General features: G+C 53.1%; 49 protein-coding genes, 1 tRNA gene and 1 riboswitch (2 of these 51 cut by a window edge). Of the genes, 29 read left to right on the top strand and 21 right to left on the bottom strand.

Annotated elements, in window-relative coordinates:
- Positions 1-541: the 3' portion of a chloride channel protein gene (locus tag VIJ98_RS17270; protein ID WP_008103484.1), read on the top strand. It extends 1,148 nt beyond the left edge of the window; the window shows 541 of its 1,689 coding nt (coding positions 1,149-1,689); the start codon falls outside the window, past its left edge; it ends in the stop codon at positions 539-541.
- Here the strand turns inward: VIJ98_RS17270 and VIJ98_RS17265 are convergent.
- Positions 538-1,038, bottom strand: a complete 501-nt coding sequence (locus tag VIJ98_RS17265) for a M48 family metallopeptidase (RefSeq protein WP_008103482.1) — start codon at positions 1,036-1,038, stop codon at positions 538-540. The genes VIJ98_RS17270 and VIJ98_RS17265 overlap by 4 nt on opposite strands.
- 81 nt (positions 1,039-1,119) lie before the next feature.
- On the opposite strand from VIJ98_RS17265, the gene rlmG reads away from it, so the two are divergent.
- A complete protein-coding gene (gene rlmG / locus VIJ98_RS17260) occupies positions 1,120-2,238 on the top strand; it encodes a 23S rRNA (guanine(1835)-N(2))-methyltransferase RlmG (RefSeq protein ID WP_008103480.1) in 1,119 nt (372 codons plus the stop codon).
- On the opposite strand, the gene VIJ98_RS17255 is transcribed toward rlmG, so the two are convergent.
- The 3 genes from VIJ98_RS17255 to VIJ98_RS17245 all read right to left on the bottom strand — a co-directional run bounded on the left by VIJ98_RS17255 (position 2,239) and on the right by VIJ98_RS17245 (position 8,953).
- Positions 2,239-4,242 (bottom strand): NADPH-dependent 2,4-dienoyl-CoA reductase, encoded by a 2,004-nt coding sequence (locus VIJ98_RS17255; protein WP_323275219.1) that lies wholly within the window; start codon positions 4,240-4,242, stop codon positions 2,239-2,241. It lies immediately after the preceding gene.
- 322 nt (positions 4,243-4,564) lie between these two features.
- Positions 4,565-5,188, bottom strand: a complete 624-nt coding sequence (locus VIJ98_RS17250; RefSeq protein WP_008103476.1) for a response regulator transcription factor — start codon at positions 5,186-5,188, stop codon at positions 4,565-4,567.
- 99 nt (positions 5,189-5,287) lie between these two features.
- Positions 5,288-8,953: an ATP-binding protein gene (locus tag VIJ98_RS17245; protein ID WP_323275217.1), complete on the bottom strand. Its 3,666-nt coding sequence runs from the start codon at positions 8,951-8,953 to the stop codon at positions 5,288-5,290.
- Between the two features lie 486 nt (positions 8,954-9,439).
- On the opposite strand from VIJ98_RS17245, the gene VIJ98_RS17240 reads away from it, so the two are divergent.
- From VIJ98_RS17240 to VIJ98_RS17225, 4 genes are all read left to right on the top strand, one after another.
- Positions 9,440-10,141, top strand: a complete 702-nt coding sequence (locus VIJ98_RS17240) for a response regulator transcription factor (protein ID WP_008103473.1) — start codon at positions 9,440-9,442, stop codon at positions 10,139-10,141.
- A 170-nt stretch (positions 10,142-10,311) separates the two neighbouring features.
- On the top strand, positions 10,312-11,343 hold the full coding sequence (gene idnD, locus VIJ98_RS17235; protein WP_323275214.1) for an L-idonate 5-dehydrogenase: 1,032 nt from the start codon (positions 10,312-10,314) through the stop codon (positions 11,341-11,343).
- Between the two features lie 9 nt (positions 11,344-11,352).
- A complete protein-coding gene (gene idnO / locus VIJ98_RS17230) occupies positions 11,353-12,117 on the top strand; it encodes a gluconate 5-dehydrogenase (protein WP_323275212.1) in 765 nt (254 codons plus the stop codon).
- Positions 12,118-12,196: 79 nt separating this feature from the next.
- Entirely contained in the window at positions 12,197-13,516 is a 1,320-nt protein-coding gene (locus VIJ98_RS17225; protein ID WP_008103467.1) for a gluconate:H+ symporter, read from the top strand.
- Positions 13,517-13,546: 30 nt separating this feature from the next.
- Here the strand turns inward: VIJ98_RS17225 and VIJ98_RS17220 are convergent, their stop codons facing one another.
- Positions 13,547-14,266, bottom strand: coding sequence for a polyphenol oxidase family protein (locus VIJ98_RS17220; protein WP_323275209.1), 720 nt, complete (start codon positions 14,264-14,266; stop codon positions 13,547-13,549).
- Positions 14,267-14,375: 109 nt separating this feature from the next.
- Here VIJ98_RS17220 and VIJ98_RS17215 point away from each other — a divergent pair, with 109 nt between their 5' ends.
- The 3 genes from VIJ98_RS17215 to VIJ98_RS17205 all read left to right on the top strand — a co-directional run bounded on the left by VIJ98_RS17215 (position 14,376) and on the right by VIJ98_RS17205 (position 19,062).
- The gene (locus tag VIJ98_RS17215) at positions 14,376-15,185 is read left to right on the top strand and encodes a 5'-nucleotidase, lipoprotein e(P4) family (RefSeq protein WP_323275207.1); all 810 of its coding nucleotides are present in this window, start codon (positions 14,376-14,378) and stop codon (positions 15,183-15,185) included.
- 682 nt (positions 15,186-15,867) lie between these two features.
- Entirely contained in the window at positions 15,868-17,343 is a 1,476-nt protein-coding gene (locus VIJ98_RS17210) for a SulP family inorganic anion transporter (protein WP_323275205.1), read from the top strand.
- A gap of 294 nt (positions 17,344-17,637) precedes the next feature.
- A complete protein-coding gene (locus VIJ98_RS17205) occupies positions 17,638-19,062 on the top strand; it encodes a sensor domain-containing diguanylate cyclase (RefSeq protein WP_061720376.1) in 1,425 nt (474 codons plus the stop codon).
- Between the two features lie 14 nt (positions 19,063-19,076).
- On the opposite strand, the gene ddlA is transcribed toward VIJ98_RS17205, so the two are convergent.
- Entirely contained in the window at positions 19,077-20,171 is a 1,095-nt protein-coding gene (ddlA, locus tag VIJ98_RS17200) for a D-alanine--D-alanine ligase (protein WP_323275201.1), read from the bottom strand.
- Between the two features lie 267 nt (positions 20,172-20,438).
- Here ddlA and VIJ98_RS17195 point away from each other — a divergent pair, with 267 nt between their 5' ends.
- From VIJ98_RS17195 to VIJ98_RS17180, 4 genes are all read left to right on the top strand, one after another.
- Positions 20,439-22,751, top strand: coding sequence for a type I secretion system permease/ATPase (locus tag VIJ98_RS17195; protein WP_323275199.1), 2,313 nt, complete (start codon positions 20,439-20,441; stop codon positions 22,749-22,751).
- On the top strand, positions 22,748-23,989 hold the full coding sequence (locus VIJ98_RS17190; RefSeq protein WP_008103450.1) for an HlyD family type I secretion periplasmic adaptor subunit: 1,242 nt from the start codon (positions 22,748-22,750) through the stop codon (positions 23,987-23,989). The genes VIJ98_RS17195 and VIJ98_RS17190 overlap by 4 nt, the downstream gene beginning before the upstream one ends.
- Before the next feature lie 5 nt (positions 23,990-23,994).
- Positions 23,995-25,890, top strand: a complete 1,896-nt coding sequence (locus tag VIJ98_RS17185; RefSeq protein WP_323275196.1) for a TolC family protein — start codon at positions 23,995-23,997, stop codon at positions 25,888-25,890.
- Between the two features lie 342 nt (positions 25,891-26,232).
- A complete protein-coding gene (locus VIJ98_RS17180) occupies positions 26,233-26,937 on the top strand; it encodes an MgtC/SapB family protein (protein ID WP_323275195.1) in 705 nt (234 codons plus the stop codon).
- A gap of 102 nt (positions 26,938-27,039) precedes the next feature.
- Here the strand turns inward: VIJ98_RS17180 and VIJ98_RS17175 are convergent.
- Together VIJ98_RS17175 and VIJ98_RS17170 are read right to left on the bottom strand one after the other, a co-directional pair.
- A tRNA-Ile gene (locus VIJ98_RS17175) sits at positions 27,040-27,115 on the bottom strand.
- 189 nt (positions 27,116-27,304) lie between these two features.
- Positions 27,305-28,087, bottom strand: coding sequence for an SDR family oxidoreductase (locus tag VIJ98_RS17170; RefSeq protein WP_323275193.1), 783 nt, complete (start codon positions 28,085-28,087; stop codon positions 27,305-27,307).
- Between the two features lie 134 nt (positions 28,088-28,221).
- Between VIJ98_RS17170 and VIJ98_RS17165 the strand changes: the two genes are divergently transcribed.
- Positions 28,222-28,809: a TetR/AcrR family transcriptional regulator gene (locus tag VIJ98_RS17165; protein ID WP_323275862.1), complete on the top strand. Its 588-nt coding sequence runs from the start codon at positions 28,222-28,224 to the stop codon at positions 28,807-28,809.
- Positions 28,806-29,321, top strand: coding sequence for a G/U mismatch-specific DNA glycosylase (mug, locus tag VIJ98_RS17160; protein ID WP_110867320.1), 516 nt, complete (start codon positions 28,806-28,808; stop codon positions 29,319-29,321). The genes VIJ98_RS17165 and mug overlap by 4 nt, the downstream gene beginning before the upstream one ends.
- A 63-nt stretch (positions 29,322-29,384) precedes the next feature.
- Here the strand turns inward: mug and rpoD are convergent, their stop codons facing one another.
- From rpoD to rpsU, 3 genes are all read right to left on the bottom strand, one after another.
- Positions 29,385-31,226: an RNA polymerase sigma factor RpoD gene (gene rpoD / locus VIJ98_RS17155; RefSeq protein ID WP_008103440.1), complete on the bottom strand. Its 1,842-nt coding sequence runs from the start codon at positions 31,224-31,226 to the stop codon at positions 29,385-29,387.
- A gap of 287 nt (positions 31,227-31,513) precedes the next feature.
- On the bottom strand, positions 31,514-33,259 hold the full coding sequence (dnaG, locus tag VIJ98_RS17150; protein WP_008103438.1) for a DNA primase: 1,746 nt from the start codon (positions 33,257-33,259) through the stop codon (positions 31,514-31,516).
- A 118-nt stretch (positions 33,260-33,377) separates the two neighbouring features.
- Positions 33,378-33,593 carry a 30S ribosomal protein S21 gene (gene rpsU / locus VIJ98_RS17145; RefSeq protein ID WP_008103436.1) on the bottom strand — a complete coding sequence of 72 codons (216 nt, stop codon included), beginning with the start codon at positions 33,591-33,593 and terminating at the stop codon, positions 33,378-33,380.
- 281 nt (positions 33,594-33,874) lie between these two features.
- Between rpsU and tsaD the strand changes: the two genes are divergently transcribed.
- A complete protein-coding gene (gene tsaD / locus VIJ98_RS17140) occupies positions 33,875-34,888 on the top strand; it encodes a tRNA (adenosine(37)-N6)-threonylcarbamoyltransferase complex transferase subunit TsaD (protein WP_061720458.1) in 1,014 nt (337 codons plus the stop codon).
- Between the two features lie 30 nt (positions 34,889-34,918).
- On the opposite strand, the gene plsY is transcribed toward tsaD, so the two are convergent.
- Complete coding sequence (gene plsY / locus VIJ98_RS17135; protein ID WP_061720459.1) at positions 34,919-35,518, bottom strand: glycerol-3-phosphate 1-O-acyltransferase PlsY; 600 nt, start codon at positions 35,516-35,518, stop codon at positions 34,919-34,921.
- A gap of 107 nt (positions 35,519-35,625) precedes the next feature.
- On the opposite strand from plsY, the gene folB reads away from it, so the two are divergent.
- Positions 35,626-35,985, top strand: a complete 360-nt coding sequence (gene folB, locus VIJ98_RS17130) for a bifunctional dihydroneopterin aldolase/7,8-dihydroneopterin epimerase (RefSeq protein ID WP_008103431.1) — start codon at positions 35,626-35,628, stop codon at positions 35,983-35,985.
- Between the two features lie 191 nt (positions 35,986-36,176).
- Positions 36,177-36,995, top strand: a complete 819-nt coding sequence (gene bacA / locus VIJ98_RS17125) for an undecaprenyl-diphosphate phosphatase (RefSeq protein WP_008103429.1) — start codon at positions 36,177-36,179, stop codon at positions 36,993-36,995.
- Between the two features lie 18 nt (positions 36,996-37,013).
- On the opposite strand, the gene VIJ98_RS17120 is transcribed toward bacA, so the two are convergent.
- Both VIJ98_RS17120 and VIJ98_RS17115 read right to left on the bottom strand, forming a co-directional pair.
- Positions 37,014-38,246 (bottom strand): multifunctional CCA addition/repair protein, encoded by a 1,233-nt coding sequence (locus VIJ98_RS17120; RefSeq protein ID WP_323275187.1) that lies wholly within the window; start codon positions 38,244-38,246, stop codon positions 37,014-37,016.
- Positions 38,247-38,388: 142 nt separating this feature from the next.
- Positions 38,389-39,012, bottom strand: a complete 624-nt coding sequence (locus VIJ98_RS17115) for a TIGR04211 family SH3 domain-containing protein (RefSeq protein WP_008103426.1) — start codon at positions 39,010-39,012, stop codon at positions 38,389-38,391.
- Positions 39,013-39,216: 204 nt separating this feature from the next.
- Here VIJ98_RS17115 and VIJ98_RS17110 point away from each other — a divergent pair, with 204 nt between their 5' ends.
- Genes VIJ98_RS17110 through hldE form a run of 3 tightly spaced genes read left to right on the top strand, consistent with a single transcriptional unit; the run spans position 39,217 to position 44,895 of the window.
- A complete protein-coding gene (locus VIJ98_RS17110; protein ID WP_323275185.1) occupies positions 39,217-40,527 on the top strand; it encodes an inorganic triphosphatase in 1,311 nt (436 codons plus the stop codon).
- A gap of 25 nt (positions 40,528-40,552) precedes the next feature.
- A complete protein-coding gene (gene glnE, locus VIJ98_RS17105; RefSeq protein WP_323275183.1) occupies positions 40,553-43,411 on the top strand; it encodes a bifunctional [glutamate--ammonia ligase]-adenylyl-L-tyrosine phosphorylase/[glutamate--ammonia-ligase] adenylyltransferase in 2,859 nt (952 codons plus the stop codon).
- A 59-nt stretch (positions 43,412-43,470) separates the two neighbouring features.
- On the top strand, positions 43,471-44,895 hold the full coding sequence (gene hldE / locus VIJ98_RS17100; RefSeq protein ID WP_008103420.1) for a bifunctional D-glycero-beta-D-manno-heptose-7-phosphate kinase/D-glycero-beta-D-manno-heptose 1-phosphate adenylyltransferase HldE: 1,425 nt from the start codon (positions 43,471-43,473) through the stop codon (positions 44,893-44,895).
- Between the two features lie 37 nt (positions 44,896-44,932).
- On the opposite strand, the gene ubiK is transcribed toward hldE, so the two are convergent.
- Positions 44,933-45,238, bottom strand: a complete 306-nt coding sequence (ubiK, locus tag VIJ98_RS17095) for a ubiquinone biosynthesis accessory factor UbiK (RefSeq protein ID WP_008103418.1) — start codon at positions 45,236-45,238, stop codon at positions 44,933-44,935.
- A 171-nt stretch (positions 45,239-45,409) separates the two neighbouring features.
- Positions 45,410-45,559: riboswitch (FMN riboswitch) on the top strand.
- A gap of 105 nt (positions 45,560-45,664) precedes the next feature.
- Between ubiK and ribB the strand changes: the two genes are divergently transcribed.
- Positions 45,665-46,321, top strand: coding sequence for a 3,4-dihydroxy-2-butanone-4-phosphate synthase (gene ribB, locus VIJ98_RS17090; RefSeq protein ID WP_008103416.1), 657 nt, complete (start codon positions 45,665-45,667; stop codon positions 46,319-46,321).
- 58 nt (positions 46,322-46,379) lie between these two features.
- Here ribB and VIJ98_RS17085 read toward each other — a convergent pair whose 3' ends face one another.
- Complete coding sequence (locus VIJ98_RS17085) at positions 46,380-46,763, bottom strand: cell wall hydrolase (RefSeq protein WP_008103414.1); 384 nt, start codon at positions 46,761-46,763, stop codon at positions 46,380-46,382.
- Positions 46,764-47,038: 275 nt separating this feature from the next.
- On the opposite strand from VIJ98_RS17085, the gene ygiD reads away from it, so the two are divergent.
- A complete protein-coding gene (gene ygiD / locus VIJ98_RS17080) occupies positions 47,039-47,824 on the top strand; it encodes a 4,5-DOPA dioxygenase extradiol (RefSeq protein WP_154155072.1) in 786 nt (261 codons plus the stop codon).
- Positions 47,825-47,862: 38 nt separating this feature from the next.
- Here ygiD and VIJ98_RS17075 read toward each other — a convergent pair whose 3' ends face one another.
- The 4 genes from VIJ98_RS17075 to VIJ98_RS17060 all read right to left on the bottom strand — a co-directional run bounded on the left by VIJ98_RS17075 (position 47,863) and on the right by VIJ98_RS17060 (position 51,511).
- On the bottom strand, positions 47,863-49,026 hold the full coding sequence (locus VIJ98_RS17075) for a glutathionylspermidine synthase family protein (RefSeq protein ID WP_154155075.1): 1,164 nt from the start codon (positions 49,024-49,026) through the stop codon (positions 47,863-47,865).
- Positions 49,027-49,034: 8 nt separating this feature from the next.
- Complete coding sequence (locus tag VIJ98_RS17070; RefSeq protein WP_008103408.1) at positions 49,035-49,709, bottom strand: DUF1190 family protein; 675 nt, start codon at positions 49,707-49,709, stop codon at positions 49,035-49,037.
- Between the two features lie 141 nt (positions 49,710-49,850).
- A complete protein-coding gene (gene tolC / locus VIJ98_RS17065) occupies positions 49,851-51,323 on the bottom strand; it encodes an outer membrane channel protein TolC (protein WP_061720468.1) in 1,473 nt (490 codons plus the stop codon).
- Entirely contained in the window at positions 51,320-51,511 is a 192-nt protein-coding gene (locus VIJ98_RS17060; RefSeq protein WP_225614418.1) for a hypothetical protein, read from the bottom strand. The genes tolC and VIJ98_RS17060 overlap by 4 nt, the downstream gene beginning before the upstream one ends.
- A 25-nt stretch (positions 51,512-51,536) precedes the next feature.
- On the opposite strand from VIJ98_RS17060, the gene nudF reads away from it, so the two are divergent.
- From nudF to parE, 5 genes are read left to right on the top strand one after another with little or no spacing between them, the layout of a single operon-like run.
- Entirely contained in the window at positions 51,537-52,172 is a 636-nt protein-coding gene (gene nudF / locus VIJ98_RS17055) for an ADP-ribose diphosphatase (RefSeq protein ID WP_008103402.1), read from the top strand.
- Positions 52,169-52,594 (top strand): DUF1249 family protein, encoded by a 426-nt coding sequence (locus VIJ98_RS17050; RefSeq protein ID WP_008103400.1) that lies wholly within the window; start codon positions 52,169-52,171, stop codon positions 52,592-52,594. Before nudF ends, VIJ98_RS17050 begins: the two co-directional genes overlap by 4 nt.
- Before the next feature lie 45 nt (positions 52,595-52,639).
- Positions 52,640-53,467 (top strand): 3',5'-cyclic-AMP phosphodiesterase, encoded by an 828-nt coding sequence (cpdA, locus tag VIJ98_RS17045; RefSeq protein ID WP_323275175.1) that lies wholly within the window; start codon positions 52,640-52,642, stop codon positions 53,465-53,467.
- 3 nt (positions 53,468-53,470) lie between these two features.
- Positions 53,471-54,052 carry an esterase YqiA gene (gene yqiA, locus VIJ98_RS17040; protein WP_323275173.1) on the top strand — a complete coding sequence of 194 codons (582 nt, stop codon included), beginning with the start codon at positions 53,471-53,473 and terminating at the stop codon, positions 54,050-54,052.
- 46 nt (positions 54,053-54,098) lie between these two features.
- Positions 54,099-55,994 (top strand): DNA topoisomerase IV subunit B, encoded by a 1,896-nt coding sequence (parE, locus tag VIJ98_RS17035; RefSeq protein WP_061720471.1) that lies wholly within the window; start codon positions 54,099-54,101, stop codon positions 55,992-55,994.
- A 26-nt stretch (positions 55,995-56,020) separates the two neighbouring features.
- On the opposite strand, the gene VIJ98_RS17030 is transcribed toward parE, so the two are convergent.
- Positions 56,021-57,496: a tetratricopeptide repeat-containing glycosyltransferase family protein gene (locus VIJ98_RS17030; RefSeq protein ID WP_323275171.1), complete on the bottom strand. Its 1,476-nt coding sequence runs from the start codon at positions 57,494-57,496 to the stop codon at positions 56,021-56,023.
- Positions 57,497-57,595: 99 nt separating this feature from the next.
- Between VIJ98_RS17030 and VIJ98_RS17025 the strand changes: the two genes are divergently transcribed.
- Positions 57,596-57,671: the beginning of a LysR substrate-binding domain-containing protein gene (locus VIJ98_RS17025; RefSeq protein ID WP_061720473.1), read on the top strand. 824 nt of this gene lie beyond the right edge of the window; 76 of the gene's 900 nt are visible here — the first part of the coding sequence; the start codon lies at positions 57,596-57,598; its stop codon lies beyond the right edge, outside the window.

Here is a 57,671-nt window from a genome sequence, read left to right as displayed (position 1 = left end):
GGTGTTAGAGATGACGCTGAATAGTAGCCTGCTGTTCCCGATCATGATCGCGTCGGTGCTAGCGTCGATGGTGGTCTATCGCTTGCAATCGTCCAGCACTTATCCGGTGGTGAGCAGTCACTTCAGTCGTTCCGAAGCCAAGTATGATTTCGATAACATGCGCGTCGATCAGTTGATCATTCCCGGCGCGGCGCTGCAGCCGGAAGAGTCGGTGGGGCAGGCGCTGGCGGTGAGCTCACTCAAGCGTGAACGCTATGTGTATGTGATTAATAGCGAAGGGCAATTTCTTGGTGTGGTGTCGATTCACGATATCTCACGCAAGGTGCTGTCGCAGGAGATCACGCTGCATTCGCCAGTCAGCAGCGTGATGGACAATAACTTTCCCTGCATTTATCAGAATCAAAGCATGCGTGAAGGTTGGGAAGCTTTTGCCCGCGTCACGCTTGAGCGCTTGCCGGTGCTGAATAATCCGCAGGAGCGCCGTTTTATGGGCGCACTGACCAAAACTAGTTTGATTCAAAAAGCGCAGGAGTTTCTTTAAGCCGCGTTGCCGCGCATCGCCTGGTCGGTCATCCACAAGCGGGCGTCAAACTCCAACTGATGATAATCCGGTTCCATGTGGCAGCAGAGTTGGTAAAACGCTTTGTCGTGCTCTTTCTCTTTGAGGTGCGCCAGCTCGTGCACCACGATCATGCGCAAAAACGCTTCCGGTGCGAGGCGGAAGAAAGTGGAGATGCGAATCTCCGCTTTGGCTTTGAGATTGCCGCCTTGCACGCGCGAAATCGCCGTATGCAGCCCCAGCGCGTGCTTCATCACCTTGATCTTATTGTCCCAAATCACTTTGCTCACCGGCGGTGCGCTGCGCATATAGCGGTTTTTCAGCGCCTGGGTGTAATCATAGAGCGCGCGGTCGCTGACGATATTGTGCGTATCGGGATAGCGTTGCTGAAGAAATGAACCTAAACGCTCATGTTCGATCAGCGTCTGAACCTGCTCGAGGATGTTTTCAGGGTAACCCTGCAGATAGATTAATGACATTGGGATTCCCGGCGAAAGACAGTATACTGCGCCCCCTTTTTAGGGCGAAAATCGCGCAAAGTGTACCACGCCGGAGATTCCATGAGCCAACTTGAACTGACCAATCGCACGCTGACGCTGCACCGCTTCCCGCCAATGCGTGAGGAAAGCCCGCTACAGGCGTGGGATTCCGCCGATGAATACCTGCTGCAGCAAGAGCTGCCAGAGGGCCCGGTATTGGTGTTCAACGACAGCTTTGGCGCGCTGACCTGCGGGCTGGGCGCACGTCCTGTGTGGCATGTCAGCGATTCGCTGCTGAGTGAACAGGCGGCAAAACAGAACCTGCGTCTCAATGAGATGGATGAAGATCAGGTGCACTTTATCGATAGCCTGGCGCCACTGCCCGCCGCGCCGGCGGTGGTGATGATCAAAATCCCCAAAGCGCTGGCGCTGCTGGAGCATCAACTGCGTGCATTGCGCGAAGTGATCACGCCAGACACGCTGATTCTGGCGGCGGCGAAAGCCAAAGACATTCACAACTCCACGCTGCAGCTGTTCGAGCGTATCCTCGGCGAGAGCAAAACCTCGCTGGCGTGGAAAAAAGCGCGTCTGATTTATAGCCGCTACACCGCGCCTCAATTAGCGGATCAGCCTGCGACCACCGTTTGGCCGCTGGATGATTCTGAATACCAAATCCACAACCATGCCAACGTGTTTTCCCGCGCGTCGCTGGATGTGGGCGCACGCTTCTTTATGCAGCATCTGCCTTTTGACATTGAAGGTGAGATTCTCGATCTGGGTTGCGGCAATGGCGTGATTGGCTTGCTGGCGCTGGAACAGAACCCGAACGCGGACGTGCTGTTTTATGACGAATCCTACATGGCGGTGGCATCAAGCAAACTGAACGTAGAAGTGAACCGTCCGCAGGATATGGCGCGCTGTCAGTTCCGCGTTAACAACGTGCTGAGTGGCTTCCCGTCCGATCGCCTGCACGCGGTACTGTGCAACCCGCCATTCCATCAGCAGCACGCGGTGACCGATCATCTGGCGTGGCAAATGCTGCGTGATGCCAAACGCTGCCTGCAGTATGGCGGCGAGTTGCGCATCGTCGGCAACCGCCACCTCGGCTATCACGTCAAAATGAAAAAGCTGTTTGGTAACTGCGAACTGGTGGCGTCCAACGCCAAGTTCGTGGTGCTGCGTTCGGTCAAACTGCGTTAATTAGATATTCAGCGCCAGTTCGGTCGCCTGAGCTATGGCGCGGCGAGCATCCAGCTCCTGCGCCACATCTGCACCGCCAATCACCCGAACGGATTTACCTCGCGCACTGAGCTGGTCCGCCAGCAGGCGCAGCGGTTCCTGTCCGGCACAAATCACCACGTTATCTACCGCCAGCGTTATCGCTTCGCCCTGATGACGCAGATGTAATCCGGCATCATCAATCTGCAAATACTCTACGTCGCCCCACATCTGCACGCCGTGCGCCTGCAAACTGGCGCGGTGGATCCAGCCAGTAGTTTTCGCTAAGCCTGCGCCCGGCTTGCCGGATTTACGTTGCAGCAGCCAGATTTGCCGATCGGCGGGCTGTGGCTGTGGCGCAATCAAACCGCCACGCGCCTGCAGGCTTCGGTCGATGCCCCAGCTTTGGTAAAAATCGTCATGGCTGGATTGATGCAGCAGAAACTCAGCGGTATCAAAACCAATGCCGCCCGCGCCGATAATCGCCACGCGTTTTCCCACCGGTTTTTTATCGCGTATGACGTCGAGATAGCTCAGCACGCTGGGATGATCGATGCCGGGAATCGCCAGCTGGCGCGGCAAGATACCGGTGGCGATAATCACTTCGTCAGCAGCTTCCAGTTCGTCTGCGTCTACGCGGTGATCCGTCTTAACGGTTACGCCTGCGGCAGCAAGCTGATGACGGAAATAGCGCAGCGTTTCACTGAATTCGGCCTTGCCGGGAATCTGCCGGGCGATATTAAACTGCCCGCCAATTTGTGCGTCGGCTTCGTACAGGGTGACCTGATGGCCGCGCTCCGCCGCCTGCAGCGCGAACGCCATGCCTGCGGGCCCAGCACCCACCACCGCTAACTGCTTCGGCTGTTCGGTGGCGATCACCGGCATCAGCGTTTCATGGCAGGCGCGTGGATTCACCAGGCAAGAGGTGACTTTGCCGACAAAGATTTGATCGAGGCAGGCCTGATTACAGGCAATGCAGGTGTTGATGGCATCGGGCTGGCCGGTTTCTGCTTTACGAACGAAAGCCGCATCGGCGAGGAAAGGGCGCGCCATCGAAACCATATCGGCGATGCCGTCACGCAGAAGTTGTTCTGCCACATCGGGATGGTTGATGCGGTTAGTGGCAATGACCGGCACCGACACGCGCTCGCGCAGATGCTGCGTGACCCAGGCAAAACCGGCGCGCGGCACGCAAGTGGCGATGGTGGGAATACGCGCTTCATGCCAGCCAATACCGCTGTTAAACAGCGTAACGCCACACTGCTCCAGCGCTTGTGCCAGCGAAAGTGTCTCTTCCAGCGAGCTGCCGTTATTAACCAGATCGAGCATCGACAGGCGGAAGATAATGATGAAGTCGCTGCCAACGGCATCGCGCACCGCTTGCGTCACAGCTAACGCAAAGCGCTGACGTCGCGCCACATCGCCGCCCCAGTCATCCTCACGCTGATTGGTATGTGCTACCAGAAACTGATTAATCAGATAACCTTCCGAACCCATGATCTCCACGCCGTCATAGCCAGCCTGTTGCGCCAGTTTGGCGCAGTGCGCGAAGTCCTGAATGGTCTGATGGATATCCGCATCGCTAAGCGCTTGCGGCGTAAAAGGATTGATCGGTGCCTGCAACGCCGAAGGGGCAACCAGATCGCGTTGATAGCTGTAGCGGCCAGCATGCAGAATCTGCAGCGCGATTTTCCCGCCTTCTGCATGCACCGCATCAGTGATGACGCGGTGCCAGTTGCACTGACTCTCCTGGTTTAGGATCGCTCCGCCTTGTGCCACCACGCCTTGCGGATTGGGCGCAATACCGCCGGTGACAATCAGCGCCACGCCTTCACGCGCGCGCTCAGCGTAGAAGGCGGCGAGACGCTCCGCGCCATCGGCGTGTTCTTCCAATCCGGTATGCATCGAGCCCATCAGAAAACGGTTTTTGAGTTGGGTAAAGCCCAAATCCAGCGGTGCGAAGAGGCGGGCATAATGTTCAGACATGATCACATACTCAGAAAGTGGTCGGATGAGTGAACTCTAGCGGGATTTTGCAGGGAAGGAAGTATGTGGCGTTCAGCCTGTGAGAAGCATCAAAAAAAAGCAGGGCGGTAAGTCGCAGACGAAAGTATCGGACTTCTTTCGCCAGGCACGGGAAGAAACCTACTCGCCCTGTAATAGCATGAAGAAGGGGCTAATAAATTAGCTCTGTGGTTATTAATTCCTTTAAAACTCAATCTTTTTAAAAACTGTCCGGGGTAAGGACAAGGCACATCATGCCATGTCACTACACTGTTTATCCGCAAGACTAGTCTTGATTTTTCTTTTAGCACGCTCCATTACGACGTGCGAGTTCGATGATATCGACCAGGTTTTTTGACTCAAGTTTTTGGAATATTTTTGTTTTATAAGTACTGATGGTTTTATTATTTAATCCCAGCTCGCAAGCGATGGTTTTATTTGATTTTCCTTGTGCGAGTTGCCGTAAAATCAAATTTTCACGATCCGTCAGGCGAGAAAGCATGTCTTGCTCATTCGCATAACGCTGACGCTTATCCAGAATGTCACCAGGCAGATAATTCACGTTGTTAGAGACACAACCAATCGCGGCGATCAGGGTTTGAATGGGATCGTAGGTTGACACGAACCCGTTAGCGCCCTGGCTAAGTGATTGTATAGATAAGTGATTATTTCCACCCTGGCTTATTAGAATGACTTTCATCCAGGTTTTTGATTTAACGATATCTCGTAAAAATGCGATGCCATTTTTTTCTTTAAAGTCAGGATCTAATATTAGTATGTCGATGTGATGATGAATGATATCATCAATTCCATCGTTAATTGTGTGCGCAGTAGTGACACAATTAAAACCATTCATTAATAATAAAGCCTGCACGCCGGCGGCAACCAAACGATGCTCATCAACGATGAGGATTTTTGCATTAAACATATCTCTCCCTTTAACGCCACCATAATGATGACGTTGACGGTCATTATGTCCGGCGGATTAATAGGGCGAACCGAGAAATGTCTCGATAAGATTATGATTCTAGGAAAAGTGATGATTTTTCAGGCGAAGTTCTGAAAATTCTAATAGCGTTTGATTTACACGATCTATTTCCACTGTAATTTTCGCTATTAATGTTTGCGCATCATATGCCTCCTCGCGGTGCACCTCTAATTGACGACCTAATTTCACCAGAGCATGCGCATTCAAAATCGCGGCACCTCCTTTTAGTTTGTGGCCGAGTTGTGACAGCGCACTGGCTTCCTGAGTTTGCTGTAATTCTGCCAGCAACGTTTCGTGGCTGGTGCGGATGCTGGCAATCAACGCCAGGCAACTTTCAACATCACGTTCAGCCAACTGGGTTAACAGTGGAGGGAGATCGACAATAGCGCTTTCTGCACCATCATCATCCTGAATGAATTCTTCAGCGGCAGGCGATGGCTTTGAGTCCGTCGTGCCACGTCGGGTGCAATGCTCAATCTGCGCCAGTAAACGATCCAGATTCAGGGGCTTAAACAGGCAGTCATTCATGCCAGCCTGCAAACAGCGTTGCATGATGTGTTGTTCGGCCGAGGCCGTTAGGCCGTACAACATAATCGGCGGTAAATGATGCAGTTGCTCATATTGGCGGAGCGCCTCAGCAAACTGAAAGCCGTTCATTGTCGGCATATTGCAATCGGTGATGATTAAATCAAAACGCAGTGGCGCTTGCTGCCACAGCGCCAGCGCTTCGGCAGCACTTTCGCTGACCACCACCTGATGGCCTGATAACTCAAGTTGCTTACCGAGTAGCAAGCGATTGGGAGCATGATCGTCAATAACTAACACTGAGAGTTTGTCAGAGAACACAGGATGCGACAGATGCGGTTGGGTCTGATCGCGTGGTTCTCCTTGCGGTGCACGGAAATAAAAAGAGAAGACCGCTCCTTCGCCCGGTGCACTTTCTACAATCAGCTCGCCATCCAGCAAGTGCGCAAGATTACGGCAAATACTTAATCCTAATCCGGTGCCCAGTTGCTGTTGATGGCGTTCGCCGACCTGGACAAAGGGTTCAAAAATGGCATGTTGTTGATCTTCCGTCATACCACAACCGTTATCGCTCACTTCAATGACAAATTCGCTGCCTTCCTCTTCCTGCGCGATACCTTGCATCAGCACCACGGTAACTGTGCCTTCTTCCGTAAATTTTATAGCATTGCTTAAAAGATTAGAGAGGATCTGGTTGATCATCAGCGGATCGGTTTTCACCCAATAGGCGGCGATATCCATTTCGACACGTAGATCAATCCCTTTGCTTTCGGCTTTGTTGCGGAACAGTGCGACAGCTTGCTCAATGACATCCGGCAAATAGACAGTTTCCGGCGTGGGTTGATACATACCGGATTCGATCTTTGAAAGATCGAGTACATCACCAATTAATGATAACAATGCGTGTGCTGAACTGTAGGCAACACGAATATTCTCTGAAAGTGAATCCGTGGACTGCGAACGTGTTTCCAGCTCTAGCAAGCCAATAATGGCATGCAACGGGGTGCGGATCTCATGGCTCATACTGGCGAGGAATTCGCTTTTGGAACGATTCGCTTTATCCGCCGCATCTTTTGCCAGCTGCAACTCCTGCAACAGCGCATTACGTTCGGTCACATCCAGCCAGCCACCAATTACGCCTGCTACATCGCCGAGACGATCGCGAAAAGGTAATGTCCAGTTGTAGAGCTGGAGAGGTTGTTGATCAAATACCATATGGATATCGCGCATCACGGCTTCGCCATCGCGCAAGGTTTGCTGATAACCCTCTTCAATACTTTGGATGCTGGCATTATTGCCCGTAAATACGTCGGATAGCCGTTTGCCAATCACCTCTTCACGCTGGAAATTCATATAGCGCAAATAGGCTTTGTTACAGTCAACCAACCGGGTATTTTTGTCGCGAATATACATCGCGACCGGCGATTCATTAAATAGAGTATGGGTGAAATTGAGTTGATTCTTTAACGCATTTTCGGCCTGAATGCGCTGTTGAATGACCTTACGCAAATGACGGTTCCACAACAAAATAAGCACAATCAGCCCGGACGAAACTGAAACAATCATCAGTATCGCCTGTTTATAGTTCTGCCATGAAGCGCTAATAAAAGGGGTTTCTGCCTGCCGCCACTGCGCCAGCAGTTTGAACAGTGTTTCTGGAGGGATCGCTAATAAGGCTTTATTGAGAATGCTGACCAACATTTCATTACCGGGCTCAACACGCATAACGAAACGTGCTGGATCGGCACCCAGCGTACTCTCAACATGTAACGCATCGCCAAAATGATTACGTAGCAGATAATCTGCAAAAATTTTTGGCAGCACTACGGCATCAATCTTGTGCTCTTGCAACTGGCGCAGGGCATCAATTGGATCATCACTGTTAGCTAAACTAAGGTGGGGATAATGCTGCAACATCCACTCTTTCATCGTTTGATTGCTCAGCATTAGTACTGAGCCAAAGGGGAAGGAATCGCGTCCGACGATATTGCGGGGTTTCTGATTGCGGATGATCACCCAATGCGATACCAGCCATGGTCGGGTTGTTAACTGAGGATGCGCCTCGTCTTCCCGATCCAGGATATCCATGGGAAACAGGCGAGGAGAATTATATTTATCGCTGGAAGGTGATGCTGCTCCCAACGCATGATTACTGAAATTCAAACCGGTCAGATTGGCGATCAGTTCCAGCACATCAACACTCATGCCGAGGAAGGGCATTTTCGCTGTACGGCTACTTAACGGGGCTAATTTGGTCGGTAATAAGGTGCTTATACGTGAGTGATCCTTCAGCCACTGCTCCTCTTCCAGGGTTAATGCGAGTGGATTACGTTGCAAAACATGGTGAACATCAAGCTGCCAGCGTTTGGCTATCTGCATGCGAATAGACAGCGGAATTTGCTGCAATGCCTTATCAACCGCTTTCGCCAGCAAGGGAAAGTGTGGACTAATGCCAAAGCTAACGTTCATTGGAATACTGTGTGCGTCTGGCGCTATTTTAAGCGCATTAGCAAACAGATATCGGTTGAGATGATTTAGCGTTGCGGCATTTCCCCAAACCTGCCCAGTCTGATTAAAAACCACGGACGCAACTGCATCATAATAGCCAGGAAAGCGCACCAGTTGGTCGCCATGATAGTTACTTTCCAGATATTCGCGTCGTTGCGGTGCTCCGGACCAGGCGATACGTTGGCCCTGTGAAGGACTCAGGCTGATTGCGTGTTCTGCTTTAAAGCCAACCACGCTGTAATCCAACATCCATGGTGCACTTGAGATCAACTGTTGTGGCGATGAAGTGGGTAACACAACATTGATCGCCAGCATCTGCATCTCGCCACTGAGCACGGCTTTCTGCGCGGCGCTGTGATCAGGATAGTAATAGAGCTCGATGGTGGTATCGAGCATGCTTTGTATCAGGGAGAGATAATCGGCACTCAGCCCTTCAAAACGTCGCGTGTCGGTATCCATAAATAAAGGAGGCTGCGGCTGACCCGCTACTGCGACTTTGATCACTTTGTTGCGAAATTCCGAAGGAATGGGTTCGGCTAATTGCAATGCGGGTTGCGCAGTATCATATCGAGCCAGAAGCTGCAGTGTTTTTTCCGTTGCAGATGATGTACAGGAAAATAAAGCGGCCAGCAATAGCACTGTCCGGCGAAAACTTGCGAGCGAATTGAACACGGCAACATCTCGAGAAAAGTAATGATATTAATTACAGTGAGGACATTGGAGTATAGAGATATTTATATACTTCTCTTCCCCTATTTCAATAGTGTCAATATTTTGCGACCATTCTCAAAAAAACAACCTGTCGTTAAAGAAAACGCTTGAGCATTCAAAAACTCGATTTTATTAATTGTTCATTTTATTCAAAGTGTTAACTATGTCTTGTCCTTTCAAGACAATTCTTATGTGGTCTTATTGTGGAGTTAAGTCAGAATTTTCGCAGTTTAACGTGAGTGGACAACATAAAAATCTATTGCGCTGAGAATTGAAAGCCAGTTAAACGACGTGAATAATCTATTTTCTGGCGAAAACGTGTGGGAAATTATAATGCTGAGATGAATTTATTATCTCAATCTTTACATATTAATATCATCAGGTCACTTCAGCTGGTGTGGTTATCACAATTGGACAAAGTTAAAACTGTAATAAAGGAATATATAAATGGTATATGCACACAATAAACAAGTGCGTGTTGCTGTCCTTGATGATCACCCAATGGTCCGTACCGTTTTCGAGTTGTGTTTAAAACATGAGCCCGATATTCATTTGGTGGGAACCTGGGCTTCAAGTAATGAATTATTTAATCAGCTAAGAAGTACTGTGGTTGATGTGCTGGTACTGGATTTCCTGCTGGGTGAGCGTGAACTGGATGGTTTGGCGTTGGTGAAACAATTGCGTAATCACTATCCGCAGCAAAAAATTCTCATCTCATCTTCAATGGAAAGTCCTGCCATCGTCAAAATGGTGCTCAGCGCGGGTGTGAAAGGTTTTATTGGTAAAAGCCACAACATGCAGGAAATTACGCATGCGATTCGTCAGGTGGCGCAGGGACGTTTGTTCTTGTCCAAAGAAGTCGCTTACGAAGTGGAGAATCTCTATGTAATGAGCGAAGAGTCACTGGATGATAGCCTCGATTTCAGCAGCAAAGGCAACATGTATGAGAAGGTGAAAACCCTCAGTCCGCGCGAAGTGGAAGTGGTACGTTGTTTCCTCGACGGTTTGAGCGTGTCGCAAATTGCCGTGAAGTTTAAACGCAGTCGTAAAACCGTGAGCGGACAGAAACAATCTGCGCTGAAAAAACTCGGTTTGCGCTCCGATTCTGAGCTATTCAAATACAGCCACGACCTGATGTCAGGCTATTAATTCTGTTCTGCGGCGGCCAATTACGGCCGCCTTTTTTCCTTTCTACATCACATGCTTCACGTTCCAGGTAACACCTTCTCGTAACATGTTTTAAGGTGATCTTTGTCACAGTTTAAAGCTGCATAACCCGGTCTGATGACCCCCATTGCGACAGCACTTATGGGGACGTTATGAATATCGATACGCAATCCGGCGTGATCACTGGAAAAAAACAAGTCAGCGTTGCGCAGCAGCAGGTGAAATGGGACGGCAAAGGTACGCTGGTTCGCATTACGCGCGGCGGCATTTGTGGCTCGGACCTGCATTACTATCAGGAAGGTAAGGTCGGCAGTTTTGAGATCAAAATGCCGATGATTCTTGGCCACGAAGTGATCGGCTACGTAGTTGAGAGCGATAACCCGAATCTCAAACCCGAGCAAAAAATCGCGGTTAATCCCTCCAAGCCCTGCGGTGCGTGCAAATATTGCCAGCGCGATCAGGAAAACCAGTGCACTACTATGCGCTTCTTCGGCAGCGCCATGTATGTGCCGCACGTTGATGGCGGTTTCACTCAATATAAAGTGGTAGATAGCGCGCAATGCGTGCCATTCCCGCAGGATGCTGATGAAACAGTCATGGTATTTGCTGAGCCGCTGGCCGTTTGCATTCACGCCACGCAGCAGGCGGGCGATCTCACCGGCAAGCACGTGTTTATCTCGGGCGTGGGGCCAATTGGCTGCCTGATTGCGGCGGCAGCAAAAGCGCGCGGCGCTGCCTCCATTGTGTGCAGCGATATCAGCGAGCGTTCACTGGAGATGGCGCAGCAGATGGGCGCAACCGACGTGATTCATGCCGCAGAGGGCAATTTCGCGCCATACCTCGCCGACAAAGGCTATTTCGATGTGGCGTTTGAAGCCTCTGGTCATCCTTCTTCGCTGCAGCGCTGCCTTGATGTGGTGTGCGCCAAAGGCACGCTGGTGCAGGTTGGTATGGGCGGCACCATCCCAAACTTCCCGATCATGGCGCTGATTGCCAAAGAGATTAATCTGGTCGGCTCATTCCGCTTTACCCATGAATTCAACACCGCCGTCGAATGGCTGGCTACTGGCGTGGTAAATCCGTTGCCGCTGTTCAGCGGCGAGTTCGCCTTGCAGGATATTGATGCCGCGCTGCAGTTTGCCGGCGATAAAACCCGTGCCGCTAAAGTTCAGTTAACATTCTAAGGAGCAGTGATGAGCCAGTTATTTTCCCTCGAAGGCAAGCGTGTGCTGCTAACCGGTTCGGCGCGTGGCATTGGATTCCTGCTGGCGCGCGGCTTAGCGGAAGCCGGTGCCGAAGTGATCGTCAACGCCACCACGCATGAAGGCGCAGAGAAAGCTGCAACCCAATTGCGCGAGCTCGGATTACGTGCGCACGCCAAAGCGTTTGATGTCACCCAATCGGCGCAGGTGAAGCAGGCGGTGGATGAGATTGAAGCGGAGTGGGGCGCGATTGATGTGCTGGTGAACAATGCCGGCATTCAGCGCCGCCGACCTTTCCTGGAATTCCCGGAGCAGGACTGGAATGACGTCATTGCGGTAAACCAGACCGCCGTATTCCTGGTTTCACAAACCGTGGCGAAAAAAATGGTTGAGCGTCAGCAGGGTAAAATCATCAATATTGGTTCGATGCAGAGCGAATTAGGCCGCGACACCATCACGCCTTACGCGGCCTCCAAAGGCGCGGTGACCATGCTGACGCGCGGCATGTGCGTAGAGCTGGCGCGTCACAATATTCAGGTCAACGCTATTGCGCCGGGCTATTTCGTTACTGAGATGACTCAAGCATTGGCTGACGATCCTGCTTTTACTGGCTGGCTCACCAAGCGCACGCCAGCCGCACGCTGGGGCAAGCCGGAAGAGCTGATTGGCGCGGCGGTATTCCTCGCTTCAGGTGCGTCGAACTTCGTTAACGGGCATCTACTGTTCGTTGACGGTGGCATGCGCGTCGCCGTGTGATGCCTGTGCGCGGCTGGCGTTATCGTCGGGCCGCGCCTAAACCTTAATCACCCCTCTGTATTCCTAAGGATAATAAAAAATGCCAATAACCATCATTGTGCTGGGTGTGATACTGCTGCTGGTGTTGATGATTGTATTTAAGGTCAATGGTTTCATTGCGTTGGTGTTTGTCTCGGCGGTGGTCGGTATCGCCGAAGGCATGACGCCGCTGAATGTGATGGCCTCGATCCAGAAAGGTATCGGCTCCACGTTAGGCGGATTAGCGATGATCCTCGGCTTCGGCGCCATGCTGGGGCGGCTGGTTTCCGATACCGGTGCCGCTCAACGGGTGGCCACCACGTTGATCGCCGCGTTTGGTAAAGAGCGGCTGCAATGGGCGCTGGTAGTGACCGGACTGATCGTCGGGCTGGCGATGTTCTATGAGGTCGGCTTCGTACTGCTGCTGCCGCTGGTATTCACTATCGTGGCGGCTGCCGGTTTGCCGCTGCTGTATGTTGGTGTGCCGATGGTGGCCGCGCTCTCGGTCACACACTGCTTCCTGCCGCCGCATCCTGGCCCAACGGCGATTGCCACCATCTTTGGCGCCAATCTCGGTACAACGTTGCTCTACGGCATGATAATCACCATTCCAACAGTGATTATTGCCGGGCCGGTTTTCTCGAAGTTCCTTAAAAGCTTTGAGAAGTCACCACCGGAAGGTTTGTATAACCCAAAAATCTTCACCGAAGAGGAGATGCCGGGCTTTGGTATCAGTATCTTTGCCGCAGTCATTCCCGTGGTACTGATGGCGATTGCCGCCGTCTTCGAGTTGACCACGCCGAAAGAGAACGCGCTGCGTCAGTTCTTCGAATTCATCGGTAATCCGGCGGTAGCGCTATTTATCGCGGTGGTAATTGCGGTGCTGACGTTGGGGCTGCGCAATGGCCGTAAGATGGAAGAAGTGATGGATATGTGCGGCGAATCGATTGCCGCCATCGCCATGATCATCTTTATCATCGCAGGCGGCGGTGCGTTCAAACAGGTACTGGTGGACAGCGGCGTGGGTAACTACATCGCCGATATGATGAAGGGCTCGTCACTGTCACCGCTGCTGATGTGCTGGACGGTTGCAGCGATGCTGCGCGTGGCGTTGGGTTCCGCCACGGTGGCCGCCATCACCACCGCCGGTATTGTGACGCCGATTATCGCCGCCACGCACGCCGATCCGGCCTTAATGGTGCTGGCGGTAGGTTCCGGCAGCGTGATCGCTTCACACGTTAACGATCCCGGCTTCTGGCTGTTTAAGGGCTACTTTAACCTGAGCGTGGTGGAAACCCTGAAAACCTGGACGGTGATGGAAACGCTGATCTCAATTCTCGGTTTAGCCGGCGTACTGGCGCTCAATGCGATAATTCACTGATCGACAAGGCTTCACAAGGATGTGAAGCCCTCAACCACGCGTGCGGATCCACGAGAAACGTGACTGATAGCCGCTGTCAAAATGGGTGTTGTAGCGATAGCTGGAACCCGATTCCGCCATGCAATAAGTACAGACGTTCAACATCTCAATATGTTCCGCCACTATTCCCCGCTGTAACAACAAGCGCCGCGCCAGATTAGGCAAATCAAACCAGATTCCATCTTGCTGGGCCCGCGCCTGCGGACGGATCGCTTGTGCGTTATGCGGCTGCTGAGTGGAATAGGGTAACGGCGGAAGATCGTCACGATCCTGCATCTGTGCCACCAGATCGTTACCCAGCTCATAGCAGCACGGGCCGATCGCCGGACCGATGATCACACGCAGCGTTGCACGGCTGGCACCGCGTTCCAGCAGACGATCAATCGCGTTGTTCAACACGCCGCCGAGCGTGCCTTTTAATCCGGCGTGCACCGCCGCCACTTGCTGCTGTTGCGGATCGGCAAATAACACCGGCAGACAATCGGCGGTATACACCGCGACCGGCAGATGATCTTCGCCAATCAAACCATCTGATTCGCAACGCTTAGGCGGGATGTTTTGATTAGCCAGCAGCACATTGGCGCTGTGACGCTGTTGGCCGTAAGCGGCATTGGCTGGAACGGGCTGGCCCGCCGGCTGAAAGGCATATTCCAGCCAGGAAAACTCATTCAATAGTCTTGATCGTGGTCCGCTGTGCGGGTGCTGTGCCATAAGTGTCTCCTCTCACCAAACGGCTGCATTCTGCTGCCCACAGCTTACGTTAACTGCTACATTTTTAAAGCTTTACAAAAACTGACCCTAATCACTTAAGGATGAAATGATGAAGAAAACCACTTTGCTGGCGGCGTCCGGCTTAATCGCGTTGGCGTTGACCGGTTGCGCGCAACCTGCCAAACAGCAGGCTCAGCAACAGCTCGGCCAGCAATCGGTACTGGCAGTGAACTGGTTCCAGCAATCCGGCGAATATCAGGCATTGAGCTGGCAGGCGTTTAACAGCGCGCGCATGGCTTTTGATCAGGCGCCATCGCTGGCGGGTAAACCGAAAGCGGTTATCGTCGATTTAGATGAAACGATGATCGATAACAGCGCCTACAGCGCGTGGCAGGCAAAAAATGGCCAGCCCTTCTCGGGTAAAACCTGGTCAGCGTGGACGCAGGCACGTCAGGCAACCGCCGTGCCGGGCGCAGTGGAGTTTGCTAACTACGTCAACAGCCACGGTGGCACTATGTTCTATATCTCCAACCGCGATCAAAAAGACTATGCCGCAACGGTGGAGAACCTGAATAAGTTGGGCTTCAGCGGCGTGAGTGAGAAGACGGTGCGCCTGAGCACCGGCAATTCCAACAAGCAAGAGCGCTTCGATGCGGTGAAAAACGCCGGTTACAACGTGGTGTTGTATGTGGGCGACAACCTGAATGACTTTGGCGGTTCAACCTGGCATCAGGGAAATGCGCAGCGTCAGCAGTTCGTGAGCCTCAACCATCAGCTTTTTGGCACCCAATTCATCGTGTTACCGAACCCGCTGTATGGCGACTGGGAAAGTGGCATGGCAGAAAACTACAACAAACTGACGCCTGAACAGCAATTGCAGGTACGTGAAGCGCGTATGAAAGCGTGGAACGGTAAATAATTCGGCAGGTGAAATAGCGTCTGCTTAGGCAGGCGCATTCATGCCCTCTTCAGGTCCAGTTATATTTACACTCCTGCGTAACTATTATTCTCCTCACGGTTTTCCTGATCTCTTACTTTATTTGATGAGAATGAACAGTGAATTATATTGCCTTGCTGACGCAATGGCAGTGAATCACACTAATCATAAATTTTATAATTAGGAATCTTCCCAGCTCAAAAGGTTTAATTCTTATCGCCACTTGAAAGGCACAGCATTATTACGTGTATATTTTTGTAATTGCATCACGAATATTATATTTAAAGATGCCCTTATTTAACTGTTAATAATGATTTTTATCGATCTCGCCCAATGCTTGTCTACTTGCATAAATTTACCTAATTCATACATTTATTGAAGTTTTGTTTACAAAAAGACGCATTTTGTCGACTTCAGAAATATTCCTGATGCAACACTATGCTTAAGCGTCTATAAACAATTTTTGTGAGGAAGTTCTGTTTTAATCCTCGATTGCGCTCCATAGCCGCGTTAAATGACGTCGCTATTTACCTGAAAAAGATATTTTTAAACGTTGGGATAAGATTATTGTGACGCCCCTGAAACCCTTATTAGCGATAAATCGCAGTCTGGCTTTCCAGCGCCGAGAGCGGTTAATTCAGCAATCTGCAGAGGAATCAACGCCATGAATTTAAGCACGCTTCGTCAGGATATTCCGGCTGGTTTGGTGGTGTTTCTGGTCGCGCTGCCGCTCTGTCTTGGCATCGCGCAGGCGAGTGGATTGCCACCCTTTGCTGGTCTGTTAACCGGTGTGATTGGCGGTTTGCTGGTTACTGCGCTGAGCCCGTCGCGCTTTGCCGTCAGCGGCCCGGCGGCGGGTTTGGTGACGATTGTGGTCGCATCGATCGCCACGCTAGGAAGCTTTTCCGCCTTTCTCACCGCGCTGATTCTGGCGGGTGTGTTGCAGTGCCTGTTTGGCTTACTGCGTGCCGGACGTTTTATCGCGCTGGTGCCGAGCAGCGTGATTAAAGGCATGCTGGCGGCGATTGGTATTCTGCTGATCATGCAGCAAATTCCGGTGGCATTCGGCGCGGCCGGCGATGCCGAGCTGCTGTCGCTGGTTAACGGAGAATTTCAATTCTCGCGCAGCGCGATGCTGGTTGCTGGCGTGGGTTTAATCATTCTCTGGCTGTGGACCACGCCGCTGATTAAATCGGTTAAAGCGCTGAGCTGGATGCCCGGTCCGCTGGTGGCGGTGCTGGTGGGCTGTGCCGCCACGGTATTTGGCGATCGTCTGTTCCCGGCGCTGGCAGAAGGCTTACCGCGCATCACGCTACCTGCGTTCGATAGCATGTCGGCGCTGATTGCGGAGCTGGAAACGCCAGACTGGCAAGCGTGGCAGAACCCTGCGGTGTGGATGGTGGCGATAACGCTGGCGCTGGTCGCGAGCCTTGAAACCCTGCTCAGCCAGGAAGCGCTGAAGAAACTGCGTCCGCAAAATCCCGCTCCTTCTCCCAACAAAGAGATGTTTGCGCAGGGCGTTGGTAACCTGACGGCTGGTTTCCTGGGCGCAATGCCGATTACTGCGGTGATCGTGCGCAGTTCGGTGAACGTGAGCGTTGGCGCGCAAACCAAGCTGTCGATTCTGATTCATGGTGTGCTGCTGTTAATCTGCGGCCTGTGGTTCAGTAATCTGCTCAACGCGATTCCCCTTGCCAGCCTCGCGGCGGTACTACTTTATACCGGCTATAAGCTGGCCACGCCGCGCCTGTTCATTGAGCAGATACGCATGGGGCCGCAGCAATATGTGCCATTCCTTGCCACTATCGGCGGGATTATTGTGTTTGGCATGCTGGCCGGCATTGGAATTGGCATCGCTACCCAAATTCTCTACAGCATCTATAAAAGCCATCGCAACGCCTTGCAGCTCACGCGTCATGATGGCCACTACGTTTTACGCCTCAAGCAAAATCTGACCTTTATGCACAATCCGAAACTGCAGGGATTGCTGGCGGAGATTCCGGAAAACAGCGTGGTCGTTGTGGATAACGATAACGCCGAGTATATGGATCCCGACGTTAAAGCGGTGCTAAAAGACTTTGGTGAAAACGCGCGTGAACGTGGCATTCGTCTGAGTCAGTGGCCTGTTGCGGTGAAATAGCAATAAGTCTGCGCTGGAATAGCGGTTTTAAAACGAAAAATCGGATATCTCGGATAGCCGATTTTTTCATTTACAGGGCATAATTGCCGCAAGTTTGATCCTTTGTCTCTGGCGTTTCCACAATGCCATTTGGCCCGACGCTGCTGTTTATGGCAGGTTGAGCGCCGCCCAGCCGCAGAGTAGGATGACGAACACTTGCTTAATTACCGAATCATCGCACGGTTATTTCCGGTTTAATGCTTGCTGATGCCTATGGCTGATGGCGGCACTTTCCAGGTTACAGGGTTCAGACGTATGCGCGTTATGCTGTTTGAAGAGAATAATTTTAAAAAGAATGCTCTCACGCTGTTCTTCATTACGCTGTTTTTCTGCTTTATCGGCAGCCATTTACGCATCCCCGAAGAGTTCTCGCTGTTCTGGCCGGTGAATGCGCTGGTGGCGGGACTGATAGTGCGGAATCCGTTTTTGCACACCACTTCCAGTTATCTGGTGTGTTTCAGTGCGATGGTTTTTAACGACACGGTATTTTCCGGCTGGGCGCTACCGGCGTTTACCGTCAATTTTGCTAATATTCTGTTTATCCTCGTCGCGGTCAGCATGCTGATCAAACATCTGCAGCGTCCTTCCGCTAACAGTCAGGTGTTCAATGCGATGCGCATTTTTCCCGCCTGTTTTCTTGGTGCGGCGGCGTGTGCAACCTGGGGCGCATGGGCGCAGGATATCGATTTCAATGCGCGCTTTATCGTGGCGTGGGGCGACTGGTTTAGCGAACAATTCTCCACTTCGCTGATGTTGCTGCCGGTGATGCTGGCGCGCCCGCTGCGCACGGTCTCACCGCGCACCTTGCTGCATCCCGGCAAACTGCTGCCGCTGGCGGCGGTCATCTTGTCGCTGATCGTTGGAGCATTGATTGGCGGGGCAGGCAGCCTGACATTCCCGGTTCCTGCGCTGATCTGGTGCGCTATCGTGTTGCCGATTCCGTTGACCAGTTTGGTGATCCTGATAACCGGAATCACCGAGATTGTGCTGGTGTCGCACGGCGTCATGAACATTCAGGGTGACGATGCGCTGCTGCCGATTAGCCATCTCACCTCCGCACGCCTCGGCGTCGCTACCGTCGCGCTCAGCCCATTGCTGGTGGCGGTGAGCATGGATGCCATCCGCCAGCTGAATCATCGCCTTGCTCTGCGCGCTAATTTTGATTTCCTCACCCAATTGCTGTCCCGTTCCGGTTTGTATGAAAGTTTGAGAAATGAACCTTTTTCGTTACAGCGGGAAGCGGGCGTAGTGATGCTCGATGTCGACTATTTCAAAGCCATAAACGACAATTTCGGCCACGATGCCGGTGATTGCGTATTGGAAGAGATTGCGCGGCGCATTCAGCGCGTGGTCGGTAATCGTGGCATGGTGTGTCGATTTGGTGGGGAAGAGTTTGTGATGGTGATGTTCGATTGTAGCCATAGCCAGCTCTATCAACTTGCTGAGACAGTGCGCCAGGCGATGGTTAAAGAGAAGTTCTGGATTCAGGGCAACACGGTAACGGTAACCGCCAGTTTAGGTCTGGCGCGCGGCAGTGCGCAGAGCGAACGTGAATGGCCTGGCGTAATTAATCGTTTAGTGTCAGCGGCGGATAAGAATCTCTATCTCTCTAAACGTAATGGCCGTAATCAAACCTCACCGGCGATGGAGCCGCGAAGCATGATGAATGACGTGGCCTGAGCCACGTCCGCCTTTTACACGCTGCTTTTCAGTTGGCTGGTCTGCTGATGGCGCTGCTGTGCCAGCTCGATCAGACGTGAAATCAGATCGCTGTAGCTTAAGCCCGCCGCCTGCCATAACTTCGGATACATGCTGATGTTGGTGAAGCCGGGCAAGGTGTTCACTTCATTAACAATGATCTCGCCGCTTTCCGTCAGGAACACGTCAACACGCGCCATACCAAAACACTCCAGCGCCTGAAACGCGGTAATCGCCACTTGACGAATTGCCTCGCTGGCTTCACCGCTGATCGCTGCTGGCACCATCACTTGCGCGCCGCTTTCGCTGATGTATTTGGTATCGTAAGAGTAGAAGGCATCATGGACTACCACTTCGCCGCACGGGCTGGCTTCTGGTGCATCGTTGCCGAGCACCGCACACTCAATCTCGCGTCCCTTGATCCCTTGCTCGATTAAGACTTTGCGGTCAAACGTAAAGGCCAGATCCAGTGCGGCATCGAACGCTTCAGCGCTGTCGACTTTGCTCACGCCGACGGACGATCCCTGATTAGCCGGTTTGATAAACAGCGGCAGACCAAAGCGCGCAATCACGGCCTCAGCATTAATACTCGCGCGCTGTGCCTGCGTCACGCTTAGCCAGGGGGCGACGTTCAGCCCGGCATCACGCAGCAGGCGCTTGGTGAAATCTTTGTCCATGCTGACCGCAGAACCGAGCACGTCAGAGCCGACAAACGGCAGATTCGCCATGCGCAATAAGCCCTGTAGCGAACCATCTTCACCCAGCGTGCCGTGCACGATGGGGAAAATGACATCCAGTTGTGACAGCGGCTGCGCCTGCTGACGGGTAATCAGCTGCTGGGACGAACTTCCCGGTACCAGCGCGACATTTTCACCTGAACGATTAAGGGCAATCAGCTTCGGATTCTCAGCGTTGAGCAAGAATCCCGATGCATCATTGAGATGCCATTCACCCTGTTTATCGATCCCCAGTAACACCACGTCATACTTGCTCTTATCGATGGCTTCGAGGATGTTTTTGGCTGATTGTAACGACACTTCATGCTCGGCTGATTTGCCGCCAAACACGATCCCTACGCGCTGTTTTACCATTGCTATTTGTCCGATTGCGATAAAGCGAGCCAGTAAGATAACACGCCCAGGACAGCCATCAACAGCCTTGCTTTTTCCTACGTAACGCCGCGCAAAACAGCCCCTCTCAGCGCCCTTGGTCACGAGTTTAAACAATTATTCATAACCGTTTGAGACAAGTCTTGGACGGCTGAAAACCTGCCTTCTGTCAGAATTTTCCCAATTCAAACAGGTGCAACGGTGGGCAATGTGCTCACCGTTTTTTGTCAGGTTTACAGGAGTCGGGAAATGGTCGACCAGAAGCAGGATGCTGTGGAGCAGGATGCGCGTTCTGTTGCTCGTATTGAAACCACGGTGGATGACACGTTATTAAAAAGCGTGGCTTGGATCTGCAAACACTACAAACGCGAGAAAAGTGAAGAAGCGCTGGTGGCAGGGTTGCCAAAAGCGACATTGCTCTCCCCATCACAAGCCATGACAGCGTTAGAGAATGCCGGTATCACAGGCGGCATGGTCGAGCGTCGTCTACAGGATCTTCCAGAACAGTTAATGCCGATGATTCTGCTGCGCAAAGAGGGCGGCGGTTGCATTGTTCTGTCACGTCGAATTCATACCAATGAGGAGAACCAACGCGAGTTGCGCTTCCAACTGGTGATGCCAGAAGTCAGCGCGGCCGCAGTCGAGATGAGCCTGGCAGAACTCAATGAGATCTACGCCGGCTTTGCTGTTATGACGAAGCCCACGGCGATCATTGATGAGCGCGCCAGTGAAATGCTGCCGGAAGTTAAGGGCCATTGGCTATTTAGCACGTTGTGGCGTTATCGCCGTTATTACCGCAGCGCCGCAATTGCAGCGGTATTGATCAACGTCCTCGGTCTTTCCAGTATCTTCTTTACCATGAACGTTTATGACCGCGTGGTACCGAACCAGGCATTCGTGACGTTGTGGTCATTGGCGATTGGCGTCACCATTGCGATGATCTTCGAAGCGGTCACGCGTTTCGTACGTGCGCATCTGCTGGATATGGCCGGTAAAAAAGCCGATTTAGTGCTCGGCAGTATGCTGTTCCGCCAGGCGCTTTCCATCCAGATGGAGCATAAACCGGCTTCCTCGGGTACCTTCGCCAACCAGATTCGTGAGTATGAATCGGTACGTGACTTCGTGGCGTCCGCCACGCTGGCGGCGATTTCCGATCTGCCCTTCATTCTGATGTTTGTCGGCGTGATCTTCTTTATCAGCGGTCCGCTGGCGATCATTCCACTCATGATGATCCCGCTGATCATCATCGTCAGTGCGGCGATCCAGTGGCCACTGGCGCGCATCATGAAAGAGAATTTGCGTGACGCCTCACTGAAACAAGGTGTGCTGATCGAGTCGGTTGAAGGTATGGAAACGCTGAAAGCAGTTGGCGGTGAAGCGCACATGCAGCGCCGCTGGGAAAACTTCAGCGCACTGCAATCGGCTAACTCAATGAAATCCAAACGTTACTCAACGCTGGCAACCGGCGTGGTGACGTTCCTGCAGCAGTTCCAGACGGTGATGTTGGTGGTTGCCGGTGTTTATCTGATCAACGAAGGCACCTTTACCATGGGTGCGATGATCGCCACCGTAATGTTAGCCAGCCGCGCCACCGGCCCGCTCGGTCAGGTTATTGGTCTGGCGGTACGTTATCAGCAGGCAAAAGCAGCATTAACCTCACTTAACAAGCTGATGGAGATGCCTGTCGATCGTGACAGCAGCAAAACCTATCTCACCGATCCTCCGCTGAGTGGCGAGATCACGCTAACCAACGTCAACTTCTCCTATCCGGCACCACCAATGAAGCCAAACCCGGAGATCCTCAAAGATATCTCGTTGAGCATCAAAGCCGGAGAACGCATAGCGATTCTCGGCCGCATCGGTAGCGGTAAATCCACCTTATTACGTGTGATGGCGCGTCTCTACCAGCCGGTGAAAGGCCAGCTTTCAGCCGATGGTCTGGATGTAAACCAGATTGATCCTGCGGACTGGCGCAAGGCTGTTGGCTTTGTCGGGCAGGATGCGCGCCTGTTCTACGGCACGCTGCGCGAGAACGTGATGATTGGGCGTCCAGACGCTACCGCTAATGAGCTGCTGCGCGTGCTGAATCTCACCGGTTTGGATCATGTCGCCGCACGTCATCCAAGCGGGATCAATTTAACGGTCGGCGAGGGCGGTGAAGGCTTGTCCGGCGGTCAACGTCAGTTGGTTTCTCTGGCGAGAACACTGTTAACGCGTCCCAAAGTACTGCTGATGGATGAGCCAACCAGCGCCATGGATAGCATGACGGAAAATCAGTTCCTCGCGCACTTACGTCGTGCCAGTGAAGGACACACGTTGATTGTCGTGACGCATCGCCCATCCATTCTGGCGCTGGTTGATCGCATCATCGTGGTGGAAGAAGGAAAAGTGGTCGCGGACGGACCTAAAGAGCAGGTTCTGGCGGCGCTGGAAGGAAAAAATAAAGCGCGCCAACAACCGCGTCAGGCGGTTGAACCGGCGGTACGTGAGCCAGCTCCCGCTAACGATGCTTCGGCGGTGTCAATGCCAGCGGAAGCAGCAGCAGAGGAGGCTGCAGTATGAGCAAGTTAATGCCATGGCGTAAGAGCGCGAAAGGGATGTCCGCCGCTGATGCCGAATTTATGAATGACGTGCAGGCTTCTCTGCTTTCACAAACCACGCCCGGTTCCAAGCTGGTGATGTGGATCATCATCGCGGTGTTAGGCGTGGGCATTACCTGGGCCAACTACGCGCGAGTGGAAGAGATCACCAAAGGCGATGGCAAGGTCATTTCACGCAGTCGTGAACAGGTCATTCAAAGCCTGGAGGGCGGCATTCTGGCGGAAATGAATGTGCGTGAAGGTACGGTGGTGGATCGCGGTGATGTGCTGCTGAAAATTGACCCGACGCGCGCGCAATCCAGCTATCGCGAAGTCCTGAGCAAAGTGGTGGGTCTGAAGGGGAGTATTGCGCGCCTTCGTGCTGAAGCCTATTCACTACCACTGGCGTTTGATGAGCAGGTGAAGAGCGATCCAGCTGTGGTGGCGCAGGAAACCAAAGCCTATGAATCGCGTAAACGTGCGTTAAGTGACAGCATCAACTCATTGCAACGTAGTTACGCACTTTCGATGCGTGAGATTCATCTGGCTGAGCCATTAGCGGCCAAAGGTCTGTTGTCGGAAGTCGAGTTACTGCGTATGCAGCGTCAGGCAAATGACATCCAGGCGCAAATCGTTGAACGTCGTAACCGCTATCAATCTGATGCTCACACCGAGCTGGGCCGCCTGGAATTAGAACTGAGCCAGGTGAGCGAAAACCTTATTGGTCGTGCCGATATCGTTGATCGCACCACGATTGTGGCGCCGGTGCGCGGTACGGTGAAGAACGTGCGCGTGAATACCATTGGCGGGGTTATTCAGCCTGGTGAGCACATCCTCGAAATCGTTCCTCTGGAAGAGCAGTTGCTGGTGGAAGGGAAAATCCGTCCGTCGGATGTCGCCTTCCTGCGCCCTGGTTTGCCTGCGAAGGTGAAAATCACTGCCTATGACTTTGCCATTTATGGCGGACTTGATGGGCACGTGGAGTACATCAGTCCGGACACGTTGAAAGACGATCAAAAAGCGGCCAGTGGACGCCCGGATGATACCTACTATCGCGTACTCATCCTGACGGATAAGAGCACGCTGCACGCGGGTAACAAAGATCTGCCAATCATTCCCGGCATGATCGCCACCGTCGAGGTGCGCACGGGTGAGAAAACCATTCTCGATTACCTGCTGAAGCCGGTCCTGAAAGCCAAAGAAGCATTCCGCGAGCGTTAATAATCATGAAAAATAATAACAAGATGCGCCATGCACAGGCGCGTCATTTCTCTCTGCTTGCCGTTTGTATTGCGGTGGTGATGGCACCTGCTGTCAACGTAATGGCTGATTCCACCAGTGAGTTGATGATGTTTGCGGAAATGAGTGGTCAACGTCCAGTGGCTCCGGCTCCGGCTCCAGCTCCAGCGCCGGTGCGAACTCAGCCTTTGCCGGTTCCTGTGGCACCAGTGTCTGCTCCACCGGCATCTGCGGCAAACGTTGCGCGACCAGTAATCGCTACGCCAGCGCAGCAGCCGATCTTCGCTGAAAGGCAGATACCTGCGGCCGCTATTACTCAGCCGGTTCAGCCGTCAGCTGCGCCAATCGCACCGGCTGCGATAGCTGAAGCTCCGCAACAGCTTAAGGCCGTCGAACGTGCGGCAACGATCAGCGCCAACCCGAGTCAGCCGACTGAAATTCAGGGTGGCGGTTTCCTGACTGAGGAACAGCGTCGTCCCGAGCCAAAGCCGTTCAATCCGCTGCAACCGGCGCGGAACGTGAGTCAGCCTCAACCTGCGCAAACCTCAACTTATGCTCCAGTGGAAAGCCCACAGGCAAATATCAATTTTGTAAGCACGCCTTCAGCCGATGCTGCAGTGACTTCCCCGGTGACGCTGAGCGGTGGGGCTAATGAAACGGTTGCCGAGAGTGAAATTCGTCAAAAGTTTCTCTCAGCGGCGCGCATTACCTGGCGTATTAGCCCCTCGCTGAAGTCCTACATCGCTCAGGGTGATGCGGCTGAAGCCAGCGTAGATGAAGCAAAAGGCCAGCGCTGGCCGCAGGTTGATGTCAGCGCCGCATCCGCCACCAAAGAGTTTGGTAGTGGCACGAAGAATTATGAATACCAGGGGAATACGCCATCATTAGGTGTTTCAGTGGCGACCAACCTTATCGACTTTGGCCAAACCAGTCGCACCATTGAAAGTCGTGAAGAGCGTGTGACTTCTGCACTGCAATCAGTGCAGGCACAGCGTGAAGATCTGGCGATGCAGGTAAGTAATGCATTGATTGAGTGGAATAAACAGCAGCACGTCATTGCCATCAGCAAACAATATCTGGGGCGTATGGCAGAACTGACTAAAATGCTCAGCGGCATTGTTCAGTCAGATACCGGACGTCGTAGTGAACTGACGCAGGCAAAAGGGCGCTTGCTGCAAGCGCAAAGCTATCTGGAAAATGCCGAATCGCGCGCACGTGATGTAGAAATCACCCTGAATCGCCTGATGGGCAACAGCCGCGTGACTTTACCAGCCAGCGATAAGTGGGCACTTTCCTTTGGCGATTTAAATCGCCAGCTGACTAGTCTAGACGTGCATCCATTGATCTTGCGCGCCAGCGCCGAAGAGCGAGCGGCCTTCAAAGAGGCGGAGGCGATCAAAGCTTCTGGTCTGCCAAAGCTCAACTGGACAGTTAGCAAAAACACCCGTGAAGATCAGCTCGGGCGACAGCAGGCATGGCAAACCGGCCTCAACGTGAGCTGGGGCTTATTCCGCGGCGGTTCAACCAATGCACAGGAAATTGCGGCGATTAAGCGTGCCGAAGCGAGCCGTCAGCAGGTGCAGGAGCAGCGCCGCGATCTGGAAAACCGTGTACGCGCTGCCAGCCAGAATGCACACTCAACAGCGGAACGCGCCGTGCTGTACAAAAACCTGATTGTGGAATCCGACCGTATTCGTAAGGACTTCTTTGATCAGTGGTATCACTTAGGCCGCCGCTCATTGCTGGACGTATTGAGTGCAGAAAGCGATCTGTACAACAACCAGGTCAGTGAAGTCAGCAACCGTTTTGATAGCTATGCCGCCATTATCAGCGGATATGCTAACTCCGGCACGCTGAGTCGTTGGTTAACGACCGGACGTTAAACTGGAAAATAAACCCGCCTCGGCGGGTTTCTTGTCCTTAACCCAACGTAAACGAACGGGCTTTTTGAGTTGGCAACGCGGCGCAAACCACTTTAGAATCGCGGCGAATTTTTACCCAAGAGGAGAACGGCATTGGACACTTGTCCCAAACGATTACAGCAGGACCTCGCGGTAAGATAGCTTTCACGCTGTCTTAACTGCGCGTTAAGACGGTGGATTTCCTTCCAGAATCACCCCTTTTCATAAGCACAATGCAGCTGATTCCCAGCGGTATTCGCACTGTCTGTAATCCATTTTTAACCTGTTGTTCCGCAAATAAAGAGCTGCGGAGTGAGGTCTATCATGGATTGGAAAATCTTTTTACTGCGCGTCACAGTCGCGCTGGTTTTGGGGGCGCTGATCGGCAGTGAGCGCCAGTTACGTCAACGCATGACCGGATTGCGCACCAATGCGCTGGTCAGCACTGGCGCATGTCTCTTCGTTCTGATGACACAAAGCGTGCCGGGCATTGCCACCGATGCGTCGCGCGTTGCAGCCTATGTGGTATCCGGTATCGGTTTTCTCGGTGGCGGCGTGATCATGCGGGACGGCTTAAACATTCGTGGATTGAATACCGCAGCCACCTTGTGGTGCACCGCCGCCATTGGCGTGCTGTGCAGCATGGGATTGCTGCTGGAGGCAACAATCGGCTGTATGGTCATTCTGTGCGCGAACATTCTGCTGCGTGAACTGGCTTTGGGGATCAACCGCCAAACCATCGTCTCAGCCGCCGAAGCGATACAACACTACAAAGTACAAATCATCTGCCTCGCGCAGGATGAAGTTCAGGTTCGCAGCTTGATGCTGCACACGCTCGGCGGCAGCGGCTTACGCCTGCAATCACTGCACAGTGAAGACATGGATCCGCCGCATCGCATGGAGGTGAGTGCCGAGGTGATTGGTAATCCGACGTTAACTGACCAACTTGAAAGCCTGGTGAGCCGTATTAGCCTGGAGAAAGGGGTGAGTTCGGTAAGATGGCAGGTGAGTGAGTTGGAGCGTGATTAGTCTTTTGGCAAACGTGACGCCATTTAATCGCCACTTTGAATGAAAAAGAAAAAAGCCACCTTGAGATAGGTGGCTTAATTATATGAATTTATTCGCTAAATTTGGTGGCCCCTGCTGGGTTTGAACCAGCGACCAAGCGATTATGAGTCGCCTGCTCTAACCACTGAGCTAAGGGGCCAGCGGAGCGGGGATTATAGAGTATCTTGTTGGGGTGATCCAGAGTTCACCATTTGGATGGTGAAAATTACAGCAATGGCTGACTCTTTGATCTCAAAAAGAAAATTCTACTATCCCACGCTCTATCGCTTATTAAGCGCCCAATCATCAGCGTTTTTTGAGACCAGGCTCATTCGAAAGTTTGTCGATACTATAAATAGCGCGTTGCAGGCTTGTTGAGCGAGATGAAGGGCAATATGGCGATGCGTGCCTCTTCGTAGTTCTGCCAAAGCTGCACATCTTCCACGGATGGGATCGTCACCAGCTCGCCCGCATCAAGTCCACGCAGCGCTGCCGAGACTAAATCATCCACTTCCATCAGCATCTCTGCGGGAAGGTCATTAATGGATTTTCCTGCACGCTCAAAGATCTCAGTGCGCGTTAAGCCTGGCAACACAGCCTGCATACGCACACCGCTTTCGGCTAATTCTCGGTGAAGATTACGAGTCAGGGAAAGCACATACGCTTTGCTGGCGTTGTATGCGCCATTGGCTGATTCACTCACTAACGCTAGCACCGAAGCAATATTCACAATCGTGCCATTGCGACGTGCACGAAATGCCTGTGCAGCACTGTGGGCCAGCTGTGTTAGCGCAACGATATTTAACGTCAGCATGGTTTGTATTTTCGCGATATCACCGTCAATGAATTCGCCTTCGACAGTCATACCAGCATTGTTTACCAGCAGCGTAATCGCTTTGTTTTGCTGGATTTCGCGATCAACTCTTAGCAAATCATCGTGGTTGGTGAGGTCGGCAGCCAGCACGCTGACTTCAACGCCATGCGCTTCACGCAGCGATTGTGCCAACAGATTGAGCCTGGCTTCATCGCGTGCCACTAGAATCAGGTTTGTGCCACGTGCTGCCAGTTGTTTCGCATAAGTCGCGCCAATTCCGCTTGATGCGCCGGTGATTAAAGCCAGTTGTTGTGACATGGTGTGTTCCTCTAAATGATGGTTATCATATTTACGATATTTAATATGACGATCATAATATTTGTCGTCAAGCTAGAATATGATGGTTGTAATAATTACACTGATTGCCATCAACGATGTCGGAGTCAATGAAGATGGAAAAGCTGAGCCATAAAGCGCGTACACGACAGCGCATTCTGGATGAAGCCTCGGTGGTGATGCGCGAGAACGGCACTGAAAGCATTGGCGTAGCGGCGCTGATGAAGCGCGTCGGTTTAACGCACGGCGGATTTTATGCCCATTTCGCCTCCCGCGAAGATCTGGTACAAGCGGTGATCGCTGAGATGTTTGCCGATTCAGCGCGACGCTTTGCGGATATCACCTCAATTAACGATCCCGCTGAACGACTGAATCAGCTGGTTGATAGCTATTTATCCGAGCAGCATTGCAACACGCCGGGTGAAGGCTGTCCGCTGCCTGCGCTGGTGAGTGAGATGGCGCATTTACCCGTCGAGGCACGTACGTTATTTTCACAGCGACGTGAAGCGATGCGGCAGCGTTTGGCGTTGACGCTACGCGAGCTTAATCATCCGCATGCGGATGACGCGGCGACCACCATGTTGGCTGAGATGGTTGGTTCGGTGGCAATGGCACGAGCTTGTCCGGACGACGAGGAAGCGCGCACTATGCTGGCGAGCAGTCGTCGATCGGTAAAACAACGCGCCGGACTGGAGATGGCATGAGCGAGCACGATATCCGCGACATCATCGCGCCTGATTTACAGGTGCTGTTTTGTGGCATCAATCCGGGCAAGTCGTCGGCGCACACTGGATTTCACTTCGCCCATCCCGGCAATCGTTTCTGGAAGGTGATTTATCAGGCCGGCTTTACGCGCGAGTTACTCAAGCCCGAGCAGGAGCAGCGGCTGCTGGAAACCGGCTGTGGCATTACCATGCTGGTGGAGCGTCCGACGGTGCAGGCTAACGAGTTGGACGGCGATGAATTACGCGATGGTGGTTCACGCTTGCAGCAAAAGATTTTGCACTATCAACCGCGTGCCTTGGCGGTGTTGGGCAAAGATGCCTTCCAGAAAGCATTTCGTCAGCGCAAAGTTGAGTGGGGCGAGCAGCCGCAAACGCTGGGTGAAACGCGTTTGTGGGTGCTGCCTAATCCGAGCGGGTTAAATCGTGCGACGCTGGAAGAGATGGCCGCATCCTATCGTCAACTGCATGATTGGCTGCAAAGTAATGCTTGATAGAGTGACTCTTCAGGTAATAAAAAACCCCGGCAAGCCGGGGTTTTTTCGTCTCGACAAAGATTAATCGTCGAGGAAGCTACGCAGTACTTCTGAGCGGCTTGGGTGACGCAGTTTACGCAGCGCCTTGGCTTCGATCTGACGAATACGCTCACGCGTTACATCAAACTGTTTGCCAACCTCTTCCAGCGTGTGGTCGGTGTTCATATCGATACCGAAACGCATACGCAGAACTTTCGCTTCACGCGCGGTTAGGCCAGCCAGCACGTCGTGAGTCGCTGAGCGCAGGCTTTCCGAGGTAGCGGAATCCAGCGGCAGTTCCAGCGTGGTGTCTTCGATAAAATCGCCCAGATGCGAATCTTCATCATCACCAATCGGCGTCTCCATAGAGATTGGCTCTTTAGCAATTTTCAGCACCTTGCGGATCTTATCTTCAGGCATCAGCATACGTTCAGCCAGCTCTTCCGGCGTCGGTTCGCGGCCCATTTCCTGCAGCATCTGACGCGAAATACGGTTGAGTTTGTTGATGGTCTCAATCATATGCACCGGAATACGGATGGTGCGCGCCTGGTCAGCGATAGAACGGGTGATAGCCTGACGAATCCACCATGTGGCGTAAGTTGAGAACTTATAACCACGACGGTATTCAAACTTATCAACGGCTTTCATCAGACCGATGTTGCCTTCCTGAATCAGATCGAGGAACTGCAGACCACGGTTGGTGTATTTCTTGGCGATAGAAATAACCAGACGTAAGTTTGCTTCAACCATCTCTTTCTTCGCACGACGCGCTTTCGCTTCGCCGATAGACATGCGACGGTTGATGTCCTTCACCTGCTCGATGGTCAAGCCGGTTTCTTCTTCGATCTGCTGCAGTTTGTACAGCGAACGATTCACATCATCTTCAACTTCCAGCAGCTTCTCAGACCACGGCTTGTTCATCGCCAGCGCGGCTTTGAACCAGCTTGGGTTGGTTTCGTTGCCGGTAAACAGCGTGATGAAGTTTTTCTTCGGCATTTTGCACAGTTCAATACACAGCTTCATGATCAGGCGCTCTTGCGTACGCACGCGCTCCATCATTTCACGCATATTGTTTACCAGGTAGTCGAACTGCTTCGGTACCAGGCGGAACTGCTTGAACACTTCAGAGAGGTTCTGGATTTCGGCTACGGCGTCAGCATGGCTGCGGCCTTTGGCTTTGATGACGGTACGCGTGGTTTCGTACTGCGTGCGCAGGTCGCCAAACTTCTCGCGAGCCAGTTCTGGATCGATTGAGTTATCGTCATCAGAGCTGTCGTCATCGTCTTCATCTTCTTCTTCGTCGTCATCACGGTCTTCCTGCGATAACTCAGAACCGACGTTGGTGGCGGTCGGCGCGATATCTTCTTCAGCGTTCGGATCGATGAAACCGATGATCAAGTCAGACAGGCGAGCATCGCCCGCTTCTACGCGATCGTACTGATCGAGCAGATAGGTGATCGCTTCCGGATATTCGGCTACAGAGCATTGGACCTGGTTGATACCGTCTTCGATGCGCTTAGCGATGTCAATTTCGCCTTCGCGCGTCAGCAGTTCAACGGTACCCATTTCGCGCATGTACATGCGCACCGGGTCGGTGGTACGGCCAATTTCAGATTCAACACTGGATAAAACCTGAGCGGCGGCTTCTGCGGCATCTTCGTCAGTATCGGAGCTGTTTTCATTCAGTATCAGATCATCAGCATCAGGCGCTTCTTCAACAACCTGAATACCCATGTCGTTAATCATCTGGATGATGTCTTCGATCTGATCGGAGTCGACGATATCTTCCGGCAGATGGTCATTGACCTCAGCATAGGTCAAATAGCCTTGCTCCTTACCACGGGTGACAAGTAGCTTAAGCTGTGACTGCGGGTTTTGCTCCATAAGACGGTATCCACACTTCTGTTAATTAGATTGGTGTCGGTCGGCGGCGAAAGCCAACAATAACAGTGAAGGCGTTGTGTTTTTGCCGCTGCCTACATCGCGGCCAGGGCTGAAGCCCATCTATAATCGGCACTTAAGCCGCTTGTGTTCTTTCCGGGCCTGGCTTCAAGGCCAACAGCCCTAATATGTTGATGTTTCCGGCTTCGCTTATCGCGTCTATAAATCCGGAAATCACTGCGCCAGAATGCCGTTTTTAACCTACTTGCGGTTCTGACCCAGTTAAAATCTTATTTTTTCGCTAATGCCTGGCTTAGAGCCCAGAACTCGCGGCGTTCGATGGCACTTAAGCCTTCCGTTCGCTCGCGTGCGATAAGCGCTTCAAGGCGCTGTTCGAGCGCGGAATCGTAAATACTTGCCAGTGAATCCTGGAACACTTCCTCCGCCTCTTCATCCACTATCATGTGGTTCCAGGTGGCCAGTGTTTCAAGGGGCTGGCTAAAATTTGTTCCGCGATATAACTCTAGTAGCTGTCCGGTGGTCAGGCCAGGATTCTCTGTACAACGACTGACTAACTCCACAAATAGCGGTAAACCCGCCATTTTTGACTGCTCCAGTCCATCCAGTGTAGGCACGATGGAGGCAAATTGCGGATTCTGCACTAATAACGCGATCAATACGCGCATGGTGGTGCGCTTCAACGGTGGGGCAGTTGGCAGCACTCCGCTTTCCGCCAGCTTCGGCATCAGCTTGTCTAACTGGTTATCGTCAAGAATCCCGAGTTTATTACCCAACGTTTGACGCATGTAAATGCGCAGCGTTTCACCGGGAATCTGACTGATCAGCGGTAACGCCAGTGTCGCCAGCTTGGTTTTGCCATCGCGTGTACTCAAATCCACTTGCGGCATCAGGCTGTCGAACAGAAACGTGGAGAGCGGTGTAGCCTGCTCCATCCGCGCTTCAAAGGCTTCTTTGCCCTCTTTGCGTACCAGCGTGTCCGGATCTTCTCCATCGGGCAAAAACATAAAGCGTAGCTGACGTCCATCATTCATGTAAGGCAATGCGGTTTCGAGCGTACGCCATGCTGCTTCACGTCCGGCGCGGTCGCCGTCGTAACAGCAAATCACGGTATCCGTTGAGCGGTAAAGCAGCTGAACGTGTTCAGCGGTGGTCGAGGTGCCCAGCGATGCAACGGCATAATCGATGCCAAATTGCGCCAGCGCCACCACGTCCATATAACCTTCGACAACCAGCAAACGCGTGGGTTGCGGATGATTTTTCTGCGCTTCATAAAGTCCGTATAACTGGCGGCCTTTATGGAAAATCGGCGTTTCAGGCGAGTTCAGATACTTCGGCGTATCGTTGCCCAGCACGCGGCCACCAAAACCAATCACGCGGCCACGCTTATCGCGAATAGGGAACATCACGCGATCGCGGAAGCGATCGTAGGTGCGGCCTGAGTCATTGCTGACCAACATGCCCGCTTCCATCAGTGATTCGCGATCGTCTTTCTGCTGCCCAAAGCGCTTCAGAGCATTATCCCAACCGGCAGGCGCATAGCCGATAGCGAAGTGATCGATCACTTCCTGACTAAGACCACGCGTGGCGAGATAATTCTGTGCAGATTGCGCTTGTGGATTACGCAGGCTCTGTTGATAGAAGCCGTTCAGGCCATCCAGCAACTGATAAAGACTTTGACGTTGATGGCGCTCCATCTGGCTAGGACCATTGCCCGCTTCATATGGCACTTCTAAGCCATGAAGCGTGGCCAGCTCCTCAACGCTCTCAACAAATTCCAGACGATCGTGATTCATCAGGAAGTCGATGGCGTTACCTTTGGCGCCACAGCCGAAGCAGTAATAAAACTGCTTCTCACCGCTTACGGTGAAAGAGGGGGTTTTCTCGTTATGGAAAGGACAGCACGCGTGATAGTTCTTACCCTGCTTTTTCAGCTTAACGCGGGCATCGATAATATCCACGATGTCCGTGCGGGCAAGTAAGTCGTTGATAAATATGCGTGGAATTCGTCCAGCCATAAGCCCCGATTTTTCAGCTCATAAACGACAACAAGCCGCGCTTCCTTTCGGAAAGCACGGCCTTTTACTTGACTCTGTCTGCGTTTATCACGCGGCGGAAGCAAGCTTCCGCAAGAAATTAGTACAGACGAGTGCGGCGTGCGTTTTCGCGAGCCAGTTTCTTGGCATGACGCTTAACTGCAGATGCTTTAGCGCGCTTACGCTCAGTGGTAGGCTTCTCGTAGAACTCACGGCTACGAACTTCTGCCAAAACACCTGCTTTCTCGCATGAACGCTTGAAGCGACGCAGTGCTACGTCGAACGGCTCGTTTTCACGTACTTTAATTACCGGCATGTAACTCTTACCTCGATAAAATTCGGTTTTTGCTGCTGACTGCGGCGCCAGCACATTTCAAAATGGTGCAGCATTTTACTCCAGCCGCGGCCGACTTGTAAAGCACCATGTATAATTTAGAACCAACAGGGGCAAATGCCATCGCGGCTGCCGGTTTTTTCAGGCCGTGGAGTATAGCGCACTCTTTGTGCGACAGAAAAACACTTTTTCAGGGGCAAAGTCTCTGGCGTGAGAATTGCCTGTGTTACACTGCGCGCCGCACGAAGAGGGTGATAAAAGCTATGCGAGTTCTGGGTATTGAAACGTCCTGCGATGAAACCGGCATCGCGATCTATGACGATGCGTCCGGTCTGCTGGCAAATCAACTATATAGCCAGGTGAAACTGCATGCCGATTACGGCGGAGTGGTGCCGGAACTGGCATCGCGTGACCACGTCCGTAAAACCGTGCCGCTGATTCAGGCGGCACTGAAAGAAGCAGGCCTTGAACCACAACAGATTGATGGCGTTGCCTACACTGCCGGACCCGGATTGGTGGGCGCGCTGCTGGTTGGCGCCACCATTGGTCGTGCGCTGGCGTTCGCCTGGAATGTGCCGGCGGTGCCGGTGCATCACATGGAAGGGCATCTTCTGGCGCCAATGTTGGAAGAAAATCCGCCGGAATTCCCGTTTGTTGCGCTGCTGGTTTCCGGCGGACATACACAATTGATCAGCGTGACCGGAATTGGTGAATACACCTTACTGGGCGAATCGATTGACGATGCGGCAGGCGAAGCGTTTGATAAAACTGCCAAGCTGCTGGGGCTGGATTATCCCGGCGGACCGATGCTGTCGCGTATGGCGCAGCAGGGCACACCAAACCGTTTCCGCTTCCCACGGCCAATGACCGATCGTCCGGGGCTGGATTTTAGCTTCTCCGGCCTGAAAACCTTTGCAGCGAACACCATTCGCGAGCATCAGGGCGACGAGCAAGCCCGCGCGGATATTGCCCGTGCGTTTGAAGACGCGGTGGTTGATACCTTAATGATTAAATGCAAACGCGCGCTCGAGCAAACCGGCTTCAAACGCTTGGTGATTGCGGGTGGCGTCAGCGCGAACCGCACGCTGCGGGAGCGCATGGCTGAGATGATGCAAAAGCGTGGCGGCGAAGTGTTTTATGCACGCCCTGAGTTTTGTACTGATAACGGCGCGATGATTGCTTACGCTGGCATGGTGCGCCTCAAAGGCGGCACCAGTGGTGGGCTCGGCGTCAGTGTGCGTCCGCGCTGGCCGCTGTCTGAATTACCCGCCATCTAAAACGAAAAAACCGGCCTCGTGCCGGTTTTTTTATTTCTTCTTTTTCCGCTTCCAGATCTTATTTTCCTGACCGCGCCACAGGCGCTGGATGTTGTCGTGGTGCCGTAACAGAATCAGGCACGAGAGCATCGAAACGGGGAAAGTGAATTGCGGTTTGAACCACCACACATAAAACGGTGCAATCAGCGCGCTGACAATCGCGCCGAGCGATGAATAGCCGCTCAGCAGCACCGTCAGCAGCCAGGTGCCGGTCATTAATCCCGTCAAATCCCAGCCAATCGGCGCAATCGCACCAAAGGCGGTCGCCACGCCTTTACCGCCGCGAAAACGAAAGAACACCGGATAGATGTGGCCCAGACAGGCGGCAATCGCCGTGAGGCCAAGATAGAGCGGGGCAACGTGCAGCAGATAAGCGATCCACACCGGCAGCATGCCTTTTGCCACATCGAAGATCAGCACTGCGGCAGCGGCGGCTTTGCCACCAATGCGTAAAACGTTGGTCGCGCCAGGATTGCCTGAGCCTTGCGAACGCGGATCGGGTAAACCAGCCAGTTTACAGACCAGTATCGCACTGGAAATCGAGCCGCAAAGATACGCGAAAATAATCATACCAAGCGCGATAGCACTCATAGCCTCGTACCGTTCCTTTTGGGTCGTTTTGTTCTCGATAAGCGTGGATAATACGCATAATCCGCCGGAAGTGGTATCCGGCTTAGCCAAAAACAGAGACTGACATCATGGATATCGTATTTATCGAGCAGCTTACCGTGTTCACGACTATTGGCGTTTACGACTGGGAACAGGGCATGCAGCAGAAGCTGGTGCTCGATGTCGAAATGGCGTGGGACAACCGTCAGGCCGCGGCCAGCGACGATGTGAATGATTGCCTGAGCTACGCCGATGTCACCGAAGTGATCCTCAATCATCTGCAAGGTCAGCGTTTTGCCCTGGTTGAAAGGGTGGCAGAAGAAATCGCCGATCTGTTGATGAATCGTTTCAAAACCCCCGGAGTACGTATAAAGGTAGGTAAACCGGGCGCTGTAGCCCAGGCGGCCAGCGTTGGCGTGCGTATTGAGCGCGGGACTATTCCGAAATAAAACTTCCGTGATTGCCATCACAATGAAACCAAACCAAATTATGGTGTGTCTCACTTGAGGCCGTTGCGCTAACGAGCAGGAAGTTACCGAATTTCTTAAGGTTTCCTTCAGCGTGACGCAGGCATAATTTCAGGCGGTAGCCCTTTGCGACCGCCTTTTTACTGTTTAAAACGGATAGAGGAAATATTTTGATGGCAGACATTCACCAGCTTTGGGTAGCTGCAATCCTGGGGGTTGTAGAAGGCCTCACGGAATTCCTGCCGGTCTCTTCCACGGGCCACATGATAATTGTTGGTCATCTGTTGGGTTTTGAAGGCCAGACCGCTGAAACCTTCGAAGTTGTGATTCAACTCGGTTCCATCCTCGCAGTGGTCGTGATGTTCTGGCGCCGCCTGTTTGGTTTGATCGGCATTCACTTCGGTGAGGTCAAACATGAAGGTGTTGGTACAGGTCGATTGACGCTGATTCATATTCTGTTGGGCATGGTGCCGGCGGTGGTGATTGGTTTGCTGCTGCACGACCAAATCAAAACGCTGTTTAACCCGATCAACGTGATGTATGCGCTGGTAGTCGGCGGTGTGCTGCTGCTGGTGGCGGAATACTTCAAGCCTAAGCAACCTAAAGCAGTTGGCGTTGACGATATCACTTATCTGCAAGCGTTTATGATTGGCTGCTTCCAGTGTCTGGCGCTGTGGCCGGGCTTCTCGCGCTCAGGTGCGACGATTTCTGGCGGTATGCTGATGGGCGTGAGCCGTTATGCGGCGTCGGAGTTCTCGTTCATTCTGGCGGTGCCGATGATGATTGGTGCAACCGGACTGGATCTCTACAAGAGCCTCGGCTTCCTGACAATGCAGGATTTCCCGATGTTTGCCGTCGGTTTTGTCACCGCCTTCGTTGTGGCGCTGCTGGCGATCAAAGTGTTCCTTGAGCTGATCAAGCGTATTTCGTTTGTCTCTTTCGCTATCTACCGCTTCATTGTTGCGGCCGTGGTTTACGCCATCTTTATGTAAGTCAGCCCGCGCGGCCGGTTACACTGGCCGCGCGTTAATCAATTCCGCCTGCAGCACCGCAACACGCCGACGCGTCAACTCTTCCCGCACTTCTGCCCCTTTAAAGCCTGCTGCAACCACATCTTTGGTGGGTACCGCTTGCGCCAGCGCAAACGCCAGACGCAAATAGTCGCCTTGCGGATAAGCCATGCTTTCCAGACCCGCCCGCCCGCGCGCATCCGCTTCGCTGGTCAGCGCCATTTTCTCCACGCGATCGGGCTTGCGCCAGGCATCGATACGATCAAAAAGCGCGATTAATGCGTCAGCCGGCTGGCGTTCAATGGTGTGCACCACGTCATGGAATTCGGTCACCACTAACGCCAAATCACGCACCTGATTCGGCACGCGCAGGCGCTGGCAAAGCGCTTCAACAATCGGCACGCCCGCGAGGCCATGACCATGATGGCTCGGCCATTTTTCCGGTGGCGTCAGCGCTTTACCGACATCGTGAAACAGCGTAGCGAAACGCACATCAAGTTGATCCGAGAGCGCGGCGGACATCGCCAGCGTCATCAGCGCATGGATGCCGGTATCAATTTCAGGATGCCATTTGATCGGTGCCGGAATGCCATACAGGTTATCGATTTCCGGGAACAGCACCTGCAGCGCGCCGCAATCACGCAGCACCTGGAAATAGACCTGTGGATTGCGCGTCAGCAACGCTTTTTCCGTCTCTTTCCACACGCGTTCTGCGGTGAGATGCGCCAGTTCGCCGCTGATCGCCATTTCACTCATCAGCGCCTGGGTTTCATTGGCAATACGGAAATTTAGATGGGCAAAGCGGGCGGCGAAACGCGCCACGCGTAATACGCGCAGCGGATCTTCGTTAAAGGCGGCGGAAACGTGGCGCAGCTGGCGTTGTGCCAAATCGCGCTGACCGCCATAAGGATCAATCAGCTCGCCGCTGTCGCTTTGGGCGATGGCATTGATGGTGAGATCGCGGCGCTGTAGATCTTGCTCGAGCGTGACATCCGGCGCGAACTGCGTCACAAAACCGGTGTAACCGTTGCCGCTTTTGCGTTCCGTACGCGCCAGCGCATACTCTTCACGGCTGCGCGGATGCAAAAAAACCGGAAAATCCCGGCCAACCTGCTGATAACCTTCTGCCAGCATCGAATCTGGCGTCGCGCCAACAACCACCCAATCTCTATCTTTTACCGGCAAACGCAGTAAGGCATCGCGCACTGCGCCACCGACCAGAAACGTCTTCACTCAACCACTCCAGAGGCAAATCAGAAATTGCGTGCTGAACACGCTTGTTACTTTATTGTTGCATACTTTGGCTAAATATCGGGCACGCCAAAAAGGGCATCTTACGATCCCCTTAAATAAAAGAACAAATCTGCGTGGCGCGTTAGTTCATCCAGCGATCGTTTTTCTTGCGGCGCGGCACCATATGCGGCAGCAACAGACCCAACAGCAGACCAACGCCCAACACGCCGCCACCATACATAAACCACTGCATGATGATGGTGCGCTGCTTGTCATCCAGCTGTACGTTGGCGGCACTCACTTTCTTCTGCGCGACAATCAGCTCATTTTTCAGCTTCTGATTCTCGGCTTTCAGGCCATCAATGGTGCCGTCGCTGTTGGCGACTTTGTTTTGCATCTCGGACGTGCGCTGATTCCAGCTGTTATCAATATTCGCCAGCTTGGCCGTCAGGTCTTTAACCTGCTGCTCCAGCTGCGGTACGCGGGTACGCAGGCTTGGATTGGCGCTCAGCTGCGACAGTGGAATCCAGTTGGTTTTGCCTTCTGCATCACGAATCTGACCATATTGAGAATCGTTGTTGGTCTGCAGCAAGGTGACTTCCTCTCCGGCGTTCAGCTTACCGATCAGGCGATATTGATCGCCCGGACCGCTGCGCACCCAAGTGGACAATTCATCGGAGATGTAACGCTTTTCGTCAGCAGCATGAGCAGGCGTGATGGCGCTGAAAGCCAGCAAAGAAAGGGCAGCAAGTGTGATTTTTTTCATTCGATGTCGTTTTTTCTTAATGGCGTAAAATTACCGGCACAGTCTGGAGACGCTTCTCAAAAATCTGAATGAGAACTATCCTGGTCTCAATCCGGTGCGAAAAGGGTCGTAAAAGCACAAGAAAGCGGAGACAGCGGGCTTCCGGTGCATTACTCTTCGCCAGATTAAACTCGTAAGTGCCAGCAGCGTATTGAATAAAAAATTATGACCATCGAAATCGAATTAAAGTTCATTGCTACACCGCAAGCCGCCGAAAAACTGGCTGAAAAGCTTGCCGCGTGGCCACATCAGCACTTCGCCGCGCGCGAGCTGACCAATATCTATTATGAAACCGACGACAACCAATTGCGTCGTTGGGACATGGGCCTACGTATTCGTGGCGTTGACCAACGCTATGAAATGACACTAAAAGCCGCCGGTAAAACCGTCGGCGGCCTGCATCAGCGTCCTGAATATAATGTCGATCTCACCGAGCCGCAGCTGGATATCGCGCGCCTGCCGGCTGAGATCTGGCCGCAGGACACCGATATCGCCGCACTGCAATCGCGCCTGCAGCCGCTGTTCAGTACCCATTTCCAGCGCGAAGCCTGGCTGGTGCAATTTGGCGACAGCGAAATTGAAGTGGCGTTTGACCGCGGCGAAGTGGCTGCCGGTGAATTCAGCGAACCGCTTTATGAAGTTGAGCTGGAGCTCAAAAGTGGGCAGCGCGATGACATGCTGAAATTCGCTGAAGCGCTGGTTGCGATGGGTGGCTTGCGTCTCGGCAGCCTGAGCAAAGCCGCGCGCGGCTACCAGCTGGCGCAGGGTAATTTACCGCGTCCAATCCGTACGTTGCCGTTGCAGAAAATCGCCGCGAAAGCGTCGGTTGAGCAGGGCATGATTAACGCGATGACGGCGGCACTGAATCATTGGCAATACCATGAAGAAGTGTGGCTGCGTGGTAATAAAGAGGCCAAAGCGGCGGTGATTGATGCGCTGGAAACGCTGCGTCAGGCGTTCTCACTGTTTGGCGCGTTGGTGCCTCGCAAGGCCAGCAGCGATCTGCGCCAGAAATTAACCCGTCAGGAAGAGTTGCTGGCCGATGAAGAGAATAATGCAGAAACCACGTGTTTCTCGTTGACCTCCGTTGAAGCCCAGTTAGCGCTTACTCACTGGCTGGTGGAGTCTCAGTGGCAAAACTGGCTCGACGACAAGAGCAAAAGCAAGCTGCAGGGATCGTTCAAGCGCTTCAGCGACATTATGCTGAGCCGCATCTCAGCCGATCTCCGTGAAACCTTTGTTGACGTGCAACTGTTCAATGAGTTTCAGGATAAAGCGACGCGCCTGAATCGCCAGCTGCTGGCGGTGAACCTGCTGGCGGGTGCTTATCCGGCGGAAGAGGTGAATGTTTGGCTGGAGGGCTGGCTGGAGTTACAGCACGCTATTCGCGTCAAACAGAATCACGGCTTAATGCAGCTGGTGAATCTGGCGATTAAACCATCGCCGTTCTGGCTCAATAGCGGAATCAAACGCTAACGAAAAATCCAATCAGGGAGAGAAGATGTTGTTACCGTTACCGGCGCTAATGCAGGCGCAGTTGGCTAATGTGGCAGAGCGACTTAATTTGCCACCCTCAGCGTTTACGCCAGAACAGGCGGGCGCGCTGACTTTTAGTGACTTTATCCTCGATAACCTGCAGCAGCATCCCGAATGGTGGCAGCATCTGCAACAGCAAGCGCCTGCGCCAGATGAGTGGCAGCACTATGCCAGCTGGCTGAAGGATGCGCTGCAAGCCGTTGATAACGAAACCTCCCTGATGCGGGAACTGCGTTTGTTCCGTCGCCACATGCTGGTGCGCATCGCCTGGATGCAGGCGCTGCAACACGCCACTACCGAACAAAGTTTGCAGCAACTCAGTACGCTGGCGGAAATACTCATCGCTGCCGCACGCGACTGGGTTTGGCAGGATTGCAGCCGTGATTTCGGTACGCCATGCAATGAAGCCGGTGAAGCTCAGCCGATGTTGATTCTTGGTATGGGTAAACTCGGCGGCTGTGAACTCAATTTCTCTTCTGATATCGATCTGATTTTTGCCTGGCCGGAAAACGGCGTTACGCAAGGTGGACGGCGCGAGCTCGACAATGCGCAATTCTTCACGCGCATGGGGCAGCGGCTGATCAAAGTGCTCGATCAGCCAACGGTGGATGGGTTTGTCTATCGCGTGGATATGCGTCTGCGCCCGTTCGGTGATAGCGGTCCGCTGGTGCTGAGCTTTGCAGCACTGGAAGACTATTATCAGGAGCAGGGCCGCGACTGGGAACGCTATGCGATGGTTAAAGCCCGCCTGATGGGCGACGATCATGGCCACTGGAGCCAGGAATTGCAGCAAATGCTGCGGCCTTTCGTTTATCGACGTTATATCGATTTCAGCGTGATTCAATCGCTGCGAAACATGAAGGGCATGATCGCGCGCGAAGTGCGTCGACGCGGCTTGAAAGACAATATCAAGCTCGGTGCCGGGGGCATTCGTGAAACAGAATTCATTGTGCAGGTCTTCCAGCTAATTCGCGGTGGACGTGAGCGCTCACTACAGCTGCGTTCCTTACTCCCTACGCTTGAAGCGATTGGCGAGCTGGCTTTGTTAAGTCAAAAACAGATCGAGCATTTGCGTGAAGCCTATCTATTCCTGCGTCGGCTGGAAAACCTACTGCAAAGTATTAATGACGAGCAAACGCAAACGCTGCCAGAGAACGAACTCGACCGCCAGCGCTTAGCCTGGGCGATGGGCGCGACAGACTGGAGCGCACTGATGACGCAGCTAGAGCTGCAAATGGCCGGTGTGCGCGCCATCTTTGATGAGCTGATTGGCGACGATGCGCCGGATGTCGACGACCAGCCGCAGTTGGCTGAATTTGCTGGTTTGTGGCAGGACGCACTGGAAGAGAGTGATCTCGTCCCGGTTGTGCCGCAGCTGGACGATGCGCAGCGTCACGCGCTTTACAACGCGTTGAACAACTTCCGTCAGGATGTGAGCCGCCGCACCATTGGTCCGCGCGGTCGTCTGGCGCTTGATCAGTTGATGCCGCGTCTGCTCAGTGAAGTCTGCCCGCGCGAAGATGCGGATGTGCTGCTGAACCGCCTGACACCGCTGTTGCTGGGCGTGCTGACGCGCAGCACTTATCTGGAATTACTTACCGAATATCATGGCGCGCTGCGTCATCTGATTCGGCTGTGTGCCGCATCACCGATGGTTGCCAGCCAGCTGGCGCGCTATCCGCTGCTGCTGGATGAGCTACTCGATCCCGCAACGCTGTATCAACCCACCGCGACCGACGCTTATCGTGACGAACTGCGCCAATATCTGCTGCGTATTCCTACCGATGATGAAGAGCAGCAACTGGAAGCATTACGCCAGTTTAAACAGGCGCAGCATCTGCGCATCGCCGCTGCCGATATTGCTGAAACGCTGCCCGTGATGAAAGTGAGTGATCATTTAACCTGGCTGGCAGAAGCGATTATCGAATCGGTGGTACAGCAAGCCTGGCAGATGATGGTGCAGCGCTATGGTCGCCCATCGCATCTCACCAGCGACAACGAGCGCGGTTTTGCGGTTGTCGGTTACGGCAAGCTCGGTGGTTGGGAGCTGGGTTATAGCTCTGATCTTGATTTGGTGTTCCTGCATGATTGTCCTGATGATGCAGAAACCGATGGCGAGCGGGTCATTGATGGTCGTCAGTTCTATCTGCGCCTGGCGCAGCGTGTGATGCATCTGTTTAGCACGCGCACGTCGTCCGGCATTTTGTATGAAGTGGATGCGCGTCTGCGTCCTTCTGGCGCGGCGGGCATGCTGGTCAGTACTTTTGCCGCTTTCAACGAATACCAGCGCAGCGAGGCGTGGACCTGGGAGCATCAGGCGCTGGTGCGCGCGCGCATTGTGTTTGGCGAACCTGCGCTATGTGAACGCTTTGATGAAATTCGGCGTGGCATTCTTTGCCTGCCGCGTGAAGTCGAGACGTTGCAAAAAGAAGTGCGCGAAATGCGTGAAAAAATGCGTGCGCATCTCAGCAATAAACACAAAGGTCGCTGGGAAATTAAGACCGATGAGGGCGGTATCACCGATATTGAATTCATCGCGCAATATCTTGTCTTAGGCTACGCGGCCCATCAGCCAGCGTTGACGCGCTGGTCGGATAACGTCCGCATTTTCGAGTTAATGGCGCGTCACGGCATTATGCCGGATGAAGAGGCGCAGGCTTTAACGCATGCTTACGTCACGTTACGTGATGCGCTGCACCATCTGGCGCTGCAGGAATTGCCGGGCCATGTGGCTGCTGAAGCCTTTGTCGCTGAGCGCGCGGTGGTCAACAACAGTTGGCAGCGTTGGTTAAGCGGCACCGAATCTGACAGCGTGGAACAGTGAGCCTGATGGCTTATGTGGTAATATCCCGCGCATTATTTTGACCGTGTTGGAGTCTCTGAATGAAAGTAACACTGCCCACTTTTGGCAAGGCCACTGTGCTGGTCGTCGGCGATGTAATGTTAGATCGCTATTGGTATGGCCCAACCAGCCGTATTTCCCCGGAAGCGCCGGTGCCGGTGGTAAAAGTGGATACCATTGAAGAGCGTCCAGGCGGAGCGGCAAACGTCGCCATGAACATTGCTGCGCTCGGTGCAGCATCACGGCTGATTGGCTTGACGGGCGCCGATGATGCCGCGCGCGTATTGAGTGAAACCCTGCAAAAGGTCAATGTCGACTGTGATTTTGTTGCGGTGCAAAGTCATCCAACCATCACCAAGCTGCGCGTGCTGTCGCGCAATCAGCAGCTGATTCGCCTCGATTTCGAAGAGGGTTTTGAGCAGATTGATCCGCAGCCGATTCACGATCGTATGCGTCAATCGCTGACGCAAGCGGGTGCGCTGGTGTTATCTGACTACGCTAAAGGCGCGCTGAACAGCGTGCAGACTATGATTCAATTGGCGCGTGAAGCTAATGTGCCGGTGCTGATTGATCCCAAAGGCACTGATTTTGAACGTTATCGCGGTGCGACACTGTTAACGCCGAATTTGTCTGAATTCGAAGCGGTAGTAGGTAAATGCAAAACCGTGGAAGAGATTGTCAGCCGTGGCATGCAGTTAATCGCTGATTATGAGCTCTCCGCGCTGCTGGTCACCCGTTCAGAGAACGGTATGACGCTGCTGCAGCCGGGCAAAGAACCGCTGCATCTGCCTACGCAGGCGCAGGAAGTGTATGACGTGACCGGTGCGGGCGATACCGTAATTGGCGTGCTGGCCGCGGTGCTGGCGGCGGGTGACAGCCTGGAAGAAGCCTGTTTCCTTGCTAATGCTGCTGCAGGCGTCGTCGTTGGCAAGCTGGGTACTTCAACTGTCAGCACGGTTGAGCTGGAAAATGCCATTCATGCTCGTCCGGAAACGGGATTTGGTGTGATGACCGAAGCGGAGCTTAAAGCCGCTGTTGCGCTGGCGCGTCAGCGCGGTGAGAAAGTGGTGATGACCAACGGTGTGTTTGACATCCTGCACGCTGGCCATGTTTCTTATCTGGCGAATGCGCGCAAGCTGGGCGATCGCCTGATTGTGGCCGTTAACAGTGATGCCTCGACTAAACGTCTGAAAGGCGAAACGCGTCCGGTCAATCCGCAAGAAAATCGCATGATTGTGCTGGGTGCGCTGGAAGCGGTGGATTGGGTTGTACTGTTTGAAGAAGACACGCCACAGCGTCTGATTGCTGGCGTACTGCCGGATCTGCTGGTAAAAGGCGGCGACTACAAGCCAGAAGATATCGCGGGAAGCAAAGAGGTGTGGGCGAACGGCGGTGACGTGCGCGTGCTTAACTTCGAAGATGGCATCTCAACCAGCAACATCATCAAAACGATTCGCAGTCATTAAGTGTAAATCGGCGGGAGTTATGCTCCCGCCGATTAGCTTACTGCGGAGTATCGATTTTCCCAGCAGGATCTGGCGTGATGATCGCCGGCGCGGGTGCTGCTGGACTTTCACTTTCCAACTTCGCCAAACGCTGCTCCAGCGCAGCTAATTTCTCACGCGTACGCAGCAGAACCTGCGTCTGCACATCAAACTCTTCACGGTTAACCAGGTCCATGCGCGTCAACTGCGCCTGTAATACCTGACGGATTTTCTTTTCGACATCATCGCCAAAATCGCGAATCCCTTTCGGCATAGCTTCATGTACCTGGCGAGCCAGTTGTTCAATTTTTTTCGTGTCGATCATGATTATTTCCTGGTTACGGTGGCCGATAGCTGCGCGTGTTCGGACTCAATAGCTATTAAGTGTAATGCCTCAAACGAAAAGGTTAAACCTGAAATCCGCAACGCAGGAAATGCAAAAGCATTTGCACTTTTGTCGATTGCCCGTCCAGATGATTGGCGTTATAGTTTGTTCGCTTATTCTCAGGGCGGGGCGAAATTCCCCACCGGCGGTAAATCAGCTTCAGCTGAAAGCCCGCGAGCGCTTTGACAGCAATGTGAAAGGTCAGCAGATCCGGTGTAATTCCGGAGCCGACGGTTAGAGTCCGGATGGGAGAGGGTAACGACATCAGCCGGGCTTTGCCCGCGTCACGTTTTTGCCATGTGTTTTGTACGCACTCCTAAGCACGCCCTGGTTCTGGTAACTCATATTTTATAAGGTTTTTTTACCATGAATCAGACGCTTCTTTCTGAATTTGGCACGCCTGAACAGCGTGTAGAGCGCGCCATTGATGCGCTGCGCAACGGCCGCGGTGTAATGGTGCTCGACGATGAAAATCGTGAAAACGAAGGTGACATGATCTTCCCGGCAGAAACCATGACCGTTGAACAGATGGCATTAACCATCCGTCACGGCAGCGGTATTGTGTGCCTCTGCATCACCGAAGAACGCCGTCAGCAGCTTGAGCTGCCAATGATGGTGGAAACCAACACCAGCGCTTACGGCACCGGTTTTACGGTGACGATTGAAGCCGCAAGCGGTGTCACCACCGGCGTTTCTGCTGCCGATCGTATTACCACCATTCGCGCTGCAGTCGCTGATGGCGCTAAGCCGTCAGACCTTAACCGTCCGGGCCATGTCTTCCCGCTGCGCGCGCGTGAAGGCGGAGTTCTGTCTCGTGGTGGACATACCGAAGCGACTATCGATCTGGTGACGCTGGCAGGATTTAAACCTGCGGGCGTATTGTGCGAATTGACCAATGATGATGGCAGCATGGCGCATGCGCCTGAAGCGATCGTGTTTGCTAAGCAACACGATATGCCGGTCGTCACCATTGAAGACCTGGTGGCGTATCGCCGTCAGCGTGAGACGCGTCACGCCAGCTAACTGAATTGATGTAGAAGAAAGAGGCCGGATAGTGATCTATCCGGTCTCTTTTTTTGTTTTAGCGATTGGCATAAAACACATGATTACCAATCACCACGGTACGTTCAAAAGCATGGCGCCAGGCCGGTTTAACGTGGTGCGCATGGAAGAACGTTGCGCCTTTGGTTACGTCCTGTAATTCCCCTTCAACAATCTTTTTTGCCAACTCTCTGGCGCGCTGCCAGCTTTTATCTTCCTTGGGTGGATAACGATAAGGATTCTTTTTGAGAGACGTCCAGGAGAACTGTTTAGGTGCGTACACCACAGGACAGATCTCTTTGACATCCCAATTGGCCCGGTTCATGGTCACCGTGCCAACCGCTATTTGTCCTTTAATCGGTTCGCCACGCGCTTCATGGTAGATATTCATCGCCAGGCACAATATTGCTCCCTGAATTAACATACATTCCACTGCTCATATTTCCAAAACCGAGTGGAGTGTAAGAAGCCGATTCAATGTATGTAACAAGACCAGTCTCGCTCGGTCTTATGTGCGGGCTATATCACTGAAATGTAAAAGGAGTGCACAAAATATTGAGACTCATCTTATCTCTAATTTTCTTGTGAAATGTCATTCAAATTTCCTGAATGAGATCATCATGCTTATCAGCGTTAATCCCTCTGCAAAAGCGCGTATCGTAGCAGTTAGTAAAGCGACACTTCGTCAGAGGATGAAACATGAGCACTACACGCATGCCTGCGCTATTCCTTGGTCACGGCAGCCCGATGAACGTCTTGGAAGATAATCGTTATACCCAAACCTGGCAGCATTTGGGTGCAACGCTGCCACGCCCACGCGCGATTCTCGCGGTTTCGGCGCACTGGTACACACGCGGCACGGCAGTAACGGCGATGAGTAATCCGCGCACCATCCATGATTTCGGCGGCTTCCCGCAGGCGCTGTTTGATGTGCGTTATCCCGCGCCGGGATCGCCAGAGCTGGCCCAGCAAATGATTGATCTGCTCGCGCCAGTCGCCGTTCATGCCGATCAGGAGTGGGGTTTTGATCATGGTTCGTGGGGCGTGCTGGCAAAAATGTATCCCGAGGCCGACATTCCGGTTGTGCAATTGAGTATCGACGGTACTAAACCTGCCGAATGGCACTATGCATTGGGGCAAAAGCTGGCGTCATTGCGAGATGAAGGTGTGATGATCGTGGCTAGCGGTAATGTGGTGCACAATCTGCGTATGCTGCGCTGGCAGGGGGCGGAAACCGCGTATCCGTGGGCGGAGAGTTTTGACCATTTTGTACGTGAGAATCTGGATTTCCAGGGCGAAGCAGCGGATCATCCCTTGGTGAACTTTATGCAGCATCCGGATGCACAGCTTGCAAACCCTACGCCAGAACACTATTTACCGCTGCTTTATATTCTTGGGGCGCGTGCTGCTGATGAAGCGATCTCTATTCCCGTAGAAGGCATGGAGATGGGCGCGATCAGTATGATGTCGGTGCAGATTGGTTAATTCGCGTGGCCGCCCGAAGATTGCGGGCGGCGCAGTGTTTACTCAATAAAAGTATGCGGATAGAAACGCGACAGATCCTGAGTGATCAATGCACGATCTTCACGTATGCCAATACCTGCAGGTTGATCGTCAATCAGCCAGCTACCGATTAAGGTATAGCTATCACCAAATTTCGGTAGCTGATAGAACTGCTGAATAATCATGCCTTCTTCGCCATACGGACCATCCGCACGCGCGATCTCCTGGCCGTTCTCAATGATGCGAATATTGGCACCTTCACGTGAAAACAGCGGTTTCACCACGTATTTATCCATCTGCGGCGCGTTCTTATCATCGGCAAAATAGGCGGGCAGCAAATTGGGATGATTGGGGAACATTTCCCACAGCAGCGGTAACAGCGCTTTATTAGAGATGATGCTTTTCCATGCCGGTTCCAGCCAGCGCACGCCCGCGTCTGCCAGCTTGGTGGAGAACACTTCGCGCAGCATGAATTCCCACGGATAGAGCTTGAACAGATTGCTGATGACCTGATCGTTTACATCGGTAAACTGGCCTCTTTCACCCAGTCCAATCTCATCTATATAGAGAAACTCGCTCGGCAATCCGGCTTCGGTGGCGCAGTCCTGCAGATATTGCACCGTGGCGCGATCTTCTTCGGTATCACGACAGCAGGAGAAGTGCAGCCAGTTAAAACCGAACTGCTGATGCAGCGTGGCGAAGCGCTCGATCAGCTTCTCTTGCAGGCTGTTGAACTGGTCGCTGCCCTGCGGCAGGTTGCCCGCTTTGACCTGGTCTTCCAGCCAAATCCACTGAAAGAAGGCGGCTTCATACAGCGAAGTTGGCGTGTCGGCATTGTTTTCCAGCAGCTTGGCGTCACCTTTGCCATCCCATGCCAGATCGAGGCGCGAATAGAGCGACGGCTGGCGCAACTTCCAGGAATCACGCACAAAATCCCAGGTGTGCTTAGGAATGCAGAAACGGGTGAGCAGCTCGTCACTTTTCACCACTTTCTCCACCGCCTGCAAACACATCTGGTGCAGCTCGGCGGTGGTATCTTCCAGCTGTTCAACCTGCGCTAGCGTGAATTGGTAGTAAGCATCTTCACACCAGTAAGGTTCGCCATACATGGTGTGAAACTGGAAACCATACTCGGCTGCTTTTTCACGCCAGTCTGGACGTTCAGGGATTGCAATACGTTGCATGCTGCGGCTTAGCCTCCCAGCGAGCGGCTGCCGGTGCCAGAGGCACTGCTGCGCTGCATGGTGTTTTGTTTTGCCACGCTGTCACCAAAGCCGCCACGCGTGATGGTGGAAGTGGTGGCAGGTTTCGGCGCCATGGCTGTTTTCGGCACGTTGATGGTACGACCTGATGTCGCATTGCCGTAATTTTTACCCGACGCGTCGACAAATTTGCCGTTTGCCGGGCTGTTCGGATTTTTTGGTGAGAACAGCGGCTGCTGGGCAAATCCTGCGCCACCGCTCATCATACGTCCCATCATGTAACCGGCCATCAATGGCATCCAGAAGCTGCCGCTTTGCTGTGCTTCGGCATTATTAGCGGTGGTGCCCACGCCCGCTTGTGCAGGCGTTTGCTGGCACTGATTCTCACCAAACTCAGCCACACAATCTTCGCGCGTGGCGTATTTTGGCGCGGTACGTTCAGCTTCTTTCTGTGCGTTGTTATACGCAGTGGTACATTGCGCGCTCTGGCCTGGATTCGCTTTGGCGCAATCATCGGCGTTTTGATACAGCGACACCGTCTCATCACTCTGCTCGCAGCCTGCCAGCATAAACACTGCGCTAACGGCAAAGGCGACTGGCGTTAAGTGGCGTGCCTGCCAGCTTTTACGAAAAGCGGCATGGCGAATATTTTTCGTCCGTTTCATTATTTTCATCCTGTGCCCAAAGGTGCGGTAAAGGATAGGGGATGAGCGGTGGAAAATGAAGCGCGAAGCCAGATGGGGAAAGCATCTTTACGTAGCTATACGATTGAATGCGAAAGGGGCCGCATGCGGCCCCTTGGGGAATTAATTACCGAATGGATTTCCGCTGCTGCGTGCGGCAGCTGGACGGGCTTGTGCGGCGGCTGAAGGCGATGACGCTTTCGGACCGTTATCCACACGCGCGGCCTGCTGGTTATTTTCCGGCGCCACCACTTCTGGTGTCGTGGTGATCTCTTTGCCCAGCGTGCTGTTCAGCTGCTGCAAATCCTGCTCGTTCAGCGTACCCAGCGCATATTTGATATTCAGCTGGTTAATCAGATAGCTATAACGCGCATCAGAAAGCTGCTGTTTAGCATTGAACAGCGTGGTGGTTGCATCCAGCACATCAACGATGGTACGCGTACCAACTTGATAACCCGCTTCCATCGCATCCAGTGAGCTTTGTGCAGAGACCACAGCCTGCTTGTAAGCATCGATGCTGCTGATAGAGGCATTCACGTTATTGAATGATGAACGCACCGTCTGAACCGCGCTACGATGTGCGCCTTCCAGCTGCTCGCTGGCCGCGACATAGTTGTACTGCGCCTGTTTTACCTGGGAGGTAACCGAACCACCGCTGTACAGTGGCATGGTGAAGCTCAGACCAACCTGGTTAGAACCGGTGATAGAGTCGGTGCTGCCGGCGCTCTGATTGGCGCGGCTGCCGCCATATTTGCTGTTCGACATACCGGTTGACGCAGTCAAGTCCAGCGTTGGCATGTGGCCGGTTTCAGCTGAACGAATCTGCTCACGTGCCAGATCCTGGCTCAGACGCGCAGACAGCAAGGTCAGGTTACGACTCTCAGCTTCTTTCAGCAGGCTGGCAACGGCATCTGGACGCGCGGTTTTGAAACGATCGATATTCAGAGAAGCCAACGACAAATAATCCATACCGGTAATCTGACGCAGCGATTCCACAGCATTATCGAGGTTGTTACGTGCGGTCACTTCGTTGGCCAGCACGGTGTCATACTGTGCGCGGGCGTTCTGCACGTCAGTGATCGCGACCAAACCTACGTTGAAGCGCTGAGTGGTTTGATCCAACTCGCGGTAGATCGACTGTTTCTGTGCTTCGGTGTAAGAAAGCGTATCGATCGCCTTCAACACGTTGAAATAGGCAGTTGCACTATTCAGAATCAGATCTTGCTGAGCAACCTGATAAGTGACGTCCTGAATACCGGCTTGTTTTTCCTGCAGCGACAGCGCACGCCATTTCGACATATCGAAAATAGTTTGAGTTAATTGCAGAGAGGCGCTGGTCGTGTTGGAATGAAGTCCGCTGCTGTCACGGTAGCCATTGTTATAAGTGTAATCTGCGCCCAAGCCTAACTGCGGCAATAAAGGACTACGCGCTTCATTGATTTTCTCAAATGCTGCGTCGCGGTTAGCGGCAGAGGAGCGCAGATCGGGGTTGCTAAGGCGCGCCTGCTGATAGACCTGCAACAGGTTTTCTGCCTGGCTGGCAAGGCTGAATCCGCCCAGGCTCAGTCCAATAAAAAGTGGGAGCAGTTTTTTCATTTGCATTCCTTTTGTTGCAGCAAAATGCACTGGTAGTGCTGCAGGTAAGCCAAAAAAATAATCGCCGATTCTACAGAGGCGGCGTCAGAGATAAGTTGGCTGAACGTGCCTTCTTCCCCTAATTTACGTAAATAATTCAAAAAGAACCACTCGGACGGAGCGGTAGACTTGGCTTTTCTTTGCTCCATCCCAATCTGCATAAGGAATCAGACGATGGCGAGTGCAAAAAAATCCCCTGTGACTTTCACAAAAAACGATGTAGAAATTATTGCACGCGAAACGCGTTACGATGGTTTTTTTTCCATCGTCAGCTACCGTTTCCGTCACCGTCGTTTTAATGGCGAAATGAGTGGTGAAGTGGTGCGCGAAGTTTTTGAGCGCGGACACGCCGCCGTGCTGCTACCCTATGATCCCTTACGCGATGAAGTGGTGCTGATCGAACAGATCCGCATTCCCGCTTTTGATTCCAGCCCAACGCCCTGGCTGCTGGAAATGGTGGCTGGCATCATCGAACCTGGCGAAACACCAGAAGATGTCGCACGACGTGAGGCGGTAGAAGAGGCTGGCCTCAAGGTTGGTCGCGTCAAACCGATAGTGAATTACTTAGCCAGCCCCGGCGGAACGTCTGAACGTTTGTCGGTGCTGGTGGGCGAAGTGGATGCCAGCCTGGCAGAGGGAAATCACGGGCTGGAGGAAGAGAATGAGGATATTCTTGTCCATGTGGTGAGCCGCGAACAGGCTTATCGCTGGGTGGAAGAGGGGATTATTGATAACGCGGCATCTGTCATCGCCTTGCAATGGCTGGCGTTGCACCATGAAAAACTACGAGAAGAGTGGAAGCTAAAATGAAACAGCGCTACACCCCTGACTTTCCCGAAATGATGCGCCTGTGCGAAACCAATTTTGCCCAGCTGCGTCGCCTGCTGCCACGCAATGATGAGGCAGGCGCATCGGTGATTTATCAGGTGAATGGCGCCAGCTATCAGCTCACCATCGAAGAATCGACCCGTTACACCACGCTGGTGGAAGTGCGTCAGGTGGCGCCTGCGGTGAGTTACTGGAGCCTGCCTTCTATGTCTGTGCGGCTCTACCATGATGCGATGGTCGCTGAAGTGTGTTCCACTAAACAGATCTACCGATTTAAAGCGCGCTATGATTATCCTAATAAAAAATTGCATCAGCGCGATGAAAAACATCAGATTAACCAGTTCCTTGCGGATTGGTTGCGTTACTGCTTAGCGCATGGCGCTGTGGCAGTACCGGTTTGCTGATAGCGTAAAAAAACGCAACGATGGCGTGGAGATTAAGGAAACGCTTTGGATAGCCTGCTAACTCTTCCTGCGCGAGATGGGTCTGATATCAGGATTTTACAAATCACGGATACCCATCTTTTTGCTGGAAAACATCAATCGCTGCTTGGGGTGAATACCTGGTCGAGTTTTGATGCGGTGCTGGATGCCATTGAGGCACAACAGCAGCATTATGATCTGATTATCGCCACCGGCGATCTCGCTCAGGATCACACCGTCGAAGCTTACCAACATTTTGTAGCGGGCATTAACCGTCTGCCGAAACCTTGCGTCTGGCTGCCGGGAAATCACGATTTTCAGCCGGCGATGGTGGATACACTGGCCGATGCGGGTATTAAGTCAGACAAGCATGTTCTGTTAGGCGATCACTGGCAGCTGCTGCTGCTCGATAGCCAGGTATTTGGTGTACCGCACGGCATGTTGAGCGAATACCAGCTTGAGTGGCTGCACACCGCGCTCAGCAAGTATCCGGAACGTCACACCTTAGTGCTGCTGCATCATCATCCGCTGGCTTCCGGTTGTACCTGGTTAGATCAGCACAGCTTGCGTAATCCACATCAGCTGGAAGCAGTACTGCAACACTTCCCGCGAGCGCGCAATCTGGTGTGCGGCCATATTCATCAGGAACTCGATCTCGACTGGCATGGTCGCCGCGTAATGGCTTCACCATCGACCTGTGTCCAGTTCAAACCGCATTGCACTAACTTCACCATTGATACGCTGGCGCCAGGCTGGCGCTGGTTCACCTTGCAGCCAGACGGCGTGCTGCAAACCGAAGTGAACCGCCTGCAAAGCGACATGTTCCGCCCCGATCTTGATTCCGAGGGCTACTAAGCAATGGCGGCGCTGATCTATCTGCACGGCTTCAACAGTTCCCCGCAATCGGCGAAAGCCACCCAGCTGCAGCAATGGCTCAACGAGCATCATCCGCATATTAATGTGATAGTGCCGCAACTGCCGACATTTCCGGCCGAAGCCGCCAGCATGCTGGAAGAGCTGGTTATGCAATATGCCGGTGAACCGCTGGGATTGGTGGGATCGTCGCTGGGCGGCTATTTTGCTACCTGGCTGTCGCAGTGTTTTATGTTGCCAGCGGTGGTGGTCAATCCCGCCGTACGGCCGTTTGAGCTGCTGGTGGATTACCTCGGCGAAAACCGTAATCCCTACACCGGCCAGCAATATGTGTTAGAGTCTCGCCACATTTACGATCTGAAAGTAATGCAGATTGACCCTCTTGAAGCGCCCGATTTACTCTGGCTACTGCAACAAACCGGCGATGAAATACTCGATTATCGCCAGACGCTGGAGTATTACAGCGCATGCCGCCAGACGGTTGAAGAGGGCGGCAATCATGCCTATATCGGATTCGAACGCCATTTCGCACAGATAGTTGATTTTCTGGGATTAAACGCCCAGTAGCTTTGCGAGGTGGGGCCATTTTCTTATTGCTAATCAGACATTTACGATGAGCCAATCAAGCTATAATGCCGATGCCATTGAGGTCCTGACCGGCCTTGAACCGGTGCGTCGTCGTCCGGGGATGTACACCGATACCACGCGTCCAAACCATCTGGGCCAGGAAGTGATCGATAACAGCGTCGATGAGGCGCTGGCCGGTCACGCCAAACGTGTGGAAGTGATTCTTCATGCCGATCAGTCATTGGAAGTTATTGATGACGGTCGTGGCATGCCGGTGGATATCCATCCGGAAGAAGGCGTACCTGCGGTTGAGCTGATTCTTTGTCGCCTGCACGCGGGCGGCAAATTCTCCAATAAAAACTATCAGTTCTCAGGCGGCTTGCACGGCGTCGGGATCTCGGTGGTTAACGCCTTATCAAAGCGCGTCGAAGTTACCGTGCGTCGTAACGGCGAAATCTACCAGATTGCCTTCGAAAATGGCGACAAGGTGCAGGATCTTACGGTTACCGGCACTGTCGGTAAACGCAATACCGGCACCAGCGTGCATTTCTGGCCAGATGAAAGCTTCTTTGATAGCCCGCGTTTCTCCGTTTCCCGCTTATCGCATCTGTTAAAAGCCAAAGCCGTGCTCTGTCCGGGCGTTGAAATTGTCTTTAAAGACAAGGTCAACGATACCGAACAAACCTGGATGTATCAGGATGGCCTGACCGATTACCTGTGTGAAGCGATTGACGGTTTGCCGACGCTGCCGGAAAAACCCTTTGTTGGCAGTTTTGCCGGCGATGTGGAAGCGGTGGATTGGGCGCTGCTTTGGCTGCCGGAAGGCGGTGAGCTGCTGACGGAAAGCTACGTCAACCTTATCCCAACCATGCAAGGCGGCACGCACGTCAACGGCTTGCGTCAGGGATTGCTGGATGCCATGCGTGAGTTCTGCGAATACCGCAATATTTTGCCGCGCGGCGTAAAGCTCTCGGCGGAAGATATCTGGGATCGCTGTGCGTACGTGCTGTCGGTGAAGATGCAGGATCCGCAGTTTGCCGGTCAGACTAAAGAGCGCCTCTCTTCGCGTCAGTGTGCGGCATTCGTCTCAGCGGTGGTGAAAGATGCCTTCAGCCTGTGGCTGAACCAGAACGTGCAGGCGGCTGAAATGCTGGCCGAGCTGGCGATCTCCAGCGCACAGCGCCGTATGCGTGCCGCGAAGAAAGTGGTGCGTAAAAAACTCACCAGCGGACCGGCGCTGCCGGGCAAACTGGCTGACTGCACCGCACAAGATTTGAATAGAACCGAACTGTTCCTCGTCGAAGGGGATTCTGCGGGCGGATCCGCCAAGCAGGCGCGCGATCGAGATTATCAGGCGATCATGCCGCTGAAAGGTAAGATCCTCAACACATGGGAAGTCTCTTCAGACGAAGTGCTGGCCTCGCAGGAAGTGCATGATATTTCGGTGGCGATCGGTATCGATCCTGACAGCGAAGATCTGAGCCAGCTGCGTTACGGCAAGATCTGTATCCTCGCGGATGCGGACTCCGATGGCCTGCACATCGCCACGCTGCTGTGCGCGCTGTTTGTGAAGCATTTCCGTTCGCTGGTGCAGCACGGCCATGTGTATGTGGCGATGCCGCCGCTGTATCGCATCGATCTCGGCAAAGAAGTCTATTACGCCTTAGATGAAGATGAGAAAGAGGGCGTGCTGGACCAGCTGAAGCGTAAGAAAGGTAAGCCGAATGTGCAGCGCTTTAAGGGCTTGGGTGAAATGAACCCGCTGCAGCTGCGCGAAACCACGCTCGATCCGAACACGCGTCGTCTGGTGCAATTGACGATCAGCGATGAGGATGTCGACCAAACGCTGCGCGTGATGGATATGCTGTTAGCGAAGAAACGCTCGGAAGATCGCCGAAACTGGCTGCAAGAGAAAGGCGATTTAGCCGACCTCGAAGTGTAAAAATTGGGACGCCACGGCGTCCCTTTTTATTGCTGCTGTAGCGCCTGCTTAATTCGCGCAACCACCGTGCTCCACTCTTCATCCTGCCCGCGCGCAAACAATCTCATTTGCGGATACCACGGCGTATCTTCGCGATTTTCTAACCAGCGCCAGTCTCGCGCCCAGGCAGGCAACATAACCCAGCAAGGTTTCCCCAGCGCACCGGCCAAATGGATTACCGACGTATCCACACCAATCACTAAATCCAGTTGTGAAATAACGGCGGCGGTATCCTGATAATCAGTGAATTGGGCGCCCAATGGCTGAAGGTGAGGAAAATGATTTACTTCTTCTTCTCCAGCCCCTTTTTGCAAACTAACCCAATGCGTGTCTGGTACAGAAAATAGAGTTGCCAGTGCAGACAGATGTGACAGCGAACGCTGGCTGTCATTTTTGTGTGCGCTGGAACCTTTCCACACAATGCCAATTTTTTTACCTGTGCCAGCAATCGGCCATTTCGCCTGATGCTCAGGTGCGCCAGATAAATAAGGAACATCGGCATTAAATGGCTGCGGCGATTTGAGAAAATGTTGCGGCAGATCCAGCAGTGAACACCAATAATCGGCCTGCGGCAGCGCCTGATGTTTATCTTCCCTGATTAAATAACTATCTACATCTTTCAAGCTTGCCATTAAAGGTTTCAAGGCGGCGTTGCCGATCATGATTACCTTACCGGCATGCTTTTCTGATTTTACCCGTGAGAGAAAACGGCAAAACTGAATCTCATCACCCAGTCCTTGTTCCGTTCGCACCAGCAGCGTCATACCGACTAAGTCTTCACCTTGCCAGTAACGAATAGGTAGCTCAGGTAAGGTAAAAAAGCGCTCAGGATTATCTGTTGCGTAACGTGCCTGATAATTGCACCAGCCATCAGCAAAGTTACCTTGCTGTAACTGGACCATGCCGAGCGCATTCTGGCAGCGACGGTCGCCATTACGCTCATGCATCACGCGTTGCATCTGGCTTTCTGCTTCTTGCAGTTGCCCCATATGAGCCAGCAAGGTGCTCATACCATAACGCGCTTCGGTATAATCTGGCTGAATACGCATCGCCTGGCGGTACTGATGCAATGCTGCAGAATAACGATGCTGTTTGTGCAGCAAAATAGCGTAGTTGTTGTGGCAAGCTGCATAGCGGTCATGCGCTTGCAGAGCGGCTAGATAATGCTGCTCTGCCTCAGCAAAGCGGCCCGCATCATAATGGGTTAAACCAAGGCCATTGAGCAGCCCGGCATCTTGTGGCGAGAGCGTTAAAGCACGCTGATAGTAGCGCTGCGCCGTATCGACATCACCAGCGCGCCGTGCCAACCGCGCGGCTTCATGCAGGAACCAGCCATCATAGGGAGCCAGTGTGAGATGAGCACGGATCTTGCGCCAGGCTTCATCTTGCTTTCCTCGTTGGATCAACTGAGTTACAGCTTGCTGCTGACGTAAGTCGTTACCCATCCGAGGTTTATGACGCATTATGATATCCTGCCGCTGATTGAGGTGGCGTAATTTACAACAGATATTGCGGCAACAACGCCAGGACAGGTCTTGAACCGTTCTCTGAGGATGAGAGTTTTGAAAATTACACTGGAAGAATTGCGTGCCTGGGTGACGGTTGTGGATACCGGTTCAATCACTGCTGCGGCAGAAC

Origin of the sequence: Pantoea sp. S18 (assembly GCF_045689705.1) — a bacterium.
Lineage (GTDB): Bacteria > Pseudomonadota > Gammaproteobacteria > Enterobacterales > Enterobacteriaceae > Pantoea > Pantoea symbiotica.
Note: the sequence above shows the minus strand (reverse complement) of the source record. Positions and strands in the feature narration are given on the sequence as shown.

What these genes read in the sequence shown, in the direction of transcription:
- VIJ98_RS17265 (WP_008103482.1), bottom strand. Translation starts at nt 1,038, where the DNA reads ATGTCATTAATCTATCTGCAGGGTTACCCTGAAAACATCCTCGAGCAG.
- rlmG (WP_008103480.1), top strand. Translation starts at nt 1,120, where the DNA reads ATGAGCCAACTTGAACTGACCAATCGCACGCTGACGCTGCACCGCTTC.
- VIJ98_RS17255 (WP_323275219.1), bottom strand. Translation starts at nt 4,242, where the DNA reads ATGTCTGAACATTATGCCCGCCTCTTCGCACCGCTGGATTTGGGCTTT.
- VIJ98_RS17250 (WP_008103476.1), bottom strand. Translation starts at nt 5,188, where the DNA reads ATGTTTAATGCAAAAATCCTCATCGTTGATGAGCATCGTTTGGTTGCC.
- VIJ98_RS17240 (WP_008103473.1), top strand. Translation starts at nt 9,440, where the DNA reads ATGGTATATGCACACAATAAACAAGTGCGTGTTGCTGTCCTTGATGAT.
- idnD (WP_323275214.1), top strand. Translation starts at nt 10,312, where the DNA reads ATGAATATCGATACGCAATCCGGCGTGATCACTGGAAAAAAACAAGTC.
- idnO (WP_323275212.1), top strand. Translation starts at nt 11,353, where the DNA reads ATGAGCCAGTTATTTTCCCTCGAAGGCAAGCGTGTGCTGCTAACCGGT.
- VIJ98_RS17225 (WP_008103467.1), top strand. Translation starts at nt 12,197, where the DNA reads ATGCCAATAACCATCATTGTGCTGGGTGTGATACTGCTGCTGGTGTTG.
- VIJ98_RS17220 (WP_323275209.1), bottom strand. Translation starts at nt 14,266, where the DNA reads ATGGCACAGCACCCGCACAGCGGACCACGATCAAGACTATTGAATGAG.
- VIJ98_RS17215 (WP_323275207.1), top strand. Translation starts at nt 14,376, where the DNA reads ATGAAGAAAACCACTTTGCTGGCGGCGTCCGGCTTAATCGCGTTGGCG.
- VIJ98_RS17210 (WP_323275205.1), top strand. Translation starts at nt 15,868, where the DNA reads ATGAATTTAAGCACGCTTCGTCAGGATATTCCGGCTGGTTTGGTGGTG.
- VIJ98_RS17205 (WP_061720376.1), top strand. Translation starts at nt 17,638, where the DNA reads ATGCGCGTTATGCTGTTTGAAGAGAATAATTTTAAAAAGAATGCTCTC.
- ddlA (WP_323275201.1), bottom strand. Translation starts at nt 20,171, where the DNA reads ATGGTAAAACAGCGCGTAGGGATCGTGTTTGGCGGCAAATCAGCCGAG.
- VIJ98_RS17195 (WP_323275199.1), top strand. Translation starts at nt 20,439, where the DNA reads ATGGTCGACCAGAAGCAGGATGCTGTGGAGCAGGATGCGCGTTCTGTT.
- VIJ98_RS17190 (WP_008103450.1), top strand. Translation starts at nt 22,748, where the DNA reads ATGAGCAAGTTAATGCCATGGCGTAAGAGCGCGAAAGGGATGTCCGCC.
- VIJ98_RS17185 (WP_323275196.1), top strand. Translation starts at nt 23,995, where the DNA reads ATGAAAAATAATAACAAGATGCGCCATGCACAGGCGCGTCATTTCTCT.
- VIJ98_RS17180 (WP_323275195.1), top strand. Translation starts at nt 26,233, where the DNA reads ATGGATTGGAAAATCTTTTTACTGCGCGTCACAGTCGCGCTGGTTTTG.
- VIJ98_RS17170 (WP_323275193.1), bottom strand. Translation starts at nt 28,087, where the DNA reads ATGTCACAACAACTGGCTTTAATCACCGGCGCATCAAGCGGAATTGGC.
- VIJ98_RS17165 (WP_323275862.1), top strand. Translation starts at nt 28,222, where the DNA reads ATGGAAAAGCTGAGCCATAAAGCGCGTACACGACAGCGCATTCTGGAT.
- mug (WP_110867320.1), top strand. Translation starts at nt 28,806, where the DNA reads ATGAGCGAGCACGATATCCGCGACATCATCGCGCCTGATTTACAGGTG.
- rpoD (WP_008103440.1), bottom strand. Translation starts at nt 31,226, where the DNA reads ATGGAGCAAAACCCGCAGTCACAGCTTAAGCTACTTGTCACCCGTGGT.
- dnaG (WP_008103438.1), bottom strand. Translation starts at nt 33,259, where the DNA reads ATGGCTGGACGAATTCCACGCATATTTATCAACGACTTACTTGCCCGC.
- rpsU (WP_008103436.1), bottom strand. Translation starts at nt 33,593, where the DNA reads ATGCCGGTAATTAAAGTACGTGAAAACGAGCCGTTCGACGTAGCACTG.
- tsaD (WP_061720458.1), top strand. Translation starts at nt 33,875, where the DNA reads ATGCGAGTTCTGGGTATTGAAACGTCCTGCGATGAAACCGGCATCGCG.
- plsY (WP_061720459.1), bottom strand. Translation starts at nt 35,518, where the DNA reads ATGAGTGCTATCGCGCTTGGTATGATTATTTTCGCGTATCTTTGCGGC.
- folB (WP_008103431.1), top strand. Translation starts at nt 35,626, where the DNA reads ATGGATATCGTATTTATCGAGCAGCTTACCGTGTTCACGACTATTGGC.
- bacA (WP_008103429.1), top strand. Translation starts at nt 36,177, where the DNA reads ATGGCAGACATTCACCAGCTTTGGGTAGCTGCAATCCTGGGGGTTGTA.
- VIJ98_RS17115 (WP_008103426.1), bottom strand. Translation starts at nt 39,012, where the DNA reads ATGAAAAAAATCACACTTGCTGCCCTTTCTTTGCTGGCTTTCAGCGCC.
- VIJ98_RS17110 (WP_323275185.1), top strand. Translation starts at nt 39,217, where the DNA reads ATGACCATCGAAATCGAATTAAAGTTCATTGCTACACCGCAAGCCGCC.
- glnE (WP_323275183.1), top strand. Translation starts at nt 40,553, where the DNA reads ATGTTGTTACCGTTACCGGCGCTAATGCAGGCGCAGTTGGCTAATGTG.
- hldE (WP_008103420.1), top strand. Translation starts at nt 43,471, where the DNA reads ATGAAAGTAACACTGCCCACTTTTGGCAAGGCCACTGTGCTGGTCGTC.
- ubiK (WP_008103418.1), bottom strand. Translation starts at nt 45,238, where the DNA reads ATGATCGACACGAAAAAAATTGAACAACTGGCTCGCCAGGTACATGAA.
- ribB (WP_008103416.1), top strand. Translation starts at nt 45,665, where the DNA reads ATGAATCAGACGCTTCTTTCTGAATTTGGCACGCCTGAACAGCGTGTA.
- VIJ98_RS17085 (WP_008103414.1), bottom strand. Translation starts at nt 46,763, where the DNA reads ATGTTAATTCAGGGAGCAATATTGTGCCTGGCGATGAATATCTACCAT.
- ygiD (WP_154155072.1), top strand. Translation starts at nt 47,039, where the DNA reads ATGAGCACTACACGCATGCCTGCGCTATTCCTTGGTCACGGCAGCCCG.
- VIJ98_RS17075 (WP_154155075.1), bottom strand. Translation starts at nt 49,026, where the DNA reads ATGCAACGTATTGCAATCCCTGAACGTCCAGACTGGCGTGAAAAAGCA.
- VIJ98_RS17070 (WP_008103408.1), bottom strand. Translation starts at nt 49,709, where the DNA reads ATGAAACGGACGAAAAATATTCGCCATGCCGCTTTTCGTAAAAGCTGG.
- tolC (WP_061720468.1), bottom strand. Translation starts at nt 51,323, where the DNA reads ATGAAAAAACTGCTCCCACTTTTTATTGGACTGAGCCTGGGCGGATTC.
- VIJ98_RS17060 (WP_225614418.1), bottom strand. Translation starts at nt 51,511, where the DNA reads ATGGAGCAAAGAAAAGCCAAGTCTACCGCTCCGTCCGAGTGGTTCTTT.
- nudF (WP_008103402.1), top strand. Translation starts at nt 51,537, where the DNA reads ATGGCGAGTGCAAAAAAATCCCCTGTGACTTTCACAAAAAACGATGTA.
- VIJ98_RS17050 (WP_008103400.1), top strand. Translation starts at nt 52,169, where the DNA reads ATGAAACAGCGCTACACCCCTGACTTTCCCGAAATGATGCGCCTGTGC.
- yqiA (WP_323275173.1), top strand. Translation starts at nt 53,471, where the DNA reads ATGGCGGCGCTGATCTATCTGCACGGCTTCAACAGTTCCCCGCAATCG.
- parE (WP_061720471.1), top strand. Translation starts at nt 54,099, where the DNA reads ATGAGCCAATCAAGCTATAATGCCGATGCCATTGAGGTCCTGACCGGC.
- VIJ98_RS17030 (WP_323275171.1), bottom strand. Translation starts at nt 57,496, where the DNA reads ATGCGTCATAAACCTCGGATGGGTAACGACTTACGTCAGCAGCAAGCT.